Here is a 52,202-nt window from a genome sequence, read left to right on the forward strand (position 1 = left end):
CAGCCCCCCGGCAAGGCAGTTGACTCCTACCACCGGCCTACGACCAAGCTGATTTGCCGTCAACCCATGCCACCGCCGGATTTAACGAACTACCGATAGGCAGACTGGCACTTATTCGGCCGGGTAGCCCGCAGCCGGCGGGGAGGTGCTCGTGGGCATCGACGGGGTCCTGGTCTCGCGCACTTCGTGAAGCAGCACACGACCGCGGCGTGGAAGGGGGCCTTCGGCCACTGTGCAGACACCAGCCGGGCGGGGGTCCGCCCTCCCCGGCGGGCGGCCACTGGAGGGCGCGAAATGCTGCCCCCTGCAGCGCAACGTGGCGTGCATGAGCCGACCCAACGCAGAGTCCGATGTCGCCGCTCGTTGGACTCCGGAACTCGTGCACTGGCTCACTAGCCGATCTGCCCCAAAGAGTCCCACCTGCTGAATGCCGCTCTCCGATCCGCTCGCTTCCCCTTGACGCTTGGCGGCCTGAACGCGTGGACCTCATAGGAGCGTGACCTCACTGGGGTGTTGTGTCGTCCGTTGGGATTCGTGCTGACCGCTAGGCAAGCCGGCGAGCCCCTGACTTCCGGGGGCGACGGCGCGTCGGCGGGTGCCTAGCGGAGAGCAGGCGGCGGCCCGTGTCCTTTGACATCGAAGTTAGTCGGGCGCAGTGCGCTGACCTGGGGCGACTAGGTTGGATGTCAAGGGGGAGGCTGACCGCTTCTTGCGCTGTCTGCCGGATCGCGTGTAGTCGATGTAGTGGCGGATGCTGTGGTATTTGACCAGGTAGTCGTGGTCGTCCATGAGCTCGATCCAGATCTGCCTCTTGTTCAGCCCTCTGCTGATCATGTTCTCGATCAGGTCGGCGAGTTCGCCGGTGATGGGGTCGGCCAGCTGTCCCGTCTCTGTGGTGGTCAGGCGTGGGGTCTCCAGGGCGAAGCGGATATCCCAGCAGCGGAGGTTGTAGCGCTTGGCGAGCGTGTGGATCCGTGTGCCTTTCAGGGCCTCTTGGGCGATGCGGTGCGCCAGGTCCTGGCGCCGGGCGAAGGGATTCTTCCTGGGCAGGCGGCGGCGTGGCCTGTTGGCGCCGCCCAGGGCGCTGGCGTCGGCCAGGGCGCGCTCGAGTGCCTCGGGCGAGTGGCCTGCGACCGTGGCGAGGTGTTCGAGGAGCGGCCTGGCGAACCACTGCGGTGGGCCGGAGAGATAGCAGTGCAGGAAGCTGGGCTTGAGATGGTTGGCGCGGGCCAGGCGCCGGATGTAGGAGTCGGAGGATTCTCCTAGGCAGGGGCGGAGGCGGACCGGTAGGGGTGCATACCGGGGCGGCAGTTCGCTGTTCATCGGCATGCTGCGGTCTTCGTGGCCATCGAGGCGGTGGTGCGGGCGGTGTGGTCGAGCGGAATGGCCTGCAGACTCTTCTTGGTGATCTTCTCGGTGCCTGTGAGGATGGCATCGAGCGCGGCTCCGCGGATGGCGTGTGAGAGGGATCCGATCATGCCGCCGGTGTGGTCGTGGAGGAAGCGGTCCAGGCTGGTGAGCGTGCCGGGGCGGTGGTCGTGGAGCCGGAGGGTGTCTTCCATGGTGGCGACCAGGCCCTTCCATTCGCTGTTGTAGGGGAAGGGGCGGGAGGGGATCAGGGTGAAGCGGCCGGCGATCTGGGCGCCGCGTGTCCCGGACAGCAGGCTGGATTCGGCGATGTCGATGCCGGCATAGATGAAGGTGGCGGGCAGGCGCTCGGAGAAGTACTTGAGGGTGTCGGCGACTTCGGCGCCGTGGCGGCTGGTGAGTGAGATGTTGTGGAGCTCGTCGACCAGCACCAGACCGGTGCGCGTGTCGGTGCAGACACCGACCACGGCCTCGATGATGTCGGTCATGTTCGAGCGGGCCCGCACCGGCAGTCCCAGGAAGCGGGCGAACTCGGTGGCGATCATGCGGGCCGTCGCGGCCGGCGGGACGGTGACATAGACGACCGGGATGCGGTCGGTGACGTGTGGGTGCCGGGCCCGGTCAAGGAGTTCGTGGGAGCGTCCCAGCTGGGTGATGGCGATGGTCTTTCCGGTGCCCGCGGGGCCGGAAACGATCAGCCCGCGGCGGGCGCTGATCGCGTGGCGGTTGAGCAGAACCAGCCGACGGCCGCAGATCGCCGTCTTCTCGACGAACGAGGTGGCGATCGTGAGCATGCGGGCGTGATGGTCCAGGCGGTCTTCGTCGTAGAGGTCCCGCTCGGATACTGGCATCTGCTGCCAAGCGCTCCGGGAGGCCAGGGCCGGGGGTACGGGCGGCCCGTCGATGAACCTGTGCCATCCAGTCAGGGTGTTCAGCTGTCGGCCGGCCTCGGCGTCGGCCTCCCGCAACACGACTTGCCGGGCTGTCGGCTTGGAGAGGGTCACGGGCGCCTCCAGGGGTTGGCGAGCGGGTCGAACAGACCTAGCGGGATGACCTTGGCCGGCGATGTGTCGGTGTCCTCGTCCGTTGGTTCGCGGTCGGCCGGCGGATCGGGGATCTCCCGGCCTGGGGCGGTGGCCCGGGTGCGGGCGGCAACCCGGCGATCTTTCTGAGACCGTTTGGCCGGAGGGTCCTTCTCATCCCGGGGGCCATCGTGGGCGCGCTGGAGCAGGGCGGCCGCCGCATCCGCGATCTGTGCCTCGTTGCCGTCCTGGACCTGTTGGCGGGCGTGGTCCCAGGCCATTTCGCCGAACGGGACGCCGACGCGGTGCAGGTGCCGCCAGAACACCGTGATCCACCGGTCCCTGTCGCCGCGGCGGTCGCGTACCCAGATCCGGGAGACGTCGTAGGGGTCGTGGTGGATCTCCCACAAGCCGTTCTTCTCTGCGATGCCGGAGCGCTGACGGCGCAGCGGGTTCAACTCCGGGCTGTCGTAGGTGCGGTGGTTGATCTTGATGCCGTAGGCGTTGATCGCCTGCCACCGTTCCGGCAGCAACTCGACGTAGTCCTCACCGCTCAGCGCGGCCGGGACGTAGCCGCTCGACTCCAGCAGCATCGCGTACTTCTCGTTCGGCGAGAACGCCCGCCTCGGTGCGTCGGGGTCGCGCAGGGCGTCGTGCGGCCGGTTCTGCCAGACGGCGACGATCCACTCGTCCAGCAGTTCCTGCAGCTCGGGCAGCGACCACAGTGGTCCGTCCTCCAAGTGCCGGCCGCGGCGGTCCACGGACCGGCCGGTGTAGCCCGCGACGAACTGCGCGAACAGCGTCGCCACCGACCCCAGGGTCTTCTCGATCACTCCTTTCTCGAAGGGCGACGCCTTGTGTGTCGGCTGCAGCGTGATGCCCAGAAAGCGGCAGGAAGCGCGGAAGTTGTTCGAGATGAACAGCTTTCCGTGGTCGCAGACGACCGTCTCCGGAACGATCACCGGCCGCGCCGCCGCATGCTCCAGCCGCTCGTCCAGGGCCAGCAGTCGGCGGTGCGGCAGTACCGACCTGGACATGCGCAGCGACTCCGACCAGCCCGGACGCATCACGTCCGGCGTGATGCTGCGGGCCACTAGGGCGGAGGCGTCGGCCGCCTTGGTCGTCGGCCGCAGCACCGCCGCAGTGATCGACCTGGACGCGATATCGACCAGCGCGGTCAACTCGACCTTCTCTGCGATGCCGTCGTCCAGCCTGACCAGGACATCCAGCGGACTGGAGTCGATCTGCATCAGCTCGCCCGGCGCGATGGCCGGGACTTCCCCGAACGGGCCGGCCGGACGCGCATGCAGCGAGCGGCGCGTAGTGGCAGAGCCGGTCGCATGTGTCCCGGCGGCCAGTTTGTCGAACAGCCGGTAGAGCGTGCGCTCGTGGGGCAGCTCGATGCCGTCGCCATCGTCGCCGGATGCCAGGATCTGCTTGGTCCGCCAGATGGTGAATCGGACTGTCCTTGAGGAGGCATCGGTCGTCTCGGCGATCGCTTGCCGCATCGCGTCGACCACCGCCGGCGCGATCTGGCCGAAGGGAGGCAGCTGCTTGGCCGTCCGGCCGTCGGCCAGCCCAACCAGCCCGTCGCGGTGATAACGCTGGCGCCGCTGCTTGACGCCGCTGGCCGTCATCCGATGGCCCGCCGCCGTCAGCTCGGCTGCCTTGGCCCGCTCGCGTTCGGCCAGCGAGTGCAGCCTGGGGTCGAACTCCGGCCGCGGCACCGCCCCTTGGGGAGCATCCGGCGGCAGACCGTGCAGTACCTCCAAGATGTGTCCCTCCCACCAACGGGCCTGGTCAGCAGCCGTCTTGGGGAACTCCGCGATCCGGGCAGTCGGCGGAACCCGCCGCCCCTCCTCCGTCATCCGGCACCCCCACCGGCCAGGCGCACGACCGTGCGCGGCCCCAGCAGTTCGACCGCCATCCCCTCGGCGGACAACTCCTGCTGCCACAGAAGGTGGAACAACACGGGCAGCGTCGCGAGCCGGTCGCCGACGCTGTCGGCCCCGGCCATGAGCGGTCCCGGTTGCGAGAAGACATCCATCAGCCGGGCCACGACCGGATGTTGCCGGCAGCGGGGGTGACGGTAACGCGACAGCCACCGCACGTTCGCCAGCAGCACCGTCTCCGGGGTCCCCACCCGCTCGAAGCCCCACCCGGCCTCGGCGCAGGCCCGGCGCGTCACCTCGAACGCTTCGGCATCGCGCGGTGCGATGCAGTCGTCGGCGCGGACGTCGACGACCATGGCCGAGCCATCCGCGCGGCGCACGAAGAAGTCCGGGGCATGCCGACGCTCACGCGTCCCGTCGTGCCAGTGCAGCCAGAACGGCTGGGAGGCAACACCCACCACAGCCGGGTCGAAATCCATGAGCACGAGACGGTCCCGCTCCAGCCACGACTCGAAACCGACATGCTGCCGCGTCGTCGCCGCCCAGTACCAGCCCGGGAAATAGCGCCCTCCTGGCGGCCACCGAAACGGCCGTACCGGACGAGCATCCTCGAACCTGACCGACACACAGTCCAACAGCGGACGCCGCAGACGCTCGCGCTTGCCCACCACACTCGACACCTCGACGTACGGCGCCGTCCCTTCCGACCCAGCCGATACCGACATACGACACCCCCAGCCCGCTCGCCCCTCACGACTAGATTCGCTGTCAAAGAAGCCGAAACGACTGGGTTCGCTGTCAAACGCCTCGATTGGATGACAAAGCGACTGGGTTCGCTGTCAAAGGACAGCATTCGCCGACGGCAGACAGGAAATAGCGCCGAAAGACTGGATAGATACAGCGGGGGCATGTCAACGTACAACGTCCCGCAAAACACCTTGCCAGCCGGTGCCACTCAACTTCGCTCAGGCTTCCGCAAATGAGCGGGACTGGCGCCCCACGGGATTCGGCCCACTGGTAGGGAACCAACTTGGGAGGTCTGCCTGTCTGAGTCCGCTATCCGATCTGCTCGATTCACTTCACCCGTGCTTTTTGTCCTCGGTGGGCTGAACGCCTGGGTCGGACAAACAGCCGGTGACCACCTGGCGGTCTCCACGGGCCTCTGTGTCTCCGTCTGTGCGGCTGGCCTATTTGGCGAAGACCTCTTACGGCGGGGGTATCGCAGCGGCCGTGCGGTCCTCGCGCACGTGGCACGGTATCCCGGTGCCACACTTAGGCAAGTGGCACAGGATCTCGGGATACCTGAGCGTCGAATCATGGCGAATCTTGGCCGGCTCGCCGAGGACGGCCTTCTAATGGTCACCTCGGGCGGCGCTTCGGAAACCCCGCGCTCGTAACCTTCTCCCGCTTGTGGAAGGGGAGGGCAAGGAGACGTCGAGCACGTGATGCGGCGGGCAACATAGCCGACGATCGCCGGTTAGCCAAACCGGTGATCGTCGCGACCATTGGGGTGTTCGCATTTCGGCTGCGCTTGGCGGTGGAGCCGTCGCGGACGCAGGCAGCTTCGCGTTGGCAAGAGGAGGCGCGAGGCAGCTCTGCTACGGCTTCCTGCCGTAGGCAGCGTGTGCCGCCAGCAGGCGGCCGTCCTGGCGCAGACCGCGCGAGGTGCTGCTGCGCCTGTCGCTCCTCGCCTCTCGCAAGGAAACCCTTCCATGTGCCGATCCGCGATACCCCCTGCCCTTTTTCTCCCTGCGATGACACCGAACCTTGCCCTCGGCGTCTGCGAGGCGCCGGAATCGACTGGGACGACCTGGCCGAGGCCATGGCACTTCCGGACTCGCCCAAGCCGTAATGCGCGTCCCCGCGTTCTGGCTCACGCTCAGACGCTGGCGCCACCCGATCATCCTCCTCTGCACCGGCGGTCCTTCCCCCAACGCAGCCGTCACGTGATCAGCGTCCCTCTCGTCGGAGCCCTTCCGTGACATGGTCGTCCTGCCCTGGCAGGACTGGCTGGCCTTCGTACTGGACCGCCCGATGACCCGCCCTCCAACGCCCCGGGGGCTCATCCACTTCCACCGTCAAGGACCCATCCATGCCTGCACGCTCGCCATCTGATCGATCCGCAGTACCGGACGCAGGCGGCACCACCCGCAGAGCGTTCCTGAACGTGAGAGACGCCGCCGAGTACCTCGGCCTCTCGCCCCACACCCTCTACGTCTGGCGGCACCGGCGCCAAGGACCGCCGAGCTTCCGGATGGGCCCGCGCGGCCGTGTCGCGTACCGCGTACAAGCCCTGGACGCCTGGGTCTGTGAACAAGAGCAGGTCGATTCGCGTTCGAACGCGGCTCTGAGTCCTCTCAACGCGGCGCCACAAACCCGCTCGAACTACGACACAGGCGCATAGCACGCGCCTGACCTAAGTTGCATCGCCTAATCCGGAGGGGTCGTTTGGCCGGCTACATCGAAGACCGTTGGATCAAGAAGAAGAAGGACCCTGTCACCGGGAAAAGGGAGAAAACCGCTCGCTACGGTAAGGGGAAGCGGTACAAGGTCGCCGGTATGCCCGGGGTGCGGGACCGATCCTTCGACGTCCTTGAGGATGCCAAGGCGTGGCTTCGTCGGGCATCCACGGACGAGGAGCGGGGCGAGTTCGTAGACCCGCGCGACGGATCCATCACGCTGGCCGATTACATCGCGATGCACTGGGCGCCGGGCAGAGGCGGTGTTCCGAAGACCCAGGACAACCAGGAGCGGATAGCGCGCCTCCACATCATTCCGCACCTGGGCCAGCTCCCCCTCAAGAACATCACGGCAACGGATCTGCGCGCGTACATAGCCAAGTTGGCGTCAACCGTCTCCTCGGTCGACTACCAGCGCGGCATCCTGTCCGAGCTCTCCTCCATTCTGGAGGCGGCCGTCGATGACAAGCGGCTCACCGGGAACCCCATGCACGCGAAGTCCGTGCGGTGGCCCAAGGCGTCACAGGAGCGCCGTGAGGCTTGGCTGTTGGCGACGGCCCTGCGCGTCCGCGACGTCATCAACCCGCGCAACCGGATAACCGTCGTCCTCGGTCTGGGGTGCGGGCTCCGTCAGGGCGAGGTGTTCGGGCTGAGCCCGGAGGACATCGACTACGCGAGGGGCGTGATTCATGTCCGCCGCCAAGTCCAGGCGATCAAGGGGAGGCTGTACTTCACCCTGCCGAAGGGGGCGAAGACCCGTGTCGTCGACATGCCTTCCTCGGTTGTCGAGGAGTTAGAGCATCACGTCGAAGCTTTCCCACCGGTGGAAGTGGAGCTTCCGTGGGGCAAGCCGGAGGGGCAGGGGAGGAAGTTCTCGCTGCTCCTCACGACACGATTCGGCAACGCCGTCGCGGTGAACACGTGGAACACCTACACCTGGAAGCCCGCGTTGGCCAAGGCAGGCATCATCCTGCCGCGCGCCACGGGAGCGAAACGCTGGCAGTGGGCGGCGGCCCCGAAGGACGGCTTCCACGTGCTGCGGCACACTTACGCCTCGCTCATGCTGGAGGCCGGAGAGTCCGTCGTGACCTTGGCGCGGTGGCTCGGGCACTCCTCGCCCGCGATCACCCTCGGTTACTATGCTCACTTCATGCCGGAGGCCGGAAGTAAGGGGCGAACCGCCATTGACGGACTGCTCGGGGAGCTGGGAGAACTGCATGCCAGTCGAAACTCCCCAGATTCTCCCCAGGGCCGTTGATGGGCGATTCGCGCTACGGCGGCCCCTCTAGGCGGTCCGTAGATTTAAAGGTTGAAGAGATGGGTGGCCTGGGAAAATGCTGAGGGAGGTCACCGCGACCCGCTACGTCACACCCCTGCGTGAGGGTGGGTCGCTGCCGGGGCTCGTCGAGGCCGATGATCTCGGGACGTACGTGCTGAAGTTCACCGGCGCCGGGCAGGGCCGCAAGACGCTCGTCGCGGAAGTCGTCTGCGGGGAGCTGGCGCGGCGGCTGGGCCTCCGGGTGCCCCGGCTGGTCACCGTCTCGCTCGACCCCGTCCTCGGGCTCGGCGAACCCGATCAGCAGGTGCAGGAGCTGCTGCGCTCCAGCGGCGGCCTCAACCTCGGCATGGACTTCCTGTCCGGGGCCCTCGGCTTCGACCCGCTCGCCTTCCCGGTGAGCCGCGAGGAGGCGGGCCGGATCGTCTGGTTCGACGCGCTGATCAACAACGTCGACCGCTCCTGGCGCAATCCCAACCTGCTGTTCCACCGCGGCGAGCTGTGGCTCATCGACCACGGCGCCACCATGATCTGGCACCACAACTGGCCCTCCGCCGAAGCCTCCGCCGCCCGCCCCTACGACGCCGGTGACCACGCCCTCGCCCCGTTCCGCCCGGACGTCGCCGCCGCTGCCGCCGACCTCGCCCCCCGCGTCACCGCCGCACTCCTCGCCGAGGTCACCGCCGAGATCCCCGACGCCTGGCTGGCCGGCGAACCCGGCTTCGACACCCCGGACGCGCTCCGCGACGCCTACGCGGCGCCCCTCCTCGCGCGCGCCGCCGTCATCCACGACCGCATCAAGGGGACCGAGTGAGCGACGACCGACACTTCATCCGGCCCGGCCAGGCCGGCGACCGGGACGTCTACGAGTACGCCCTGATCCGCGTCGTCCCCCGCATCGAGCGCGGCGAGTGCGTCAACGCCGGCGTGCTCGTCTACTGCCGCGCCCGCTCCTACGTCGGCGCCCGCACCCACCTCGACGAGGCGCGGCTGCTGGCCCTCGACCCCACAGCGGACCTGGCCGGGGTACGGGCCGCGCTGCGCGCCGTGGAGGGCGTCTGCGCGGGCGGCGAGGCGGCCGGGCAGGCGGCGCGCGACGACGCCGGGCGGCGGTTCCGCTGGCTGATCGCGCCGCGCTCGACGGTCGTCCAGCCGGGTCCCGTGCACACCGGGCTCACCGCCGACCCCGTGGCCGAGACCGAACGGCTGCTGGATCTGCTCGTCAGGTAATGGATCACACGCACGCGGATGCCGTTGACACCGCGTGCCAGGGCTTCTAGCGTCACGTCGTACTGAAGGTACTAAGCGGTCGCTCACCCGAGGAGAAGCAGCAATGTCCACCACTGAGCAGCGGGTCGCGGTAGTCACCGGCGGTGCGCGCGGCATCGGCGCGGCCACCGCCGTACGACTGGCCGCCGAGGGCCGCGCGGTCGCGGTGATCGACCTCGACGAGGCCGCCTGCAAGGACACCGTCGAGAAGATCACCGCCGCGGGCGGCAAGGCCGTCGCGATCGGCGCCGACGTCTCCGACGAGGCCCAGGTCGAAGCGGCGATCGCCCGCGTCGTCGAAGAACTCGGCGCGCCGACGATCCTCGTCAACAACGCGGGCGTGCTCCGCGACAACCTGCTGTTCAAGATGAGCGTCTCCGACTGGGACACCGTCCTCGGCGTGCACCTGCGCGGCTCGTTCCTGATGGCCAAGGCCATCCAGAAGCACATGGTCGACGCCGGCTTCGGCCGTATCGTCAACCTCTCCTCGTCCTCCGCGCTCGGCAACCGCGGCCAGGCCAACTACTCCGCCGCCAAGGCCGGTCTCCAGGGCTTCACCAAGACCCTCGCCATCGAGCTCGGCAAGTTCGGCATCACCGCCAACGCGGTCGCCCCCGGCTTCATCGCCACCGACATGACCGCCGCGACCGCCGCCCGCGTCGGCATGGGCTTCGAGGAGTTCAAGGCCGCCGCCGCGACCCAGATCCCCGTGGCGCGCGTCGGCGAGCCCGACGACATCGCCAACGCGATCGCCTTCTTCACCAACGAGGCCGCGGGCTTCGTCTCCGGCCAGGTGCTGTACGTCGCCGGCGGACCGCTCGACTAGGGATCACGAGGAACTCCACCATGACTGAACTTCCCGCACTCTCCGGCAAGGTGGCCCTCGTCACCGGCGCCAGCCGCGGCATCGGCTACGGCGTCGCCGAGGCGCTCGTCGCCCGCGGCGACCGGGTCTGCATCACCGGCCGCAACGAGGACGCCCTCAAGGAGGCCGTCGACAAGCTCGGCGCCGACCGGGTCGTCGGCGTCGCCGGCAAGGCGCACGACGTGCAGCACCAGGCCGCCGCCGTCGAGCGCACCATGGAGGCCTTCGGCCGGGTCGACTACCTGGTCAACAACGCCGGGACCAACCCGGTCTTCGGCCCGATCGCCGACCTCGACCTGGACGTGGCCCGCAAGGTCTTCGAGACCAACGTGGTCTCCGCCCTCGGCTTCGCCCAGCGGACCTGGCACGCCTGGCAGAAGGACAACGGCGGCGCGATCGTCAACATCGCCTCCGTGGCCGGCCTGTCGGCCTCGCCCTTCATCGGCGCCTACGGCATCAGCAAGGCCGCGATGATCAACCTGACCCAGCAGCTGGCGCACGAGTACGCGCCCAAGGCACGGGTCAACGCGATCGCCCCGGCCGTGGTGAAGACCAAGTTCGCGCAGGCCCTGTACGAGGGCCGCGAGGCGGAGGCTGCCGCCGCCTACCCGCTCGGCCGGCTCGGCGTGCCCTCCGACATCGGCGGCGCCGCCGCCTTCCTCACCTCCGAGCAGTCGGACTGGGTCACCGGCCAGACGCTCGTCGTCGACGGCGGCATCTTCCTCAACGCCGGCGTCGGCTGACCGGCCCCGCACAGCCCAGCGCAGTACCGCGCACCGCTCGCACGGGCGCCGCCCCCCGGAAACGGGGCACGGCGCCCGTGTCCGCGCCGGACGACAGTCCCCGGATCCGCCGCGACAACCGCCCCGAAAGCCGCACAGCGCACCATGACAACGTCGTCACCGCCGAGGTGATCCGGAACGCCCGACCTCCGCCGACCCATGCCGCGTAGGGCTGCGGTATGGTCTGCCAACCCTTGGCATGGCAGATCGAGGAGCGTGCGCGTGTTCAACCGGAACCGATCCTTGCAGCGAATCGCGGCGATCGTGTCCATATCCCTGGTGACCGGATGCAGTCTCCTGGGAGAGGAAGGCTCCGACGACGCCGGGCCGATCGTCGTGGGCACCACCAGCGCCCCCAGCACGCTGGACCCCGCCGCCGCCTGGGACGGCTCATGGGAGCTGTTCCGCAACGTCTACCAGACGCTCCTGGCCTACCCGAACGGCGCGACCACACCCCAGCCGGACGCCGCCAAGAACTGCCAGTTCACCGACGCCTCCAGCCGCACCTACCGCTGCGAACTGCGCGAGGGCCTCACCTTCTCCAACGGCGACAAGCTCGACGCGGAGGCCGTCAAGCACTCCGTCGACCGGATCAAGGCGATCAACGCCCCCACCGGTCCCGCCGGTCTGCTGGGCAGCCTCGAGAAGGTCACCGTCAACGGCGACCGTGAGATCCTCTTCCAGCTCAACAAGGCCGACGCGACCTTCCCGTTCGTGCTCGCCACCCCGGCCCTGTCGATCGTCGACCCCGAGGACTACCCCGCGAACGCCCTCCGCAAGGACGACGGCCTCGTCGGCTCCGGTCCGTACCGGCTGGAGAAGTACGAGGACGCGAGACAGGCCGAGCTCGTCCGCAACGACGGCTACAAGGGCTACGCCGACCCCAAGAACGACGCCGTGACCATCCGGTACTTCCAGGACTCCGGCGCCATGGTCAAGGCCCTGCGCGACAAGCAGATCGACATCACCTACCAGGGCCTCGCCGCCGACGACATCGTCGCCCTGGAGACCGAGGGCGACGCGGGCGGCCTCCAGCTCGTCGAGGGCGCCGCCAGCAACATCAACTACCTGGTGTTCAACCCCAAGGACAAGTACGCCAACCAGCTGCCGGTCCGCCGCGCCATCGCCCAGGTCATCGACCGGCCCGCGATCGCCCACAAGGTCTACAAGGACACCGTGGACCCGCTGTACTCGATGGTCCCCAAGGGCCTGACCGGCCACACCACCGCCTTCTTCGACGACTTCGGCAAGCCCGACCCGGCCAAGGCCCGCGAGATCCTCGAAGACGCCGACATCACCACGCCCGTCCCGCTCACCCTCTGGTACACCACCGACCGCTACGGCTCCGACACCGCCCTGGAGTTCAAGGAGATCAAGGCGCAGCTGGAGGCCTCGGGCCTGTTCGAGGTCACCCTCAAGAGCCGCCCCTGGAACACGTACGTGGTCGGCTACCAGAACGGCGAGTACCCGGTCTTCGGACGCGGCTGGTCCCCGGACTTCCCCGACGCGGACAACTTCATCGCCCCGTTCGTCGGCGAGCAGAACGCCCTCGGCACGCCGTACCCGGCGAAGAAGATCACGCAGGTGCTGCTGCCCCGCTCCCGGCAGGAGAGCGACCGCGCCAACGTCGTCAAGGACTTCCAGGAGGCGCAGCAGATCCTCGTCGACGAGGCCCGGCTGCTCCCGCTCTGGCAGGGCAAGCAGTACATCGCCGCGAACGAGGACATCTCCGGCGGTGAACGGTCCCTGGATCCGTCGACGATCATGATGGTGTGGGAGCTGTCCCGCAAGACCAGCTGGTGAGGAACACCGGGCAGCCCGTTGTCAGTGGTCGCCTGTAGGTTCTGAGACCTGCAAGCGACCGAACGACAAAGGACGTTGACGTGACCGACATCGCCATGCTGCCCGAGTCCTGGCGCGGGGTCCTGGGCGACGAGCTCGAGCAGCCCTGGTTCAAGGAGCTGACCGAGTTCGTCGAGGAGGAGCGAGCGAAGGGTCCCGTCTACCCTCCGCGCGAGGAGGTGTTCGCGGCGCTCGACGCGACGCCGTACGACCGGGTGAAGGTGCTGGTCCTCGGCCAGGACCCGTACCACGGCGAGGGCCAGGGGCACGGCCTGTGCTTCTCGGTGCGGCCCGGCGTGAAGATCCCGCCGTCGCTGCGCAACATCTACAAGGAGATGCACGCGGAGCTGGGCACGCCCGTCCCGGACAACGGCTACCTCATGCCGTGGGCGCAGCAGGGCGTCCTGCTGCTCAACGCGGTCCTCACGGTCCGCTCCGGCGAGGCGAACTCCCACAAGGGCAAGGGCTGGGAGAAGTTCACGGACGCGGTGATCCGCGCGGTGGCCGCCCGGCCCGACCCGGCCGTCTTCGTCCTGTGGGGCAACTACGCGCAGAAGAAGCTCCCGTTGATCGACGAGAGCCGGCACATCGTGGTCAAGGGCGCGCACCCCTCCCCGCTGTCGGCGAAGAAGTTCTTCGGCTCCCGCCCGTTCACCCAGATCAACGAGGCGGTCGCGGCGCAGGGCCACGAGCCGATCGACTGGACGATCCCGGACCTCGGCTGACCTGCCGCCGGGCCGGTCCTTCCCGGGCCGGTCCCTCCCGGGCCGGCCCGGCTCCGCCCGCGAGCGGAGCCGAGAGTGGGGGAGGGCGGGCCGAGCCGCGCGTCTGCGGCATGATCCGCCGGACAGGCCCTAGCGTCGTCGCAACGACGCAAGGAGGCGCGGTGGCGGAGCATCGACAGGGGCAGGCGACGCCGGACGCCGTGCTCACGCGGATCGGGCAGGTCGTGATGCTGCACCACGGGGGAGACCGCGAGGAGGCCCGGCGCCGCCTCCTCGACCTGTGGACCGAGCTCGGCGAGGGCGGCGACCCTCTCCACCGCTGCACCCTCGCCCACTACCTGGCCGACACCCAGGACGACCCCTTCGACGAACTCGCCTGGGACCTGCGGGCGCTGACGGCGGCGGAGGAGGAGCAGGATGCCTCCGTGGAGGTGCGGGCGCTGTTCCCCTCCCTCCACCTCAACCTGGCGGCCGACTACGCCGGACTGGGCCGTTCCGAAGCCGCCCGCAGCCACATCCGCAAGGCCCGGCGCACCTCCGGCGTCCTCGGCGACGACAGTTACGGCGACGGCGTGCGCGCGGCGATCAGCAGAATGGAACTGCGGCTGGGGGAGGGGGCGTCGGACGGGCTGCTGTAGCCCGATCCCCCCGTCAATCGCCGGTCGCGCCGTCGATGCGCTCGCGGAGCAGATCGGCGTGGCCGTTGTGGCGGGCGTACTCCTCGATCATGTGCGTGTAGATCCAGCGCAGGTTGAACGGTTCGCCGGTGTGCCGGCTCTTCCCCCGGGAGAGTTCGTCGAGCTGGAAGCCGGCCGCGTTGCTCCGGGCGATCTCGATCTCGGCCTGCCAGGTGGCATGGGCCTCCTCCCAGGTGTCCGCCTCGGTGAGATGGAACTCGCCGTCGCGGTCCTCGTCGCTGAAGTAGATCGGCCCGGGGTCCTTGCCCAGGAGGACGTTGCGGAACCAGCCGCGCTCCACGTCCGCCATGTGCCGCACCAGCCCCAGCAGGGACAGCTCGGACGGCGGGGCCGAGGCGGTGCGGAGCTGGGCGTCGGTGAGGCCCTCGCACTTCCAGGCCAGGGTCTGCCGGTGGTAGTCCAACCAGCCTTCCAGCATGGTGCGTTCGTCGGCGTTCTGGGCGGGCTCGGTGCGCTGCGTCGTCGTCATGACCGCATGATCGCGCAGCGGGCCGAAGGGCACCACGCGTTTTTCGCTCCGCGGGCCCGTTTCGCTCCGCGGGCCTTGTTTCGCCCCGCGGGTGCGGAACCGTGTGCTTTCTCCCGTCCAGGCCCGGTGATGCGTACGCGCCCTCCTCGTTCAGGCGCCCAGCATCCCCTCCAGCAGCTCCCGCAGCCCCGTGCGCACCTCGTCCAGGCTCGGGATCCGCGCCCCGAACGACCCGGCCACGCAGGAGAACATCAGCCCGTCCGCCCACGCCACCAGCGACAGCACGTGCCGCTCCGGGGCCGTCGAGCCCAGCGCCGTGACGAGGGCGGCGAGCTGCTCCCGGAAACGTCCCCCAGCCGCGTCGAAATGAGCCCGCAGCTCGGGGCGGCGCGTGGCCTCCAAGGCCAGTTCGTAGCGGGCCAGCGTCAGCTCGCGGTCGCGGGTGAGCGCCCGATGCGTCGCCAGGGCGAGCGCGTCCACCACGGCGGCACGGCCGAAGCGGGGATCCGGCATCTCGTGCAGGGCCAGCGCCCGCGCCTCACGGTCGGCGAGACGGCGTACCGCCAGCTCCAGCAGCGCCTGGCGGGTGCGGGCGAGATTGGAGGTGGAGCCCTGGGGGAGCCGGGCCGCCTCGTCGACGGCCCGGTGGGTGAGGCCGCGCATCCCGCGCTCGGCGAGCAGGGCGAGGGCGGTGTCGGCGACGAGATCGGCGCGCGAGGCGCCCGGGGCAGCACTCGGGGCGGAGCGAACGGACATGCCGGTCAACCTACCCCGCTCACTACACCCGTAGTACAGTCGGAGTGCGGTTGCACTACGGGTGTAGTGCAACCTTCCAGCCCAGCGAGTTCAGGACGAGCCCAGGAGGAGCCATGGCGCGGTCGAGACACGCGGTCGTCATCGGGGGCGGCATCGGCGGCCTCACCGCCGCCGCGGCCCTGCACCGAGGCGGCTGGCGGGTCACCGTCCTGGAGCGGTCCCCCTCCCTCGCCCCCGTCGGCGCGGCCATCTCCCTCTCCCCCAACGCCCTGCGCGCCCTCGACGTCATCGGCGTCGGCGACCGGATCCGCGACCTTGCCGCCTGGCAGGGCGACGGCGGACTGCGCGCCCCCGGCGGCCGCTGGCTCTCCCGCACCAGCGCGGAGGCGGCGGCAGCCCGCTTCGGCGGCCCCCTCGTCCTGCTGCACCGCGCCACGCTCATCGACACCCTCGCCGCACAGCTCCCGCCGGACGCCGTCCGCACCGGCACACCCGGCACGCTGGTCGACCCCGGCGACCTCGGCGACCCCGGTGACCTCGGCGACCTCGGCGACCCCGGTGACCTCGGCGACCCCGGTGACCTCGGCGGATCCGGGGGCGGCTCCGGCCGCCCGGCCCGAGTGGCCACCCCCGACGGCGAGTTCGAAGCAGACCTGGTCGTCGCCGCCGACGGCATCCACTCCGCCGTACGCCGCGCCCTCTTCCCCGGCCACCCCGGCCCCGTCTACTCCGGGTTCACCACCTGGCGGATCGTGATCCCCCTGCCCGGCGCGCGGTTCGCCTCGCACGAGACCTGGGGGAGGGGCCGCATCTGGGGCACCCACCCACTCAAGGACGGCCGGGTCTACGCCTACGCCGCCGCCATGACCCCCGCAGGCGGACACGCGCCGGACGACGAGAAGGCCGAACTCCTCCGCCTCTACGGAGACTGGCACGATCCGATCCCCGCCGTCCTGGCCGCGGCCCGCCCCGAGGACGTCCTGCGCCACGACGTCCACCACCTCGCGCGCCCGCTGTCCGCCCACCACCGCGGCCGGGTCGCCCTCCTCGGCGACGCCGCGCACGCCATGCCCCCGACGCTCGGCCAGGGCGGCAACCAGGCCGTCGAGGACGCGATCGTCCTCGCCCACCACGGCGACGACCTCGCCGCCTACACGGCCGCCCGGCTGCCCCGGACGACGGCCATCACGCGCCAGGCGGTGCGGATCGCCCGCCTCAACATGGCGAGCGGCCGTGCGCTGACGGCCGTCCGCGACACCGCGCTCACCGCGCTGTCCAAGGCCGGGCCCGCCCTCTTCCTGCGCGGCTTCGACGGCATCGCCGACTGGCGGCCACCCCAGGCCCCGTATGCTGCGGAGCAGGCAGGCGCGGACAGGCGGCGCGTGGACCGGCGCGGCGCGGACAAGCAGTGAGGGAGCCCCCGTGAAGGTCGGCTGCATCGGACTCGGAGACATCGCGCGCAAGGCGTACCTGCCGGTGCTCGGCGCGCTGCCGGGGATCGAACTGCACCTCCAGACCCGCACACCCGCCACCCTCGACCGGGTCGCGGACACCCTCCGACTCCCGGCCGGCCACCGTCACCGGGACCTCGACGCCCTCCTCGCGCAGGACCTGGACGCCGCCTTCGTGCACGCGCCGACCGTCGCCCACCCCGAGATCGTCGCCCGGCTCCTGGAAGCGGGCGTCCCGACCTACGTCGACAAGCCGCTGGCGTACGAACTCGCCGACTCCGAGCAGCTCGTGGCGCTCGCGGAGGAGCGCGGCACGAGCCTCGCCGTCGGCTTCAACCGGCGCTACGCCCCCGGCTACGCCCAGTGCGCCGACCATCCGCGCGAGCTGATCCTCATGCAGAAGAACCGGGTCGGACTGCCCGAGGAACCGCGCACGATGATCCTCGACGACTTCATCCACGTCGCCGACACGCTGCGCTTCCTCGCGCCGGGTCCGGTGGACGACGTGACGGTACGGGCCCGGGTCCGGGACGGGCTGCTGCACCACGTCGTCCTCCAGCTCTCCGGGGACGGCTTCACCGCGCTCGGCGTGATGAACCGGCTCAGCGGGTCCAACGAGGAGATCCTCGAGGTCTCCGGGCAGGACACCAAGAGGCAGGTCGTCAACCTCGCCGAGGTGATCGACCACAAGGGGCAGCCGACCGTCCGCCGGCGCGGCGACTGGGTGCCCGTGTCCCGGCAGCGCGGCATCGAACAGGCCGCGCTGGCCTTCCTCGACGCCGTCCGCGCCGGAAAGACGCTCAGCGCCCGGGACGCGCTGGCGACTCACGAACTGTGCGAGCGGGTGGTGCGCGCGGTGCGGGAGACTTCCGGCGCGGGGTGAGCGCGCGGGCCGCTGTCCGAGGCGTCCGCGCTGTCCGGCTCATCCGCCCCGTTCGTCGTGTCCGTTGAATCCGTGCCGCCCGGAGGCTTCCGGCCCGCTCCGCGCCGTCCGGCCAGCTCCGCGACGCACACCGCCGCGAGGATCAGCAGCGCCGCGTGGGACGGCCAGTCGCCGAAGCGGACGTACGGGGTGACGCCGTCGGCGAGCCGCACCTCGTGGACGGCCGCGGCGCTCGCGTCCGTGCCCAGCCACGACCCCACCGGCCGCCCGTTCGCGTCGTACACGGCGGACACGCCCGTCAGCGTCGAGTGCACGAACGGCCGGCCGGTCTCCGCCGCGCGCAGGGCGCCGAGCGAGGCGTGCTGCGCGGGAGCCCAGCTCTCCTGGAACGTCGACGTCGACGACTGCGCGACCAGCAGGTCCGTGCCGTCCCCGGCGAGATGCCGGCTCATGTCGGGGAACGCCGTCTCGAAGCACACCATCGGCCCGATCCGCAGACCCCGCCCCGCGTCCATCACGACCTGCTCCGTGCCCCGCCGCCGGTCCTCGCCGGCCGCCTTGCCGACGGAGGTCGCCCAACCGAGCAGCGAGCGGGCCGGGATGTACTCGCCGAACGGCACCAGCCGCATCTTGTCGTACCGGTCACCGGTCGGGCCGTCCGGTCCGATGAGCATGGAGCTCTTGTAGATGCCGGGCACGTCCGAACGGCGGGCGTCGACGTTGACGAGGATGTCGGCGCCGGTCGCGCGGGACAGCTCCGCCAGCCGCCGCGCCAGGTCGGGCCGGTCGTCCAGGTCGTAGCCGACGCTGCTCTCGCCCCAGACGACCAGGTCCACGTTCTGTCCGGCGAGCCGGCGCGTCAGCTGCTCCTCGCGGTCGAAACGGCGGTCGGGGCCGTCGATGACGCCCGGCTGCACCACGGCGATCCGGGCCACCCGCCCGGTCTCGTCCGGCCGCGGCGACCACACCCACGCGGCGGAGGCCGCGGCGGCGGTCGCCGCCAGCCCGGCCACGGCCGGCAGCCGGTGCGCCGGCACCGCGATCAGCACGGCCACCGCCGTGTTCACGGCCACCACCAGGAAGCTGAGCAGCCACACCCCGCCGACGGACGCCAGCCGCAACGCCGGCTCCGACTGCCACTGACTGGCCCCCAGCATGCCCCAGGGCCCGCCGAGTCCCTGCCAGGACCGCACCAGTTCGACGGCGAGCCAGCCCGAGGGCAGCACGGCCAGCGCGGCCGCCGCCCGCCCCCGCGAGGGCGACCCGGCGAGGAACCTGCGCACCAGCCAGCCCCACGGCGCCCACAGCGCGCCGAGCAGCGCGGCGACCAGGAACGTGAAGACGTGCAGGAACGGCAGCAGCCACAGGTGCATGGCCAGCATGAACCCGAACCCGCCGCACCAGCCGTCGTGCGCCGCCCGCCTGCCCGTCGGGGCCGAGCGGACGAGCAGGAGCCACGGGACCAGTGCGAGCGGCGCCCACCACCACAGGGCGGGCGCCGGGAAGGCGGGCACGGGCAGCGCGCCGGCCAGCACCGCGAGAACCGAACGCCGCCAGGGGGAGGTGAGCCAGGGAGAGGTGAGCCAGGGACCGAACGTCTTCATACGGCACCTCCCTACCCACTGGTGGCTCCAGTGTGCGCGCCGGGGGCGATCTCCGACCAGATGGCGTCGAATGGGCAGGTCAGGTTCCGGTCGGCCGCGCGGCGCGCCGCCACTTCTCCTCGACGACCACCCCGCGCAGCCGCCAGCCGTCGTCCGTCCGCAGCAGGGCGAAGGAGTACCGGCCGCCGCACACGAAGTCGGGGGCGTCGGCGGGAGAGTCGGTGGCGGGGGCGTCGGCGGCGGGTGCGTCTACGGCGGGACCGCGGCCGGCCAGCCGCATCGGGTTGACGTAGTCGGCCTGGACGTGGGCGGTGTCGCCCCGGTCCTGATCGAGCACCCCGAAGCGGAGGCGGCGGTTCACGATGAGGTGCTGCCGCATGGAGAACAGCCGCATGCTCTCCGCGAGCCAGGCGGCGACCTTCCCGGCGTCCCCCTCGATCCCGCCGGCGGAACGGTAGTCCGCCCGCCCGTCCGGAGTGAACAACTCCCGGTACGCCGTCCAGTCCCCGTCGTCGACCGCCACCGCGTACTCGGTGATCAGGCCGTCGACGGCCAGCCGGTCCATCACGGTGGCGAGCTCCACACGCTGCGTCATGACCCGAGTGTTGGGCATGAAGCCCGCAGAACCAAGTGCCAAGAGCGGAAACCCGGCAGCCGACAGCCGGAGGTCGGAAGTCGGAAGTTGACGTCGGAAGCCAAGAGGCGGGAGCGGCGGGCGACTCGGCTACCCATAGGGTGATCCCATGCCTGCCACCTTGAGTCCCACGAGGACCCGCGCCGCGCTCCGCGCGTCCGCGCGCATATCCATCGACGTGCTGCTGGTCTTCGTGATGCTCTCGGTCGCCCTGTGGCTGCTGGGGCGGACCTGGTCGGTGGTCTGGCCGCTCGTGGTCGGCCTGCTCCTCACGACGCTGACCTGGCCGCCGGCGCGTTTCCTGCGCCGTCGCGGCTGGCCGCCGGCGCTGGCCGCGTCCGTCGTGACGCTGCTGTTCCTGCTGGTCGCGGTGGGCGTGGTGGCGCTGATCGCGGTGCCGGTGGCGTCGCAGTCCGGTGAGCTGACGGACGGCGTGGTGGAAGGCATGCAGAGGCTGCGCGAGTGGGCGGCCGGGCCGCCGTTGAACATCGACGACGCCCAGATCACCAAGGGCTTGGACAGCGCGGTCGCGCGCGCCCAGGAGGGGCTGGGCAGCATGGTCACCGCGGTCGTCACCGGGGTGAGCACGGTGGTGAACGGCGTGATCACGGCCGTACTGGCGCTGTTCCTGATGTTCTTCTTCCTGAAGGACGGGCCCCGCTTCCTGCCGTGGCTGGCGCGTCAGCTGCCGGGCCGGCTCGCCACCGACGTGCCGACCGTGGCCGCGCGCAGCTGGGACACGCTGGGGGCGTTCGTGCGCTCCCAGGCGATCGTCGGACTGCTGGACGCCGTCCTGATCGGCCTCGGTCTGTGGATCCTGAAGGTGCCGCTGGTGCTGCCGCTGGCGGTGCTGACGTTCGTCTCCGCGTTCGTGCCGATCATCGGCGCGCTGTTCGCCGGCTTCGTCGCGGTGCTCATCGCCCTGGTCTCGAACGGCGTGACGGACGCGCTGATCGTGTTGGCGATCATCATCGTGGTGCAGCAACTGGAGGGCAACGTCTTCCAGCCCATGATCCAGAGCCGCGGCCTGGGCCTGCACGCCGCGGTGGTCCTGCTGGCGGTGACCCTGGGCGGCAGCCTGGCGGGCATCGTGGGCAGCCTCCTCGCGGTCCCGATCGCCGCGCTGATCGCGGTGCTGTGGAACTACATCCGCGAACAACTCACGGACCCCCCGGAGGAACCGGAAACGGACGAGACACCGGCGGGGGTGGTGGTGCCGTCGTAGGTGCCGCCCGCAGCCGGCCACACGAATATGCGCTGGCCAAGCGGCCGGGCGAACGGCGATGCTGACCCCGTGAACGACCAACCCGTCCAGGCCCCCACCGACGAACTGACCGGATGCACGGGCCCAGAACCGAAGTTCCGCATCCGTGCCCTGCACACGGCGGACACGATCAGCGTCTACCTCTGATCTTGGCCAGTGCTCCGCCCTTCAGGGCGGGGGTGAAGGCCATCCTTGGACCGGAGGCGCGGAGCGCCGGAGTGCTCTGCGCCCTCGGGGTGACGGTCAGACGGGGCGTTGCTGGTTCTCGATGTACTGCTTGACGACGGTCAGGGGTGCCCCGCCGCATGATCCTGCGACGTAGGAGCCGGACCAGAAGTGTCCACCCCACAGGTACTGGCGGACATGGCTGTCGTACTCCTGGCGGAGCCTGCGGGAGCTGACGCCCTTGAGGGGATTTACCGGCTTGGAGAGCTGGACCTTGGGCGGGTGGTGCACGAGCAGGTGGACGTGGTCCTGTTCGCCGTTGAACTGCTTCAGCTCGGCCTCGAAGTCGGCGCAGACCTCCCGCATGATCTCTTCTGTGCGGGTCAGCATGGCGTCGGTGAACGCCTTCCGCCGGTACTTGGTGACAAAAACCAAGTGAACGTGCAGGTTGTAAACAACATGGCGACCGGTTCTGGCATCGGGATCAGGGTCTCCAGCGTGGTGACATAAACCAACGGTAGGCTCTCGATTGTGAGCCACAACACCTTGGTCAAGCGGCAGTTCGGGCACCGTGCCCGGCTCGCGCTGTCGCCTGCCGAGAGGTTGAAGGCAGACGGCCAGGCGCACGCGGCCCGCACGATGTGGAACCTGCTCCACGCGTGGTGGCAGATGATGCCGCAGGCGAAGCGGACACTCGCGAACGCGGACGCCGCGATCCGTCAGGCCCGCCAGGACATCGACTTCCTGGCCGTCCTGCCCGCCCAGGCCGCGCAAGCGGTACTCAAGACGTACGTCCAGGCGTGGAAGAACTGCTGGGACGGGCGCGCCGGCGCCCCGGACTTCAAGGGCCGGTTCCGCACGGTGATGTCCGTGGACATCCCCCAAGGCCGCGACCTGAACATCACCCGCGTGCACCGACGCTGGGGCACGGTCAACCTTCCCAAGGTGGGCCGGGTCCGCTTCCGGTGGACCAAAGACCTTCCCGTAGGCAGGCGCGCCAACACGGAGAACCGGATCACCGGGGCACGACTGATCAAGGACGCGCTCGGCTGGCACATCGCCTTCCGTGTCCAGACCCAGGAAGTCGAGCCCGAGCCCCACCAGGGGCCGGACATCGGCATCGACATGGGCGTCACCGTGCCCATCGCCCTCTCGGACGGCGAAACCTACGAGCACGGCGCATGGCTGACCGGCAAGGAGAAGGCCAGGCTCCTGTGCTTGGAGCAGCGTGCCGCGCAGCGCAAGCGGCACCGCAGGCCCGGCGAGCGCACCAGCCGCCGGCTGCACCGCACCTACGACCAGATCGCAGGACTGCGCGCGAAAGCCAAGCGCCGGGCCCTGGACTGGCAGCACAAGACCACCACCCACATCGCCCGCACCTACGGCACCGTCGTGGTCGAAGCACTCAGCATCACGAACATGGTCAAGTCGGCCAGGGGAACCATCGAGGAGCCGGGGAAGAACGTCGGCCAGAAGGCTGGGCTGAACCGTGCCATCAGCGCGGAGGCCTGGGGCCGGACGGTCAGCATGCTGGCGTACAAGACCGCCCGGCTCGGTGGCGCCGTGGTCAAGGTCCCCGCCCCCGGCACCTCCCGGCGCTGCTCAGCCTGCGGCCTCACCACGCCCGGCAGCCGGGAATCCCAGGCCGTGTTCGTGTGCAAGAACCCGGACTGCGGCTGGTCGGGCAACGCCGACCACAACGCGGCCCGCAACGTCCTGCACCTGTACCGGACGGGCCTCGCGCTCGTCCCGGCTGCCGGGAGGGCAGTCGTCAGGCGCGCACAGCGCGTCAAGCCCGCTGCCGCGAGGTAAGCAGGAATCTCCCGGCCTTCAGCCAGGAGAGCACTTCAACAGGCCTACCGCCCGCAGATCCGCGACGCGGCGGCCCGCGACGGACGTTTCCCACCGGCGTGGAGCCGCGAGCGCATGACGTGGATCATCAAGCAGCGTTCGCAGACCTTATTCATGCTGCTGGCATGACTGTGAACGACTGCTGGCGAGTTGCTCTTCGACGGACAGCATCCCAGCGGTGGGAAGCCACCTGCCTGCCCCCCGACCTGGCGAGCATGTGCTGCGGTGTGACCCGTGGGTGATGCCTGCCGTTGTGTCCGGACTGTCGGTCAGGGACGCAGGTGGGCCAGTAGTTCGTCACTGGCGGGGTATTCCTGTTCCTGGGGGAGAAGCCGGGTTGCTGAGTCCAGGTCACCGCTGCTGACGAGTGCGTGGATCTCGTGGGCGAGCGGGGTCACGTCACTGATGGACACGACCCACTCGTTCGCGTAACGCGACGATGCCTCGCCTGAGAGCCCCAGTTGCAGCGAGCGGTGCGGCAGGGGACGCAGGTGCAGATCGCGTTCGGGATCCCACTGGACACGGGCCGGTGCGCGCTTGAGGTCACGCTGCCAGGTGCCGCGATCGGGATGCAGTCCGCGGACGTAGCTCGACAGGCAGGCGTGGCGCAGCGCCCAGTCGAAGCCGTCGCGAGTGATCTCGATGGCAAGGACGGTCTCCTGCCCGGTGCTCGTGCCCCAGTTGGAGCGGTACATCATCCACATGAAACTGGGCTTGATCCACGTCATGCGGTCCGGCTTCCACGCGGCGGGAAAACGGCCGTCGCGGATGGCGGGCAGTCCGATTTCAGGGGAGTACGCCTGGTAGACGGTGATCGTGGATGCCGTGTGATGCGCGCGGATCCTGCGGTGCGGTTCTTCCATGGCGTACAGCGTGGAGTCGGCCAGGTCAGTAGCCCACCGATTTTCGACCGCCGCTCGTTGCGATGGTGCACGTCGGACGCAGCACCGTGGGGGGTTGTCGGTGCCACACCTTGCCCTCAGACGCCCGAATTCACACAGGGTGGATATTGGTGGTCTACGGTGTCGAGGCGATCCCCGTCGGGACAAGAGGCCCGAAGTCCGTTCCGGCCAGGTTGATCAGTCACGTGTGGCCCGTCAGGCTTCCTGGAGACGCGCAAGAGTCACGCACGCGGCTAGACATAGATCATCAAGCCGCGTTGACAGACCTTTATCCGTCGCTCGACGGGTTCGTGCACGCTCTTCCGTGGATCAGGCATCGTCGGACATGTCGACGTGTCCAGGCCGGTAGCAGGTGCAGGTTCACCGTGCCGCACGTGATGAGGGTCCCGGGCCCAGCCCTACCGCTCCAGCGGTACGGCCGGCGTAGGAAGGTCCAGCAGGCGGGCGAGGGCGGCCGTGACAGCAGAGCAGTGGTCCCGCAACTGCTGGGATGCCCAATCGGCCGCCAGTGCGAGGAAGTCGGCCAGGTCTCGCTCGGCACCAACAAGCAGGTCACGGAGCTCGGTGACGGGCAGCTCGATCACCGGGCTGTCGCTCTGCTCGGCATTGACGGTGAGCCGGACGACGCTGCCGAAGTGCTCCGCAATCGGTGACACGGGGTCGTGGCCGAACCCGAGCGGGCCGCCGTCGTCGACGAACCGATGCCAGTCGCTCAGCAGGTGACAGCTCGCCGCTGAGCGGCAGGAAATCGAACGACTTGAACTCAGCGACGGGCCAGAGGCCGAAGCCGTCAGCGGTGGTCATCTCCAAGACTGGCTGCATCACGATCACCTGGCGCAGTGTTCCGCACCCTCCGCCCGTCGCGCCTCCCGGTTACGCTGTCGCCGGGTGTGAGAGGTACGGCTACCCCTATGAGCTGGTGCGCCTGTCGACTGAGGGGACCTGCGGGACCGCGGAGTTGGGGTCGAAGCCTGCGAAGGCCAAGCCGATGACGAAACCCGCCACCTCCTCCAACTGGCGGACGCGATCCAGTGCCCCCAGAGTCGCCGGGATCCCGCCGACGTCACGGACCAGTTCGCCGACGACGTGCAGTGCCGTCTCATCATCGCCGCACATCGCCACCGTCACATGGGACTGGCCGCCATTCGGCGGACTCGTCCACTGGTCGGCGGGAAAGAGATGGAACGCCTTCACGACCCGGGCCCCTGGAGCAAGCCTGGCGATCCGCCCCGCCATCGACTCCCCGTATCCGGTGAGCAGAGTCCCGACACCATGTGCCACAGCATTCGTGGGATCGATCAACGGTGTCCCGTCGAGGACGCCGTCTGACGCGCCCACCGAATTCAGGGTGTCCTCGACGCCGTCCCATGACACGGCGAGCAGCACCGCATCGCGCCCGATCACCACCTCACGCGGCGGGACGGCGAGCATGCTGTGCCCCAGCCGCTCAGCCAGCTTCTCCGCCTTCACCTGTGACCGCCCGCCGAGCGCCACCTCATGCCCCGCACGTGCCCAGCCCTCGCCCAGTGCCGCCGCAAGTGTCCCTGTTCCCAGGATCCCGATGCGCATCGTCGCTGCCTCCCAAACAGTGGTTCGTCGGGTAGGCACGGTAAGTGAGGCGTTACGCACCGATCGGTGTGTGACAACCCAGCATGATGGGGGGCGAGATGACTGATCACGACGCCCACGGCCACGATTTCGTCGCCGACTGCCGTCTGCGCGCGGCCACCGATCTCTTCACCCACACCTGGGATCCCGTAGTCCTGGCGGCTCTTCGCGCGGGACCGCGCCGACGCCGCGAGCTGCGCACCGCAATCGGCGGCATCAGCGACAAGGTGCTTACCGACTCCCTGCACCGTCTGCTCGCCGCCGGACTGGTCGAACGCCACGCACACGCCGAGGCCCCGCCTCGCGTCGAGTACGCCCTGACCAGCTTGGGGCAGAGCCTGGTCGAGGGCCCGATGACCGTGCTCGGCCGCTGGGCGACCGAGCACGGTGACGAGCTGCTTGAAGCCCAGGAGAGCAGTACCTCAAAAGGTCTGTGAGCGCGGCTTGACGTGGATCAAGCCGTCTTCCTGTGGATGATGTACCGCTGCGGCTGGGCCACGAAGGAGGGCCAGGAGACCGTCCTGGCCGTCGAGATCACGCGTGAGGGCTTCGAGTGGGCGCTGCGCCACGCCTGCCTCTCGCATTACGTGCCGGAGCTGCACGCCGATCAGGCCGACTGGAAGCAGCAGTTGAGGCAGTCGTCCGCCCGGGTCCAGTGGGACCCGGAACGCGACCTGCACCTGAACCCCCTGCCCCACCGATCCCTCCAACTGGGCCTCGCGGGCGAGGCGACGATCCGGTACGCCGACGAGTGGATCGTCGGCATCGAGAACGTCACGCCGTTGGCGAAGGAGGTGCACGCGCTGGTGCGTGCGGGGCAACTGGCCCAGGCGGCAGAGCTGTTGCCGGAGGAGCGGCCGTACCCGGTGGCGGAGGATGCGGTGGCTCACCTGCGGCGATAGCTCCGCCGGACAATCACCGGGTGGGCATCGTGCTCCGCGAGGGGGCTGAGCAGCTACCGGCCCAGGCTGCGCTACTCCGATGCAGGGGCTGTCTCGTGGCGCACCCGCGCAGGGCCTTGCGTCGGGCCGGCGGCCGCCGTTCGGATCACCCGAGGCGGCCCTTCAGGTGATTGCCGGACGACTCATGAGCCTGACAGCCGCCGCGGGGGTACGACGTCTCACCGGAGGACGAACCCAGAACGCCGTGAGGAGCTTGGGAATGTACGCAGCAGTCCGGCGGTACGAAGGAGTGACCGATTCGGCCGAGGCGGCACGTCTCGTGAACGAGGGGTTCGTGCCGCTCATGCGCCAAGTCCCCGGCTTCGTGGCCTACTACTGGATCGACGCCGGGGCCGGAGTGATGGTCTCGACCAGCGTTTTCCAGGACCGGGCCGGTGCCGAAGAATCGATCTCGAGGGCTGCGGACTTCGTGCGGGACAACCTCGCGTCACTGCTTCCCAACCCTCCCGAGGTCACGGCCGGCCAGGTGGTGGCTTCCGCATGACTGCCTTCGGACCAGCCACGTGAGACGGCCTCCAAGGCCGTACCGGCCTCCCGTGTGCCCACATGGTCGCCCCGTGGGCAGCTGGGCTCTGGAGGTCGTCGCCCCTGCCGGGTCGTACGCCGCCGCGACCTGGCGTGGAAAGCCCTCGGGCACGCGGTCGAGGCGTAGAGCGCGGCGGAGAAGTACTCCACCACGGAATCGGGGTCCCGGCGCCGCACGCCGTCGGTGATCGCGGTGACGCCGGCGTTGTGCCGCCGGACCTCAGCGAGCTGCCCGTCGGCCCACTGCCGGTACTCCCTTTCGTACGCGGCGAGTTCGCGCTGCCGCTGAGCCTCCGCGGCCTGGGCGGCCTGCCGGTCCCGCTCGAAGCGGGCTTGCGCCTCGGCCTGCGCCTGCGCCCGACGGCTCGCGGTCCAACCGCCCTGCGCCTGATAGTGATGCGACTCCGGCATGGGCATGGGGTATGCCAACGGCCCCGGAGCGAACGGCTGCACCTCCTCGGACCGCAGGAGAGACGAAGCCCTGAAGGGCGAGGCCCGGCAACCGGCGGCGAGAAGGCCTTGCAGAGACGCGACTTGCGCGTCCAGTTCCGCCGTACGACGCAGCGCCTCCGCCTGCCGGTAGTCACGGTGGCTCTGGGCGGCTCGCCGCTGGTAGGCCCGCGCCTGTTGCTCCTGCTGTCTCCGTCGCCTGGCTTCGGCTTCCAGTTGGCGCTGCTGCTGCCGCTGCATTTCAGCCCAGACGCCGACATAACCAGGAGAACGACGACTCATGTGCTGCTGGCCCTCCCCAAGGCGGATTTCGGTTGACCCCGCAACCAAGTGTGACAAGACGACTCTAGCCAGCAATCGCCGTTCCGCATATCCGTCAGCGAGGGATGCCCGCGTCGTCCAGGCAGCGGTGCATGACCTCCGCGGGAAGGCCGGGGTTGGCGAGGGCGTGCAGGCGGGTCTCCGGGTCCTCGCAGCTTCGGAGGAGGAGATCGACCGGCAGCGCGGGATGCGCGGCGGCCATGGCGCGTACGCGTTCGTCGGGGTCGCTGAGCAGACGGACCACCACGGCGACGGGCGCTTCGGCGTCCCGTCCCACCAGCCGTCGCTTCTCGGGGTCAGGGTCGTCGGCGAAGCGCTGTCCGTTGCCCGCGCTCGGGAAGTTCGGGTGGCGCAGCAGATCGCCCTTGGTGATGACCTCGCAGTCCAGATAGGTCTGCAACACCACCTCGCCGTCGACCGTCGGCTGGTTCTCGCACAGCAGCAGTCGTACGGCGTAGTCGTCGTCCTTCGAGAGCAGGTCGACGGCGTCGGCGGGCAGGTGCCGGCTGAAGGCGGCGCTGCGCCGCAGCAGCGTGTTGGCCGACCTGGCGCATCGGCGCAGGACGTCGGGATCGGCGCAGAGACGAACCCATTCGACGGGATGGAGCCGGTCGGACGGCCCGATGGCGACGTCGACGGCGGTGCGTTCGGCCTCCGTCAGCTCGGGTCGTACCGACACCGCCAGCCGGACGCCGTGCGCCTCGTCGTCCGCCAACTTCCGCACGATGTCGATGGGAACCTGGAGATTGGCCGCCAGCTCCCGCCGCTCCTCCTCATCGGGGCTCACCGCGAGCCGTTCGGCGGTCGCGACGCGCATGGCGCCGTGACGGATCACGTCCTGCCTGGTGAACGGGCTGGTCTCCGCGTCGAGAAGAAGATCCGTGAGACGTGCGTCCTCACGGCAGGCGTGCATCATGGCCGCCCTGCGGACGTCGTCGTCCGCGTCGTCCAGCAGACGCTTCCGGGTGTCCTCCGGCAGCAGGTCCCATTGCCGGCAGGCCGCCTCCCGGAGGGCCGCGTCGCGGTGGCCGGCGAGCTCGGCGACCAGGCCGGGAGCGGTGTGGCGGCTGAAGGCCGCGCTGCGGCGGACCGGCAGGACCGGGTCGGCGAGCAGGCGCCGCTGAGTGGACAAGGGCAGTGGCCGCACGGGAAGGCGGAACCAGTCCGGCCCGGCGGCCAGGGCGTGGCGGACGCGGTGATCGGGGTCGTCCACCAGCTGGGCCCGTTGCTCTGCCGTCACCTCGGGGTTGTCGGCGAACGCCGACCGCAGCCTGCGGTCGGGATGCGCGACGACGGCGTCGACCACCTCGTCCGGCAGGGCACGCCAAGCGATCCAGTTCCAGGCCGCGGCGGCTTCCTCGCACAGCAGCCTGGTCAACACCCCGACCGGCGCCGCGGGATTGCGCGCGATCGCGACAAGGGTCTCGCGGTGGTCGAAGTCCTCGCACATGGTGCCCCTCCCCGGCCGCACGGGCGTCAAGTCCACCGGCCGGGCGCGGGAGCCGTCCAGCCGTACAGCAGGCTTCCCCGTGACACAGGCGATCGGCAGGGGCCTTGCGCCGCCTCACGCCGCCTTGACCACGGCGCCCCGCACGGCCGCCGCCCACTCCACCACCAGCAGCTCGTACTCCGCCCGTTCCTGGGGCGACAGGGAGCCGCCCGCGCGCAGCCACAACGCGCGGATCTGCTCGTTCACCTCGGCGGCAGAGCGCACGGAACCAGGGGCCAGAGAACTGGGGGACATGGCCGACAGCCTAGGCGCAAGCACTGACACTGCGCTACCGCGTGGCTACGCAGAACGTATGGGGTTGGTCACGAGCGTTCCGTCCGCGCGCCCTCGGCCGACCCGGCCGGTGAGGAACGCGCGTACGTCCCCGCGGAAGCCCCGGCCGACGCGACAGGCCTCCGCCGCGTCCGGGGCGGACACGGGGAGGCCTGCGTGGATCGCGCTCAGGTCGAGCGGCGCCGGCGGTCGGGGCCCTACCGGGTCAGCCCGCCGACTCCGCCGCGTGCGGGCTCAGCGCCCCCGTCGCGACCAGGGCGATGATCACGATGCCCAGGACCACGCGGTAATAGACGAACGGCATGAAGGACTTGGTGCTGATGAACTTCATGAACCATGCGATGACGGCATAACCGGTCACGAACGCGATCACCGTCGCGAACGCCGTCGGGCCCCACGACACGTGGCCGCCCTCCATCGCGTCCTTCAGCTCGAACACGCCCGAGGCCAGCACCGCCGGGATGGCGAGCAGGAACGAGTAGCGGGCCGCCGACTCGCGTTTGTAGCCCATGAACAGGCCGCCGCTGATCGTGGCGCCGGAGCGGGACACGCCGGGGATGAGCGCACAGGCCTGGCAGAGGCCGTAGATCAGGCCGTCCTTCACGGTCAGGTCCTCAAGACCCTTGCGCTGCTTCGGGGCGCGGTGGCGGCCGCCGTTCTCGTCCCGGGCCGCGAGACGGTCCGCGATGCCGATGACGATGCCGATGACGATGAGCATCGTCGCGGTCACCCGCAGATCGCGGAACGGGCCCTCGATCTGTTCCTTGAGGGTGACGCCGAGCACACCGATGGGGATCGAGCCGACGATGACCAGCCAGCCCATCTGGGCGTCGTGGTCCTTGCGCATCGTCTTGTCGAAGAGCGACCGCGTCCACGCCGAGATGATCCGCCCGATGTCCTTGCGGAAGTAGATCAGCACCGCGGCCTCGGTGCCGATCTGGGTGATCGCCGTGAAGGCGGCGCCGGGGTCCTCCCAGCCCGAGAAGGCCGCGGTCAGCCGCAGGTGCGCGCTGGAGGAGACGGGGAGGAACTCGGTCAGCCCCTGGACGAGTCCGAGGACGAGGGATTCAAACCAAGACATGAGGTTACGGAGTCCAAGTGCCGATCGGGAAGGGCGACGGACACGGCGGGCCGCCGCGCGCGTGGTGATCAAGGGATGTGCCGTAGGCAGCGTAGCGCCCTCGGGTGACAGTCCGGGCACAGGGGTTTCGAAGGCGGGGCCGCAGGGGAGAGGCGCGCCGCATCCGGGCAGGTCGGATGTGTTGACCGGCCAGGGGGCCGCCGCTTACTTTGCTGGCGGAGTGAAAGCGCTTGCTGTGACGCCAGGCGGCGAGGTCCGGTGCTCCGCTCGGTTGTTTCGGTTGTCCGGTTGTCCGTCGGAGGAGTGCTGATCCCGCCCATGTCCCCATCCGCTCCGCCCGCCGGCCGCCGCATCCGCGCCGCCGTCATCGGCACCGGCGCCATCGCCCGCGGCTCCCACCTCCCCGCGCTCGCCCAGCTCGCCGCGGAGGGGGAGACCGAGGTGGTCGCGGCCGTTGACATCGATGCCACCGCCGTCGAGGCCTTCTGCGCGGACGGCGGGATCCCGCACGCCTACACCGATCTGGAGCGGATGCTCGCCGAGCAGCGCCCCGACCTGGTGACCATCTGCACCCCGCCGACCCTGCACCGCGAGCAGAGCGTGGCCGCGCTGCGCGCCGGGGCCTGGGTGTGGTGCGAGAAGCCGCCGGTGCCGACCCTCGCCGACTACGACGCCGTCGCCGCCGAGGAAGGGGAGAAGAACGGTCCGTACGCCTCGATCGTCTTCCAGCACCGCTTCGGCTCCGGCTCCCGGCACGTACGGCGGCTGCTCGCCGGGCAGGCGCTCGGACGGCCGCTCGTGGCGCACTGCCAGACCACCTGGTACCGCGACACCGCCTACTACGCCGTGCCCTGGCGCGGACGCTGGCGGACCGAGGGCGGCGGCCCCGCCATGGGCCACGGCATCCACCAGATGGACCTGCTGCTCGACCTGCTCGGCCCGTGGAGCGAGGTGCGGGCCATGGCCGGCCGGCTCGTCCACGACGTCGAGACCGAGGACGTCTCCACCGCCCTGGTCCGCTTCGAGAACGGGGCGATGGCGACGATCGTGAACAGCGTCCTCAGCCCCGACGAGGTCAGCCGCATCCGCATCGACTGCGAACAGGCCACCGTCGAGCTCACCCACCTCTACGGCCACTCCAACGCCGACTGGCGCATCACCCCGGCCCGCGACGTCCCCGCCGAACGGGCCGCCGCCTGGCAGGACTTCGGCGCCGACGTGCCCAGCTCGCACCTCGCGCAGCTGCGTGAGCTGATCGCCTCCATGCGCGCGGGGGAGCGGCCCCGCAGCAGCGGCGACGACGGGCGCACCAGCCTGGAGCTGATCAGCGCGCTGTACAAGGCGGCGTTCACGGACACCACGGTGCGGCGGGGCGAGATCGGCCCCGGCGACCCCTTCTACACGGCCCTGCACGGGGGCGCGCCCGGCTGGGCCCCCGCCACCGCCCCCGCCGCCCCCGCTCTCGGCTCGGCCTCCGCTCCCACCCCTGCCCCCGCCCCCGCTCGCGTCGAGGAGGCCTCCGCATGACCGGCCTCCGTCTCGTCCACGCGCACGGCGACCGCATCACGGTGACCGACCCCGTCACCGGCGTCGAGCTGCTCGCCTACGTGTACCGGCCGGAGGCCGCCTGGGAGGCGCCGAAGCCGTACATGCACCCCATGCGCACCCTCGCGGGCGACGTCGTCACCGACTACCGGCCCAACGACCACCGTTGGCACAAGGGCCTGTCGCTGACCGCCTCCCACCTCTCGGGCGCCAATCTGTGGGGCGGCAACTCCTACGTCCATGGCGAGGGGTATCTCGAACTCCCCGAACGGGTCGGCTCCATGGCGCACGTCGCCTTCGACGAGGTCACGGCCGACGGCGACCGGGCGGTCATCGCCGAGCGTCTCACCTGGCATCCGCACAGCGGGGAGCTGTGGGCCGAGGAAAGCCGCCGGATCGAAGTCCACGACGTGGACCGGGCGTTCGGCTCCTGGGCGCTGACCTGGACGACCGCCGTCACCAACCGCCGTGACGAGCCGCTGCGGTTCGGCAGCCCGACCACCGCCGGGCGTGAACTCGCCGGGTACACGGGGCTGTTCTGGCGCGGGCCGCGCGCTTTCCGGGACGGCCGAGTCATCGGGCCCGAGGGCGAGGGGCCCGGACTGATGGCCTCGCAGAGCCCCTGGCTCGCCCTGTCCGGCGAGCACGACGGCGCCGACGGCCACGCCACCGTCGTCTTCGCCCACGCCCCCGAGAACGACCACGCCGGCGAGCAAGGCGCCCACCCCGCCCACTGGTTCGTGCGCAACGAGCCCTTCGCCGGCATCGCCCCGTCCTGGTCCTTCTTCGACGAGCTGGAGCTGGCCCCCGGCGACACCCTCACCCGCCGCTACCGCGTGGTCGTGGCCGACGGGGCGTGGGAGCGGGAGGAGATCGCCAAGTACCTTCAGGCACACCCGTGGTGAGCGCGTACGGCGGTCTGCCCGGCGGGGTCGCCGTCTCGCGCCTGTGCGTCTACGACTGGCCCGCCGCCGACGGCCTGCACGGCGGCACCCCGCACCTGCATCTGGCCTGCTCCGAGGGGTACGTCGTCACCGGCGGGCGCGGGGCCGTGCAGACGCTCACCGCCTCCGGGTACGAGGTGACGCCCCTCGCGCCCGGCACGGTCGCCTGGTTCACGCCGGGCACCGTCCATCGGCTCGTCAACGAGGACGATCTGCGCATCACCGTCCTCATGCAGAACAGCGGACTGCCCGAGGCGGGCGACGCCGTCCTCACCCTGCCCCCGGAGTACCTGGCCGACCCGCAGGTCTACGCCGCCGCCACCACGATCCCGGCCGACGCCCCCGAGGAGGAGCGGGCGCGCATCGCCCGCGCCCGGCGCGACCTGGCCCTGGAGGGCTACCGCGCCCTGCGCGAGGCGGACGGCCCCGAGGCCCTGGCCGCCTTCCACCGGGCCGCCGCCGCCCTCGTACGGCCCCGGCTCGCCGAGTGGCGCGAGCGGTGGCGGCGCGGCGCGGCAGCCGCGGCGGCGGCGACGGGGGAGCAGCTCGACCGGCTGGCGCGGGGCGACGTCTCCCACCTCGCCGACGCACTCGTACACGCCGAACAGCCCTCGGAACTGGGCAAGTTCGGAATGTGCGGCCGACTGGACGTATACACACAACCAACCTGACGCCCATCGCGCAGGCAGGTGCGCAGGTGCGCAGGTACGCCGGGCCGCCATCGGCCCGTCGCCGCCCCGCTGCCGATCCGCTTTCGGGCCGCCGTCGGGTCGCCACCGGTCCGCCGTCGGGTCGCCACCGGCCCACCATCGCCGTCGCGCCGCCGTCGGCCCGCCTCGGTATCGCCGTCAGGCTGCCGCCGAACCGCCGTCGGGTCGCCACCGGTCCGCCGTGGGTCCGTCACCGGCCCGCTGTCGCGCCGCTGCCGATCCGTCTTCGGTCCGCCGTCAGGCTGGCACCGGTCCGCCGTCGGGTCGCCACCAGGCCGCCACCGGCCCACCATCGCCGTCGCGCCGCCGTCGGCCCGCCTCGGTATCGCCGTCAGGCTGCCGCCGAACCGCCGTCGGGTCGCCACCGGTCCGCCGTGGGTCCGTCACCGGCCCGCTGTCGCGCCGCTGCCGATCCGTCTTCGGGTCGCCGTCAGGCCGGCACCGGGCCGCCCCCGGCCTGCCCCCGGTCCGCCGCTGAGTCGCCACCGGTCCGCCATCGGGCCGCCGTCGCCCCGCCATCCGCCCGCCTCGGTATCGCCCTCAGGCTGCCGCTGGGCCCCTCACCGACCAGCCGGGGGTCTGGGGGTGGGGTGTCAGGTGTTCGTGGTGGAGCTTGCCGCCGCAGGCTGCGCAGACGACCAGCGGGGTCAACTCGTGGCCGCAGACGTGCTCGACGATCATGGGGCGGTCGCCGTCCTCGCGCAGATGGCGGTCGCCCCACGCCATGAGCGTCATCAGCACCGGCTCCAGTTCGAGACCGGCCGGCGTGGGCCGGTACTCGAAGCGCTGCGGGCGTTCGCTGTAGGCGCGCTTGGTGAGGATGCCCGCGTCCAGGAGGCGGCGCAGCCGGGTGGCCAGGATGTCGCGCGGGGCCCCGATGTTGCGCACCAGCTGGTCGAAGCGGCCGTTGCCGAGGCAGACCTCCCGCAGGACGAGCAGGGAGTACTTCTCACCGACGAGCGCCAGGGCGTCGGCGATGGAGCAGGGACGCGGGTCTTTCGTCGAGGCGGCCATGCGGAAAGTCTAGGGGAGGGTTGGATTGTCCAACCCTCCGTCACTTGGCGCGCAAATGGTGCCGCTTGCGCCAGGCCAGCGCCGCGCCCGCCAGCGCCGGCAGGGCGATGCAGGCCATCGAGATCAGGAACAGCGGCGAGGTCGGCGACGAGGCGCTGGACCCGGCGACGACGTACGCGGCCGTGTTCGGGACCGAGCCGAGCGCGGTCGCGATCAGGAACGGCAGCCAGCCCATCCGGGAGACGGCGGCGCAGTAGTTCGCCGCCCAGAACGGCACGCCCGGGAACAGCCGGGTCGCCAGCATCGAGCGCAGCCCGTGCCGGCTCAGCTGGTCGTCCGCGGCCTGGAGGAGCCTGCCCCGCAGCAGCGGCCGCAGCGCGTCCTGCCCGAGGAACCGGCCCAGCCCGAAGGCGAGCCCCGCGCCCAGCACCGTGCCGGCCAGGGCCGCGCCGATGCCCAGCTGCGAGCCGAACAGCGCGCCGCCGGCCAGGTTCAGCAGCGGCCTCGGCACGAACGCCACCGTGCACAGCCCGTAGGCGACCGTGAACACCAGGGCCGCCGTGACACCGCCCAGCTGGGGCGGCCAGCCGTCCGCGAGCAGCTTCTGCGGCTCGAACAGCAGCACGCTCGTCGCGGCCGCCGCGAGCAGCGCGATCAGCAGCGCGAACCGGGCCCACGGGGAGCGCAGCATTCTGGAGCAGCGCGCGAACGGGCCGACGGGCCCGGGCTCCGGCTCGGGAGCCGGGGCGGACGCGGCGAGCAGAGGGACGGACAGGGGCACGGGAACGACGAGCTCCGTGGCGGCGGCCCGGGGAGTGGCCGTGGCGGTGCCCCCAGAGCGGGTGGTGGCATCGAGCACTTGACCCCCTAGAAAACACTGACTCTCATGCATCATAGGCATGCCCGGAAGGAGAACTCGTGTTCCCTGCGCCACAACGGCCCTGCCTCTACACCCGACTGTCCTACGCACCCGACGGTTCCCTGGAGAAGGTCGAGCGCCAGGAGGAGGACGGCCGCGCCGCCGGCGCCAGGCTGAACTGGCCCGAGTTCTGCTGTGTCTACGTCGACAACAGCCGGTCGGCGTGGCAGCGCAACCGGAAGCGGCCCGACTGGGACCGCATGCTCCTCACCCTAGACCGTGACAGCGGGCGGCTCATCCCCAGCGACCCCAAGGCTAACCACCACCACGACGCGATCATGACCTACCACGGCGACCGCCTCATCCGGCAGCCGTACGACCTCGAGGTCCTGCTCAACATCGCCGACACCCGGCACATCCCGCTGGCGTCCGTCAGCGGCGTGCGTGACCTGTCCAACCCCGACGACAGGTTCGTGCTGCGCATCGAAGCCGCCCAGGCCTGCCGCGAGGTGGACAACCTCTCCAGACGCCGCAAGCGCGGCTACAAGGCTCAGGTCATCAAGAAGGGCAAGAGCCAGCAGGGCGGCATCCGGCCGTTCGGTTTCGGCGTCCCGAACGGCAAGACGCGCACCAAGGTGGACCAGGACACAGGGGAGGAGTACGAAGTCCCGGTCGTCGACTTCGACAAGCCGGTGCCGCAGGAGACCAAGCACCTCGCCGAGGTGGCCAAACGGATGCTGGCTGGCCTCGGCGTCAACGGCGCGATCGACTACATGAACTCGGTGTCGACGACCACCCGCGGCGGCCCCTGGTCCTCGCGCGTCCTGTGGAATGTGCTCACCGCCCCCCGCATCGCCGGACTCATCGAGTACGAGGGCGCGCTGCACAAGGCCAGCTGGGAGCCCGTCATCACCAACGAACAGCGGGAGGCGTTGATCGCGATCCGCAACCAGCGGCGCGTCGAACAGCCCCACCAGGGCCCGGCGCGCAAGTACCTGCTGGGCGGGGTGCTGCTCTGCGGGCGCTGCCAGTCGATGCGCTGGCGCACGAAGCCCGTCCGCGAGAAGCGCGTCTACGACTGCTTCGAGTGCCATCTGTCGCGCAATCAGGAACACCTGGACGCCTACGTCACCGGCAGGACGTTGCGCCTGCTCAGCTCCAGGCGGTTGCAGCAGGAGCTCTTCGCGGCCGCCACCGAGGGCGGTCCCGAGATCGCCGCTAAGATCACCGAGCTGGAGACGCGCAAGGCGCAGACGCGGGCACAACTCGAATCCCTGGCCGACCACCCGGGTGTCGACCCTGCGCTGTCGTTGCTGGCACTGGCCAGCTTCGACACGAAGATCACCGAGTTGCGTAACCAGCTGAGGATGACGTCCCGGCAGCGCCTGCTGACGCGCATGCTGGGGATCAGCCCGGCCGCCTGGGAGGCGGAGCCGGTCTCCGTGCGGCACGACGTGATAGCGGGCCTGTACAGGATCGAGGTGCTGACGGAGGGCCGGCGCGGCCCCGGGTTCTCGCCGGACAGCGTGGTGCTGCACAGGGAGTCGCTCAGGGCCGCGCCGGAAGGGTCAGGCCCCGAGGCAGACGCCCAACTCCAGCAGGGTGCTGGCGTCGACGCATAGCAGGACCGGTGTGGCCGGTAAGGCAGACGGCGATGGCGCCGGGGCGGGCGGTGAACTGTCCGGCGGTGGCGGCTGTGCCGATGTGGGGGGCGGGCTCGCGCCGCCGGGCGGGGCGTCAGACGGTGGGCCGCTCCCCGACGTTGGCGGGCCGGGTTGCTGAACCCACGCCGTCGTCCACGGTGCTTCCTCACTTCCCTCCCGGCCGCCTTCGTTCTGCGCCGGGGGCGAGCCCTTGGCCGACGGCCGGGCCGGGGGAGCGGTGCCGCTGGAGGGCAGCGGCCGCTCGCTCGGTAGCGGCGAGACGGTTTCGGCCGGGGGCGAGCCAGGCGGCTCGGGGGCCGGCGGGGTGAGGTCGGTGGTCGTCGCCAGGTAGAGGGCCGCGGCCGCAACCGCCGCAGTTGCGGCGGTCCCGCTGGCTACGAGGGCTGGGCGGCGTCTGTGCCAACGGCTCGCCAGCCAGACCGCACCGGCGGACATGCCGCCGATGTACAGGCTCAGGTGTCGCTTGCGGCGGACCGGCGTGGGTAGCGCGGTCCCTGTCGGTGCGGATCCGGTGCGGATCCCGATTGCGTGCAGAATCGTTTCGCTGTCGCGCTCGACGCGTAGCTGTGTGAGCTGCCAGCTGAGTCGCCTCAGCCGCCGGAAGAGCAGATACACGATCAGAGCGGTTGCGCCGAGTGCGCCCGCGAGAATGATTGCGATCATTCCCATCCCCTACGAGCAGCACACGGGTGATTACTTTGTGCGTATAGGGATTGAGGATGCGTCAAAAATTGACTAGGTCACATGCATATATGCGGATCGTGATCTGGTCGTGACATAGCTCTGGTCAACGCCTCACGAAGCGCTACGACCTGCGGTTCCGTGCCGGGGCGGGCTGCCGTTGTCGCCGTCGTCCCCGTCGTCCGCTGCCGCTTCGATCTTCGCGGCGAGGGTGCGTAGGAGGAGCGCCTTCTCTCGGTCGCTGCGGGGCTGGTTGTCGAGCGTGTTGAGGATGACCTGCTGCTGCCACTCGTCGAGCTCGGCAAGCGGGGCCGCCTCGGGCGGTGCCGGCGTCGGCGCCTTCGCGCGCTCCATCTCGCGCAGGATCTCGACGGCCTTCGTGCGGCCGGTCTCGGCGAGGCGGTCTGAGGTGATGCCCAGCGTCCAGCACATGTGAGCGAGGGTCGCGTCAGGGGCGATCACCTCGGTGTCGCTGTCTCGGCGGTAGCCCTTTTCGATCTGGCGCCACCTGCTGCCGCTGAACTTGATCTCCATACGTGCCGCCGCGGTCTCGGGGCTGAGTCCCGAGGCCTCCCGTACGAGGCGGATGAGCGTCGCCTCCGGCGGTGGGGGTGTCGCCGGTGCTCCCATGGCCGTGCTCCCCTGCCCTCTCCGTGTTGGACTTTCTTGGACTGTACCGAACTTAGGGTCGCCTCTGCCTAGGGCTCCACACACAACCTCCACACTCGGACGATCGCAGTACGCGGCCGAAACTGAATGTCAAAGAAAGTGCAACCTACTGGCCGGTAGTGGCTTGTACTGTCCGACTCAGTCACATACAGTCCGATACATGAGAACCCCGATAGACCCCCAGCGGCTCATGCGGCGCAGGGTGGAAGCGGGCCTGAGCCAGACCGCCCTTGCCCGCAAGGTCGGCGTCTCCAAGCAGCTCGTCAACGCGGTCTCCCTCGGCAAGGCGAACTTCAGCCCGGAGACGCTGGCCAAGGTCGCAGAGGTGCTGGGCTGCCAGATCTCCGACCTGCTCCCCGAGGACGACGCCGAGTTCCACGCCCAGGCCCAGACGCGAAGGCCGGCCTCCTGATGGCCGGGCGGATATGCCGCACCGCCGAAGAGGCCTTCCAGGCCGGCTGGGACGAGACGTGCGAGCACAACACCGACCCGGGCGAGTGCCCCGTGTGCGGGCTGACCGACACGGAGATCGCGCGCCTCGTCGTCCTGCTCGGCCACCTGGCGCTGCCCGCCCCGGCGCAGCGAGCAGCGGCCTGATGCGCGCCGCCGTCGGCGTCGTCTGCCGCTGGCTCTGCGGGACGTGCAACCACCGCAACCCCGTGTGGCGGTTCGAGTGCCGCCGCTGCCGGGCCCCCAGACCTCCCGGCACCTGAACGCGAAGAGGGCCCGCCGTGCACCCGGCGGACCCTCGGCCCACCGTCCCCCTGAGAGGAAGAAGAGGTGGACCCGATGCACACCAGCATCGCATACACCGACCTCGCACCCACGCGGCCGGCCTTCGTGCCCCCGCTCGACATCGCCCGCGCCCAGGCCCGCCACGTCCTCGACGAGGCCAACGCCCTGGACCTGGACGTCGTCGACTCCTTCGTCATCGCCCGCGAGTTCGGCGGCCTGTGTGAGGTCCTGCGCCAGGTCCTCGCCGCGCTCGACGCCGAGGACGGCCGCCATGCCTGAGCCCCTCACCGACGACGAGCTGGTCGAGACGCAGCGCATGATCCTCCGCCTGCCGAAAGGCCCGTGGAAGGTCGAGCCGTCCGACCATGGCCTGCCCGACCAGGTCGGCCCCATCGCTTTCCTGGAGACCTGGGCGGACAACGAGCGGATCCCCGTCGTGGAGTTCATCGCCTACGCCCGCGACGCGCTGCCCCGCTACCTCGGCGAAGTCTGCCGCCAGCGCGACCACATCCGCCGCCTGGAGCGCCGCATCCGCCAGCTGGAGTCCGGCCAGGGCGGTGAGCGCCGTGGCTGACGACCGCACCTTCCCCTGGGCGGCCGCCCTCGACGCCGACCAGCTGTCCGCGTTCATCGACGACCTGTGGGGCGCCGCCTCCGGCGACGACGACCTGGTCACCCTCGACGCGATCGAGAAGACCATCGCCGCCCACCGGCCCGACCCGGTGCACTGCCCGCTCACCAAACGGGAGCGGGCCGTCCTGACCGAGCTGGCCAGCGGCGAGACGCACCGCACCGCCGCCCGCAACCTCGACCTCTCGCCGAGCGTCGTGCACAACATCACCGCCGAACTCTTCACCAAGCTCGGCGTCCACAACATCGCGCACGCCGCCGCCGTCGCCGTACACCACGGCTGGCTGCCCGAGCTGCGCGTCCCCGAGCAAGTCCCGCCGCCCCCCGCGTTCAGCACCAGCGGATGGATCCGGGTGTACCGCGAGGCCGCAGACGAACTGCGCGCCGCCCCCGGTGACACCCAGGACATCGGCCCCTACACCTCCTACAGCGGGGCCTCCAACGCGGTCTGGCGCATCCGCAAGGGACTGCTCAAACCGTTCCAGCCGGCCGGTGCGTTCGAGGCCCTGGCCGCGCGCCAGGAGCGAGGCCACTGGTTCGTCACCGCCCGCTACGTCGGCGAGCCCACCCCAACCACCGAGGCAGGGACGCCGTCATGAGGTACGCGACCATCACCGCCGACGGTGAACTCTCCCACCACGACGGCCCGCTGGACTGGGCCGCGCTCATCGGGCCCGAGAGCAAGGCGCGCGTCAACCTGCCCGGCCTCGCCGTGGCCGGCTGGGTCAACGACGTCGGCCTCATCTACCCGAAGCGCTACCCGCGCAACGTGGTCGGCTCGTGCGTGCTCGCCGCCCTCGGCGCTCCCATCCAGCCGTACGCCGGGCGCGTCGTCGTCACCGGCTGGAACCCGGACAACACCTGGCGCGGCCTGCTGGAGATCGAGTCTCTGCCGGAGCCCGTCACCACGCTGGACACGGTCCACGGCGACGTCCTCAAGGCGCTCGCCGGACAGACCCCCCGTCAGATGTCCCCGAGCTGGGCTGAGCAGATACGCGAGATCGCGGACCACGTCCGCACCGCGCCCACCCCCGGCATCACCGTTCGGACGGTGAAGCTGCCATGACCACCCGCCGCCCGTTCACGTCATCCGCCGCCGCCATGGGCACGCAGGCTGCCGCGGAAGCGAAGGCAGGAGAGGGGCCCGTCCGTACCGCCCCGGTGACCCTGCCTGCGGGCGGCGGGACCCCCACGTCCCGTACGTCGTTCACGTCGCCCGCCACCGAGGACAGGACCGGTGCCGCGGGAGCGAAGACGGGCGAGCAGCGTCGCGCTACTCACGCTCCGCTGACCCCGCCTGCGCCGTACGGGAACCCGGCCGGTTCGGAGGCCCACGTCACAGCCTCCGGCCCGGCCGCCCCCACCGCCCGCCTGCTGCCGCCCGTCAGCAACCCCGAAGACCAGGAGATCACTGTGGAGCCCAACCTCCCGCGCGCCGACGGCGGGGCCGGCGAGTTCGTGGACCGGAACGAGGCCGAAGAGGCCGCGGTGCGTGACCTCACGGCGCGCGGCTACCGGGCCGTGACCAGCGAGCAGTGGAGCCGGCAGGGAGCACTGGATGTCCTGCGGGAGCAGATGCGGCGGAACGCGGGGGACCCGCGCCTGGAGATCATCGAACGCTACGCCGCCGCTCTCGCGGACCGGCTCACCGAATTCACAGACGTCTCGCAGCAGGACCTCGCCACGGTGCTGCTGGCGGCCGGCGCCTCAGTCGGATCCCTCGCGATCATGCAGCGTCCGCCCGGACCGATGCTGGCGGAGATCCTCCAAGCAGCCGCCGACGTGCTGGACCGGCGGGCGAACGGCGGTGAGCCGTCGTGAAGACGAGGAGATCGTTCACCCCCCATCCGGACAAGCTGACCGTTGGCCTCTGCCCGAACTGCGGCAAGGCCACCTACCGCACCCGGCGGGAAGCCAAGCGCGCGGCGCGCGGCATGTTCCCGGGCACCCATCACCGGCCCTTCCAGTGCGGCCAGCGGTGGCACATCCAGCTGCTGCGGGGTGAGTCCCGATGACCGCGCCCGCTCTGAAGCTGACCGTGTACGGAACGCCGGGCCCGCAGGGCTCGAAGAACCGCAACGCGGCCGGGGCGCTGTACGAGTCGTCGGCGAAGGTGAAGCCGTGGCGCGAGGCCGTGAAGACGGCCGCGCTGGACGCCCTCCACCACGACGACGCCTGGACGGCGCTGGCGGACGCGGTGTGGCTGGATGTGCAGTTCAGTCTGCGCAGGCCCAAGCACCACTACGGCACGGGCAAGAACGCCGGCCTGCTGAAGCCGGGCGCGCCGCCGTACCCGACCGGCAAGCCCGACCTGGACAAGCTCGTCCGCTCCACCCAGGACGCGCTGAAGGACGCCGGGGTCCTCGCCGACGACAGCGTCGTCGCCAGCCTCACCACCTCCAAGGTCTTCGTGCTCTGGGGCGATGCCCTGCGCACGCCCGGTGCCGTCATCAAGGTCTGGCGCCTGACCGACTTCCTGAAGGAGCCCACCCCGTGACCCAGCTCAAGTTCGACGCGAAGGTGTCGGCCAGCGCGCAGGAGGCGTTGGAGCCGCACATCCGGCCGGTGTACTCCGTGCCTGCCTCCCGGCGTCTGTTCATCGGCGAGTTCGCCGCGATCGAACGCACCGAGCCCGCGCCGGGCACGGAGAAGGAAGCGTCGGTCCGGGTCCGCATCGTCTCCCTGGAGCTGCCCAACGAGGCGCAGGAGGGCTACGTGCGGGAGGCGCTCAGGTTCCTGCACCTCCAGCGCACCGCGCGCGGAACCCTCGACGACGACGGCCAGCTGGAACTGGACGAGTCCACGCTGCGCCTGACCGGTGGTCAGCTCGCCTACCTGGAGACGGCGCGCCTGCGGGCCGCGATAGGCCACTGGGCGCAGTACGCGCGCCGTGTCCTGCACACCTCCGGCCTCACGGTCTCCGAGGTCCTGCACGAGATGAAGACCGTCGCGGACGGCCTGGCGGCCGGCCTCGACGGCGCGCGCGGCGACAGCGAGGACTGAGCCGATGCCCACGTTCCTCGCCGGCCTCGCGCTCGGCGGTATCTCCGGCGGCATCACCTACGGGCTCACAGCGGACGACCACCTCGCTGCCCTCGCTGCCGTCATCGCCGCCGTCCTCACCTGGCTCGGCATCGCGACCCTGCTGCTCTTCGACGACTGACCACCCTGGCCCCCGCCACCCGAGAGGAGGTGACCCCCATGCCCCAGCGCGTTCGTGTTCCGCTACGTGTGATCGCCGGCCTGTACAACGACGCCACCGTGTCCGTGTACGTGAAGATCGCGGCGCTGGACCGGAAGCGGACCGGCTGTGAGGCGGGGGTCGCCTACCTTTCCGGGCTGCTCGGGCTGGCGCGCTCCACTGTCGAGCGGGCGCTGACGCAGCTCATGAGGCCGGACCCGGCCGACGACATAGTGGAGCTGACGAGCCAGCAGCGCACGCTCCCCGGAGGGGACGGCGAGACAGCCGTACGCCGGATCCGCGCCACCGACCCGCAGCGTGAGCACGGCGGCTGGGTGCCGACCCGCGCCAGCGAGTCACTCAGTCCGCGACAGCTGCGCTGCTACGCCGCCCTGTCGTACGCGACGGCGACCGGCGTGCAGATCACCCTGAGCGAGCTGGGGCGCGTGCTGCGCCACCGGTCTGGCAAGCACGCCGGCGAGTCCCTTGACCCGCGCTCGGTGCGGCGGATCCTGCGAGGTCTGGAAGACCTGGGATGGATCAGCGTGGACCGGCGGGCGGGATATCGGGGCCGCCACGTCTACACCGTCCACGACGAGCCGGTGCAGGCGGCGCTGACTGCGGACACTGGAGAGGGGTCGGGTGGGGATCTTGGTGAGGGATCGCTATCAGAGGAACACCACCAGACTGACTCACCGGATGATCAACCGCCTACTGCCGTCTTGGGTATCCGCCGTAGGCGAGTGCAGGAGGTAGCGCGCGGGCCTGTGGAAAACCCTCCGCTCCCCGCCGCGCTGCGCCGCCCGTACACCGGGCCGCAGCTGACTCTCGCTCCGCGGATCTGGCGAGTCCTCGAACCGGTGAAGCCTTTGCTGCCCGGCCTGTCGCCGTACGTGGTGCGCGCGCTGGCCCGGGAGATCGGTCGCCAGCTGGACGAGGGCCAGGAGCCCGAACGGCTGCGCCAGCGCCTGGCGTTCCGCCTCGCGTCGACGGAGACGATCCGCGACCCGGGCCGGTGGCTGCTCGGCACGGCCGTCGTACGCCGAGGCTGCGGCCTCACCGCCTGCGAGTCCGGCCGGACCTGGCACACCGGGCAGCCCTGCGCAGGCTGCGCAGACACGCGTGCCGCCGACGTGGCGCTGCGCCGCCTGGCCGCCGAACTCGACGACCGAGAGCGGCAGATGGGCATCACCGCCCCCTACGTGCTGCCGCCAGGGAGGCCGCAATGACCGACGTCCCCCGTCCGGCCACCGCCCAGCTGCTCGCCCTGGCCGCAGCCGCACGCCCCGACTGGGCCACCGACCAACTCCGCGATGTCCTCGCACAGATCCGCTGCCGCGAGGACATGTCGGTCGGCCGGCTGATCGTCGCCGTCGCCCAGCTGATCGCCGACCCGCAGGCCGAACCCCCCGACCTGCTCGCCGCCCGCCCGGAACCCTGGCGCCACCGCCGCGACCAACCCGGGCCCGAGACCGCACACCGCGGGGCCGCCGCCGCACGGGCGGCCCTGCACCACAGATCCGAATCCGACTGTTCCTGAAGGGAGGCGATGGCGATGACCGCGACGATGCACATCGGCCGTCGCACCACCGGGCACCACCCTCACCGTCTGCGTGAGCGCTGGCAGGCGTTCAGGCTGCGGCGCTCCCGCCGCGCCCAGGACGCGTACTTCGCCGAGCTGCACGACGCGCTGCCGCTGCACGACCCCGACCGGCACGCGCTGGACGCCCCCGCCCTCGAGGCCGCGTTCGCTCAGCTCGCCGCCGACCACCCCGACAAGGTCACCCCGGCCGACGGCGGACTGGCCGCCCGCGACGCCGACCGCGAAGTCTTGTTGCTCGCCGTGTGCGACCGCTGGTTCCGCGAGGCCCACGCCGGCCCCGAGCGCCGCTGGCAGCCGTCGACCCGCGCCGCCTACGAGCGGCTCATGAACGACGTGCACTCTTGCTTCCACCCCGGCGGTGAGCCGTGAGCGCCACGACGACCCGGTTCGAGGCCGACGCCCGCACCCGAAGGGCGCTGGACCAGCGGCTGTTCACCCTCGTCGGCCGGCAGGTCAAGGAGATCCGCATCACGCGGGTGAACTGGCCGAACGGCAAACGCTGGGTCGCCCTGGTCATCGGCAGCACCGGGCGGGAGGTCCCCATGTTCGAGGGCGGCCTGCACCACCAGGCGGCGATCGTCCTGCGTGATGCGTTCCCTCACGCGAACTGGTCGCGCGCCCAGGACTACGACGTCGCCACCGGCGTCCTGTGCGAGCACGTGGTACGGACGCCCGCCAGCCTGGACCGGGACGAGCCGTGAGCAGGCCCGCCGCCCGCGCCCGGGTCGACCACCAGCACGCCGCCCAACAGGCACGCGAGATGCCCGGACAGTGGGTGCTGGCCGGAACGTACGGCAGCCGGGCCAGCGCCGCCGACGCCGCCCTCCACGTCCGCACCGGCAGAGACCTCGCCGCCTACCGTCCGGCCGGCAGCTTCGAGGCGCGACCCGAACTCACCCAGGACGGGGCCGACTTGTGGGTCCGCTACGTCGACCCGGCCGCGGTCACCGCACACGACTTCGCCGCGTCGCTCGCCTCCGGCCTCACCGAGGACTTCGCCGCCTTCTCCCGCCGCCTCGACGCGGCCACCCCCGACACCACCCGGAGACCCTCATGACCGCACCGAGCATCGTGCGCCGCCTGCGCATCCGCCTCGAGGAGGCGCAAGCCCAGCGACTGCGCACCCAGCTCGCCGCTGAGCAGGCCCGCACCCGCCGCCTGGAGCAGAGAGTGGCCGACCTCCAGGCCGCGAACGAAGGCGCCTACCGCGAGCTGCGGGAGGCGACCGGCGGCCCGCAGTTCGACGAGGCGCAGGCGTTCGGCCGCTGGCCCGCGAAGGGCGGCGCAGCATGATCGAATACGCATTCCTCGCCCTCGGCACCGGAGGCACGGCCGCCGTCGCCTACGCGGTCGCCCCCGCCGGCCGCGGCCTGCACCGCTACACCGTGCCCCGCTCGAAACTGCGAGCCATGGCCGCCCGCGCCGAGGCCGACGCCAGCGAACTGGCGGAGCTCCTCGACAGCGTGTGTGACGAGCGGGACAAGCTCGCCGTCCACTACGGGCAGGTTCGCGCGCTGCTCGGCAAAGCCGAACGGCTCGTCGCCGACGCCGAGGACGAGGCCCGGCAGTTGCGCGAGGCGAACGCCGAACTGAGGGCGCGGCTCCTGGCCGCTGTCCGGCCCGTACTGGCGGTGACGGCCGTCCCGATCCCGGCGACGCCCACCCCGTCGGACGTGGCCATGCCGCTGCACCGCGCGCCGTTCGCCATCAGCCCGACCTCGAAGCCGAGCTGACCTTCACCCCGCCCGCCGCCCGGATGCCACCGGCCGGGCGGCGGGCGGCAACACCACCACCTCTGCCTGGAGCACACCGTGAAGAAGAAGCCCACCCCGATCAAGTCCCGCCTCAACACCACCGCCCTGATCGCCGTCGTCGCGGCAGATCTCGGTGTCCCGCCGGCGCAGGTCCGCGAGACGGTGATGACCACGTTCGACGTCATCGCCCGCGCCACCGCCTCCGGCCACGACGTCGCCGTCACGAACTTCGTCACGTTCGCCTCGCGCCGTGTGAAGCAGGCCAAGAGGCGCAACCCGCAGAACGACGAGCCGGTCATCGTGCCCGCGCACCAGGTGCTCCGCTTCCGCGTCTCCGACCACCTCGCCTCCGCCGTCCGCCGCCGCGACCGCAAGGTCACCATCCGCAAGGCCCCCAAGGGCTCCAAGACCCCGGCGGCGGAGTGACCCATGGGCAACTACACCGGATCCGTTCCCGACACCGCGGCCCGCCGCTACGACTGGATGGAACGCGCAATCTGCCGTGACGAGCGCAAGATCTTCGACGCCCCGGCCCGCGACCACGAGGCGCGCACCATCTGCGTGGCCCGCTGCCCCGTCCGCTCCCAGTGCCTGGCCTACACCAAGGCCTCCGAGCGCGGCCTGCACCGCGACCAGCGGGACAGCGTCGCCGCCGGCCTCACCCACTCCGAGCGGCACCGGCTGGACCCCGAGTCCTTCCACCGCCAGGGCGACTCGGCACCGATCACGTTCACCGGTGGTGAGCGCTGCGGCACCCACTTCGCGCTGCTGCGTCACCTGTGGCTGGACGAGCCGATCGACTCCAAGTGCTGGAGCGGCGAGGTCATGCGGGAACGAGACAACGCCGGGCGCGCCCGCACACCGGGCGGCCAGGACGACCAGCCCCCGGCCCCAGCGAAACCCGCCCAGCAGCCGGCCGTGCAGGCGCCCAAGCCCCCGCGCGTGAAGGGCGGCACGCCGCACGAGCGCCGGGTGTACCGGCTGTGGGCTGAGGCCTGCACCGACCTGGAGATCGCTCGCCGCATGGGCGTCAGCGTCCTCGAGGTGCGGCGCGTCCGCGAGCGGCTCGGGCTGCTGCCGCACGACCGGATGGCCACGGCGTCATGAAGGTCCGCGCCGACGTCGCCGAGCTGCTGCGTGAAGGCCTCTCCAATGCGGAGGTCTCACGCCGTACCGGCGTCCACCCGGTCAAGGTTAGCGACGCCCGTCGGGCTCTGCGCCTGCCCGACTATCGCGACATGCAGCCGGGCTACGTCGCCCCGCTCAGCCGCCGCGAGCACGGTACCCGCGCCAAGTACGTGGTGGAGAAGTGCCGCTGCCCGAAGTGCAAACGGGCCAACCGTAGCGAAGACAACAAGCGCAGCCGCCTCCAGGCGTACGGCCGCTGGCAGCCGTACGTCGACGCCGAGCCTGTCCGTCAGCACGTCCGCGCATTGGAGGCGTACGGCATCGGTTGGAAGCGCGTCGCCAAGCTGGCTGGCGTCCCCGCCAGTGTCGTCAGCAAGCTGCTGTACGGGGCGGCCTATCGAGGAAGGGGCCCGTCCAAGGGACTGCGCCCCGACAATGCGGCCAAGCTCTTGGCCGTTCAGGCGGTGCCAGAGAACCTCGCCACCGCTGTCGACGGCACGGGCACCCGCCGCAGGCTCCAAGCCCTGATCGCCGGTGGCTGGCCGCAAGCCCAGCTCGCCCGGCGGCTCGGCATGATCCCTGGCAACTTCGGTGCGCTGCTGCACGCGAACGCCGCCGGGGTGCTCCCCGGCACGGCGCGCTCCGTCGCCGCCCTGTACGACGAGCTATGGCGCGCTGACCCGCTCGAACACGGCGTGCACCCGCAGGCCGCCTCCCGCGCCCGCAACCAGGGCCGCACTAATCAGTGGCCACCGGTCGGCGCATGGGACGACGACACCATCGACGACCCCGCCGCCACCCCCGACTGGACGGGCCAGTGCGGCACGCCGGAGGGCTACTGGGTGCACCGTCGGCGCGGTCTCCTACCCGCGTGCCATCGCTGCCGGGACGCGAACACGGCCGCGAAGAACGCCCGCAAGGCGGTGGCAGTGTGAAGAACGCCGAGGCCGCCTGGGTATTCGAGCACGTCATCATCGGCTACCACGACGCCAACGAGACGAACTGGTGGTGCGGCCCCGACCAGTCCGACGACCGGCTGATCTGCGTCTGCCAACTCCCGTGCACCTGGTGCCGGAGCGGGCAGCACGATCGCTGCCGGAGGTTCCAGGACCGGCAACGGGCCCTGGTGACACGGGCGGGCGGGGACGGCGAGTGTGCCCCGTTCCGGCCCCTCGGCTACGGCCCGGCAACGCACCTGCGTGCCCCGGCACGGTGGCGGCCACCGGGACCAAAGCGCCCCCTGTACGTGCCGGTGTGGCTGGCCGACAGGGTGTGCCGCTACCTCTGCGACTGCGCCGTCTGCCGCCCGACGCAGGCCATCCCGCCGACCTCGCCACGGGCCTGGGACCACGGCGTGCTGTTCGACCTGGGGGTGCCGTGACCTCGACCTGCCCGCGCGGCGGCTGCGACGCCTACGGCTACTGCCCCTGCGCCGAAGACAAGCCGCCTGACGAGGACGCCCTGCGCACCGCGGACGACGTCACCGCCGGCCGGGCCCTCGTCGACCAGGGCCGCGTCCGCGACATCAACACCCTCCCGCCCCTCGACGCCTACGAACCCCCGGAGCCACCGTGTCCATCCTGAGTGCCGCCGGCCTCGCTCTCGTCCTGTGCGGCATGGCGGCCAGCCTCACCGGCCGCCTGCCAGCCCACCGCGTCAACGGGCTGATGGGACTCGGCAACGGGCTGATCAGCCTCAGCAGCATCAACCGCGGCGAATGGCTGTGGGCGCTCCTCAACGCCAGCGCCTGCGCCGTCTGCCTGTGGCTGTGGTGGCACGGAGGCGGAGGCGACGACACCCGCCGAAGACTCCGCTGTCTCCGCCGCCGCTTCCACGGCGTACGCCGCACAGCACCCGCCACCGCATGAAAGGCATCCCCATGTCCACCCTCGTCTGGCTCGCGTTCGCGGCCGGCCTGCTCGCCGTGCTCGTCCTGCTGCTCGGCGCGTCCGACGCTTGGTTCTGCGGGCTGCTCGCCCTGTGCGCGCTGCTCGGCGGTGCCGACGCCGCCTACCGCGAGCGCACCGTCGCCGCGCTCGCCCTGCTCCTCGGCGGGGCGATGCTCGCCGGCGCGGCCGTGTACGCCGTCGTCATCGCCAGCCGCGAGCGGAGCCCGCGGTGACCCAGAACCAGGTCCTCGCCGTCGCCGCGATCGGAGGCCTCGCCGCCGTCCTCAGCCTCATCGCCATCGTCGGCCTGGCCCTCACCGTCCACGCCGCGGCCGCCCGCATCGTCGACCTGCGCGAGGCCCGACGCGAACGGCGCCGGGCCGCTCGGCAGACCGCCGCCGACCTCGCCACCTGCCAGGCCATCACCGCGCTCGGCACCACCACCGAACAGGACAGCGAATGAGCAGCCATCCCACCTTCCCCGAGACCTTTGTCGTCCAGCGCGACGAGGACGTCAGTGGCATCTCCGGCGAGGGCATCGTCGCCGAGGGCGCCCGGTTTTCCGACGGCTGGGTCGTCACCCACTGGCTGGACCAGCCGCCCATGCACGAGCCGAAGACCGACGTCTGGCACAACAAGGGCACGGCCCCCTTCGACCGCGTCCACGGACACGGCGGCCGCACCCGCATTCTGTGGGCCCACGACATAGCCGCCGCCCGCCGCAAGGCCCTCGCCACCGTCGTCGACGCCTTCGACGTACCGCCCGCCATCCTCGGCACCGACACCGAACTCACCTACTGGCGCGCCCAGATCGAGCGCATCCTGCTGGAGTCCTGGACGGAGCGGAAGGACGTCGTCGACCACCCGGAGAGCCACTGCGCCCGCTTCGCGGAAGCCCTCACGCCGCTGCTGGCGCGGCTCGTGCGCCAGCGCGAGCACACTGCCCGCGGCCGTGACCGCGCTGAGCGTGCTGCCGGTCGGGCCTACGTGCTCGCCGACCGGTGGTCGGCTGCTCACGGATCCGCGATGTTCCTCGTGCGGACCGCCGGCGCCGAGCTGCGCGACGAGTTGGACGACTCGGAAGCCGCGGCCGGGGGAGTCGTCCACTTGCAGCCGACCGCCCAGGCCAGCGAGCCGGCCGGGGTGGACGAGGTCGGGCCGGCCGCTGAGTGCAGCGCCCAGTACCACGGCCACGACACCGGCCCGCGCCGGTGCATCCGCGCTGCTCAGCATCGCGGCGACCACGTCGACGAGAACGGCTTCCACTGGTCCGACACCGTGGCCGTCTACCCGGTGATCACCCAGCAGGAGACCACCAGCCGTCCAGCGATGGATCCCGTGCACATCCTGGGCGTCGACGCCCCGACCACGGTCATCACCCGCAGTGGGCGGGACACCTTGACCCAGGCGCTTCGGGAAGCCATCGCCGCCTTCCGCCGTGTGTACGACGAGACCACCCGCACAACCGTCGGCTACATCTCCAACCCCGTCCATCCCAGCGACTTCGACCGCTGGGGCGCCGCCCTGGACGGCACCGACCAGTTCGGGGCCAACGACAGTCAGGCATGTCCGTACTGCACCGGCGGCCCGCAGATAATTCGCAGCGAGCTCGGCGTGCACGTCAAGCAGAAGCACGCCCGCGTCCTGGCCGTACTCGCCAACGGCGGAAGCCTCGACGCCTGGCTTGCCGATCCCGAAGCCCGCTGCACCCTCCCGCACGAAATGGAGGCCTGACCGTGGCGAACCCCGACCGCCCGTGCCCGCACGAGAACTTCGACGCCTTCGTCGAGGTGAACCGGCTCACCGCATCCGACGACGACCCCACGGTGGTCGGCTACTCCGCCGACATCAAGGTCCGCTGTCACGACTGCGACGAACCGTTCCGCTGGACCGGAGTCCCGGCAGGTCTCTCCCCGCGCGAGCCGATGTGCAGCGTCGACGAGACCGAGCTGCGCGCCCCGCTGCGCCCGGCCTCAGCCGACCCGGACTTCGGCCTTGGCTTGCCCGGCTTCTCCGTCCGCTACCGGGAGTCCTGACCATGGCTCAGCGCATCAAGGCCCCGCACGTGCAGAACTTCCTCGAGGCCCGGGGCTTCGAGCTCTCCGAGTTCGAGGCCGGCACCTGGGACCCCGGCATCCGGGTCGCCCAGGCCGGGCCCCGCATGGCCGCCGTCTACTGGGACGGGCCCGGCGAGGCCGACCAACTGGACGCCATCACCGCCGAGCTGCGCGCCGTCAGCTACCACGTCGTGCCCACGCAGCAGGACCGCGGCGGCCGCCGCCGGCTGGA

67 protein-coding genes and 2 pseudogenes (1 of these 69 running past the window's edge) are annotated in these 52,202 nt (G+C 70.9%); 50 read left to right on the forward strand and 19 right to left on the reverse strand.

The annotated features are described in order from the left end of the window. Nucleotides 1-642: 642 nt before the first annotated feature. The 4 genes from ACFYX4_RS22420 to ACFYX4_RS22435 are packed head-to-tail and all read right to left on the reverse strand — an operon-like array spanning nucleotide 643 to nucleotide 5,007. Nucleotides 643-1,329 (reverse strand): hypothetical protein, encoded by a 687-nt coding sequence (locus ACFYX4_RS22420; protein WP_389335958.1) that lies wholly within the window; start codon nucleotides 1,327-1,329, stop codon nucleotides 643-645. Then, nucleotides 1,320-2,372: a TniB family NTP-binding protein gene (locus tag ACFYX4_RS22425; RefSeq protein ID WP_389335961.1), complete on the reverse strand. Its 1,053-nt coding sequence runs from the start codon at nucleotides 2,370-2,372 to the stop codon at nucleotides 1,320-1,322. The genes ACFYX4_RS22420 and ACFYX4_RS22425 overlap by 10 nt, the downstream gene beginning before the upstream one ends. Continuing rightward, nucleotides 2,369-4,258, reverse strand: a complete 1,890-nt coding sequence (locus ACFYX4_RS22430; protein ID WP_389335964.1) for a Mu transposase C-terminal domain-containing protein — start codon at nucleotides 4,256-4,258, stop codon at nucleotides 2,369-2,371. The genes ACFYX4_RS22425 and ACFYX4_RS22430 overlap by 4 nt, the downstream gene beginning before the upstream one ends. Continuing rightward, entirely contained in the window at nucleotides 4,255-5,007 is a 753-nt protein-coding gene (locus ACFYX4_RS22435) for a TnsA-like heteromeric transposase endonuclease subunit (RefSeq protein ID WP_389335967.1), read from the reverse strand. Before ACFYX4_RS22435 ends, ACFYX4_RS22430 begins: the two co-directional genes overlap by 4 nt. A gap of 1,367 nt (nucleotides 5,008-6,374) precedes the next feature. Here ACFYX4_RS22435 and ACFYX4_RS22440 point away from each other — a divergent pair. From ACFYX4_RS22440 to ACFYX4_RS22480, 9 genes are all read left to right on the forward strand, one after another. Further along, a complete protein-coding gene (locus tag ACFYX4_RS22440) occupies nucleotides 6,375-6,686 on the forward strand; it encodes a helix-turn-helix transcriptional regulator (protein ID WP_389335970.1) in 312 nt (103 codons plus the stop codon). A 44-nt stretch (nucleotides 6,687-6,730) separates the two neighbouring features. Then, nucleotides 6,731-7,999 (forward strand): tyrosine-type recombinase/integrase, encoded by a 1,269-nt coding sequence (locus tag ACFYX4_RS22445; RefSeq protein ID WP_389335973.1) that lies wholly within the window; start codon nucleotides 6,731-6,733, stop codon nucleotides 7,997-7,999. A 76-nt stretch (nucleotides 8,000-8,075) separates the two neighbouring features. Then, the gene (locus ACFYX4_RS22450; RefSeq protein WP_389335976.1) at nucleotides 8,076-8,831 is read left to right on the forward strand and encodes a HipA family kinase; all 756 of its coding nucleotides are present in this window, start codon (nucleotides 8,076-8,078) and stop codon (nucleotides 8,829-8,831) included. Then, nucleotides 8,828-9,247 carry a DUF3037 domain-containing protein gene (locus ACFYX4_RS22455; RefSeq protein WP_389335979.1) on the forward strand — a complete coding sequence of 140 codons (420 nt, stop codon included), beginning with the start codon at nucleotides 8,828-8,830 and terminating at the stop codon, nucleotides 9,245-9,247. The genes ACFYX4_RS22450 and ACFYX4_RS22455 overlap by 4 nt, the downstream gene beginning before the upstream one ends. Before the next feature lie 103 nt (nucleotides 9,248-9,350). Continuing rightward, complete coding sequence (gene fabG / locus ACFYX4_RS22460) at nucleotides 9,351-10,112, forward strand: 3-oxoacyl-ACP reductase FabG (RefSeq protein ID WP_389335981.1); 762 nt, start codon at nucleotides 9,351-9,353, stop codon at nucleotides 10,110-10,112. Nucleotides 10,113-10,132: 20 nt separating this feature from the next. Continuing rightward, complete coding sequence (locus tag ACFYX4_RS22465) at nucleotides 10,133-10,894, forward strand: SDR family oxidoreductase (protein WP_389335984.1); 762 nt, start codon at nucleotides 10,133-10,135, stop codon at nucleotides 10,892-10,894. Between the two features lie 261 nt (nucleotides 10,895-11,155). After that, nucleotides 11,156-12,736: an ABC transporter substrate-binding protein gene (locus tag ACFYX4_RS22470; RefSeq protein WP_389335986.1), complete on the forward strand. Its 1,581-nt coding sequence runs from the start codon at nucleotides 11,156-11,158 to the stop codon at nucleotides 12,734-12,736. A gap of 80 nt (nucleotides 12,737-12,816) precedes the next feature. Next, nucleotides 12,817-13,500 (forward strand): uracil-DNA glycosylase, encoded by a 684-nt coding sequence (gene ung / locus ACFYX4_RS22475; RefSeq protein ID WP_389335989.1) that lies wholly within the window; start codon nucleotides 12,817-12,819, stop codon nucleotides 13,498-13,500. 161 nt (nucleotides 13,501-13,661) lie between these two features. Next, nucleotides 13,662-14,138 (forward strand): hypothetical protein, encoded by a 477-nt coding sequence (locus ACFYX4_RS22480; protein ID WP_389335992.1) that lies wholly within the window; start codon nucleotides 13,662-13,664, stop codon nucleotides 14,136-14,138. Nucleotides 14,139-14,151: 13 nt separating this feature from the next. Here ACFYX4_RS22480 and ACFYX4_RS22485 read toward each other — a convergent pair whose 3' ends face one another. Continuing rightward, nucleotides 14,152-14,667 carry a DinB family protein gene (locus ACFYX4_RS22485; protein ID WP_389335995.1) on the reverse strand — a complete coding sequence of 172 codons (516 nt, stop codon included), beginning with the start codon at nucleotides 14,665-14,667 and terminating at the stop codon, nucleotides 14,152-14,154. Nucleotides 14,668-14,817: 150 nt separating this feature from the next. Beyond that, nucleotides 14,818-15,423 carry a TetR/AcrR family transcriptional regulator gene (locus tag ACFYX4_RS22490; RefSeq protein ID WP_389335998.1) on the reverse strand — a complete coding sequence of 202 codons (606 nt, stop codon included), beginning with the start codon at nucleotides 15,421-15,423 and terminating at the stop codon, nucleotides 14,818-14,820. 113 nt (nucleotides 15,424-15,536) lie between these two features. Between ACFYX4_RS22490 and ACFYX4_RS22495 the strand changes: the two genes are divergently transcribed. Further along, on the forward strand, nucleotides 15,537-16,835 hold the full coding sequence (locus ACFYX4_RS22495; RefSeq protein ID WP_389336001.1) for an FAD-dependent monooxygenase: 1,299 nt from the start codon (nucleotides 15,537-15,539) through the stop codon (nucleotides 16,833-16,835). Between the two features lie 10 nt (nucleotides 16,836-16,845). After that, nucleotides 16,846-17,757 (forward strand): Gfo/Idh/MocA family protein, encoded by a 912-nt coding sequence (locus tag ACFYX4_RS22500; protein WP_389336004.1) that lies wholly within the window; start codon nucleotides 16,846-16,848, stop codon nucleotides 17,755-17,757. Here the strand turns inward: ACFYX4_RS22500 and lnt are convergent. After that, the gene (gene lnt, locus ACFYX4_RS22505) at nucleotides 17,700-19,361 is read right to left on the reverse strand and encodes an apolipoprotein N-acyltransferase (protein ID WP_389336007.1); all 1,662 of its coding nucleotides are present in this window, start codon (nucleotides 19,359-19,361) and stop codon (nucleotides 17,700-17,702) included. The genes ACFYX4_RS22500 and lnt overlap by 58 nt on opposite strands. A 79-nt stretch (nucleotides 19,362-19,440) precedes the next feature. Then, nucleotides 19,441-19,956, reverse strand: a complete 516-nt coding sequence (locus tag ACFYX4_RS22510) for a nuclear transport factor 2 family protein (protein WP_389336010.1) — start codon at nucleotides 19,954-19,956, stop codon at nucleotides 19,441-19,443. A gap of 148 nt (nucleotides 19,957-20,104) precedes the next feature. Between ACFYX4_RS22510 and ACFYX4_RS22515 the strand changes: the two genes are divergently transcribed. Then, the gene (locus ACFYX4_RS22515; RefSeq protein ID WP_389336013.1) at nucleotides 20,105-21,220 is read left to right on the forward strand and encodes an AI-2E family transporter; all 1,116 of its coding nucleotides are present in this window, start codon (nucleotides 20,105-20,107) and stop codon (nucleotides 21,218-21,220) included. A gap of 282 nt (nucleotides 21,221-21,502) precedes the next feature. Here ACFYX4_RS22515 and tnpA read toward each other — a convergent pair whose 3' ends face one another. Next, nucleotides 21,503-21,871: an IS200/IS605 family transposase gene (gene tnpA, locus ACFYX4_RS22520; RefSeq protein ID WP_389336881.1), complete on the reverse strand. Its 369-nt coding sequence runs from the start codon at nucleotides 21,869-21,871 to the stop codon at nucleotides 21,503-21,505. An 84-nt stretch (nucleotides 21,872-21,955) separates the two neighbouring features. On the opposite strand from tnpA, the gene ACFYX4_RS22525 reads away from it, so the two are divergent. After that, nucleotides 21,956-23,236 carry an RNA-guided endonuclease InsQ/TnpB family protein gene (locus ACFYX4_RS22525; protein ID WP_389336016.1) on the forward strand — a complete coding sequence of 427 codons (1,281 nt, stop codon included), beginning with the start codon at nucleotides 21,956-21,958 and terminating at the stop codon, nucleotides 23,234-23,236. A 57-nt stretch (nucleotides 23,237-23,293) separates the two neighbouring features. Further along, nucleotides 23,294-23,404, forward strand: a complete 111-nt coding sequence (locus ACFYX4_RS22530; RefSeq protein WP_389336884.1) for a hypothetical protein — start codon at nucleotides 23,294-23,296, stop codon at nucleotides 23,402-23,404. Between the two features lie 140 nt (nucleotides 23,405-23,544). On the opposite strand, the gene ACFYX4_RS22535 is transcribed toward ACFYX4_RS22530, so the two are convergent. The 3 genes from ACFYX4_RS22535 to ACFYX4_RS22545 form a co-directional block, all read right to left on the reverse strand. Next, on the reverse strand, nucleotides 23,545-24,138 hold the full coding sequence (locus tag ACFYX4_RS22535) for a DUF4291 domain-containing protein (protein ID WP_389336019.1): 594 nt from the start codon (nucleotides 24,136-24,138) through the stop codon (nucleotides 23,545-23,547). A gap of 437 nt (nucleotides 24,139-24,575) precedes the next feature. Next, complete coding sequence (locus tag ACFYX4_RS22540; protein WP_389336022.1) at nucleotides 24,576-24,833, reverse strand: hypothetical protein; 258 nt, start codon at nucleotides 24,831-24,833, stop codon at nucleotides 24,576-24,578. 253 nt (nucleotides 24,834-25,086) lie between these two features. After that, the gene (locus ACFYX4_RS22545; protein ID WP_389336025.1) at nucleotides 25,087-25,746 is read right to left on the reverse strand and encodes an NADPH-dependent F420 reductase; all 660 of its coding nucleotides are present in this window, start codon (nucleotides 25,744-25,746) and stop codon (nucleotides 25,087-25,089) included. 98 nt (nucleotides 25,747-25,844) lie between these two features. On the opposite strand from ACFYX4_RS22545, the gene ACFYX4_RS22550 reads away from it, so the two are divergent. The 3 genes and pseudogenes from ACFYX4_RS22550 to ACFYX4_RS22560 all read left to right on the forward strand — a co-directional run bounded on the left by ACFYX4_RS22550 (nucleotide 25,845) and on the right by ACFYX4_RS22560 (nucleotide 27,231). Then, entirely contained in the window at nucleotides 25,845-26,222 is a 378-nt protein-coding gene (locus ACFYX4_RS22550) for a winged helix-turn-helix transcriptional regulator (protein ID WP_389336028.1), read from the forward strand. A 7-nt stretch (nucleotides 26,223-26,229) separates the two neighbouring features. Further along, nucleotides 26,230-26,687 (forward strand): annotated as a pseudogene (locus tag ACFYX4_RS22555) (DUF4291 domain-containing protein); the annotation flags it as partial. Between the two features lie 259 nt (nucleotides 26,688-26,946). After that, nucleotides 26,947-27,231 carry a hypothetical protein gene (locus tag ACFYX4_RS22560; RefSeq protein ID WP_389336031.1) on the forward strand — a complete coding sequence of 95 codons (285 nt, stop codon included), beginning with the start codon at nucleotides 26,947-26,949 and terminating at the stop codon, nucleotides 27,229-27,231. 105 nt (nucleotides 27,232-27,336) lie between these two features. Here the strand turns inward: ACFYX4_RS22560 and ACFYX4_RS22565 are convergent. The 4 genes and pseudogenes from ACFYX4_RS22565 to ACFYX4_RS22580 all read right to left on the reverse strand — a co-directional run. Then, a pseudogene (locus ACFYX4_RS22565) lies at nucleotides 27,337-28,004 on the reverse strand (restriction endonuclease); the annotation flags it as partial. 94 nt (nucleotides 28,005-28,098) lie between these two features. Further along, entirely contained in the window at nucleotides 28,099-29,493 is a 1,395-nt protein-coding gene (locus ACFYX4_RS22570) for a hypothetical protein (RefSeq protein WP_389336034.1), read from the reverse strand. Nucleotides 29,494-29,607: 114 nt separating this feature from the next. After that, nucleotides 29,608-29,787, reverse strand: a complete 180-nt coding sequence (locus ACFYX4_RS22575; protein WP_389336037.1) for a hypothetical protein — start codon at nucleotides 29,785-29,787, stop codon at nucleotides 29,608-29,610. A 244-nt stretch (nucleotides 29,788-30,031) separates the two neighbouring features. After that, the gene (locus ACFYX4_RS22580) at nucleotides 30,032-30,907 is read right to left on the reverse strand and encodes an undecaprenyl-diphosphate phosphatase (RefSeq protein ID WP_389336040.1); all 876 of its coding nucleotides are present in this window, start codon (nucleotides 30,905-30,907) and stop codon (nucleotides 30,032-30,034) included. A gap of 318 nt (nucleotides 30,908-31,225) precedes the next feature. On the opposite strand from ACFYX4_RS22580, the gene ACFYX4_RS22585 reads away from it, so the two are divergent. From ACFYX4_RS22585 to ACFYX4_RS22595, 3 genes are read left to right on the forward strand one after another with little or no spacing between them, the layout of a single operon-like run. Beyond that, nucleotides 31,226-32,434, forward strand: coding sequence for a Gfo/Idh/MocA family protein (locus tag ACFYX4_RS22585; protein WP_389336043.1), 1,209 nt, complete (start codon nucleotides 31,226-31,228; stop codon nucleotides 32,432-32,434). Then, nucleotides 32,431-33,357: a PmoA family protein gene (locus ACFYX4_RS22590; protein WP_389336046.1), complete on the forward strand. Its 927-nt coding sequence runs from the start codon at nucleotides 32,431-32,433 to the stop codon at nucleotides 33,355-33,357. Before ACFYX4_RS22585 ends, ACFYX4_RS22590 begins: the two co-directional genes overlap by 4 nt. After that, nucleotides 33,351-34,067 (forward strand): cupin domain-containing protein, encoded by a 717-nt coding sequence (locus tag ACFYX4_RS22595; protein ID WP_389336049.1) that lies wholly within the window; start codon nucleotides 33,351-33,353, stop codon nucleotides 34,065-34,067. Before ACFYX4_RS22590 ends, ACFYX4_RS22595 begins: the two co-directional genes overlap by 7 nt. Nucleotides 34,068-34,646: 579 nt before the next feature. On the opposite strand, the gene ACFYX4_RS22600 is transcribed toward ACFYX4_RS22595, so the two are convergent. After that, complete coding sequence (locus tag ACFYX4_RS22600) at nucleotides 34,647-35,120, reverse strand: winged helix-turn-helix transcriptional regulator (RefSeq protein WP_389336052.1); 474 nt, start codon at nucleotides 35,118-35,120, stop codon at nucleotides 34,647-34,649. Nucleotides 35,121-35,160: 40 nt separating this feature from the next. Continuing rightward, complete coding sequence (locus ACFYX4_RS22605; protein WP_389336055.1) at nucleotides 35,161-35,979, reverse strand: TVP38/TMEM64 family protein; 819 nt, start codon at nucleotides 35,977-35,979, stop codon at nucleotides 35,161-35,163. Between the two features lie 59 nt (nucleotides 35,980-36,038). Between ACFYX4_RS22605 and ACFYX4_RS22610 the strand changes: the two genes are divergently transcribed. Continuing rightward, the gene (locus ACFYX4_RS22610) at nucleotides 36,039-37,601 is read left to right on the forward strand and encodes a recombinase family protein (RefSeq protein WP_389336058.1); all 1,563 of its coding nucleotides are present in this window, start codon (nucleotides 36,039-36,041) and stop codon (nucleotides 37,599-37,601) included. Between the two features lie 837 nt (nucleotides 37,602-38,438). Here the strand turns inward: ACFYX4_RS22610 and ACFYX4_RS22615 are convergent. After that, a complete protein-coding gene (locus ACFYX4_RS22615) occupies nucleotides 38,439-38,954 on the reverse strand; it encodes a hypothetical protein (protein WP_389336061.1) in 516 nt (171 codons plus the stop codon). A 199-nt stretch (nucleotides 38,955-39,153) separates the two neighbouring features. Here ACFYX4_RS22615 and ACFYX4_RS22620 point away from each other — a divergent pair, with 199 nt between their 5' ends. The 29 genes from ACFYX4_RS22620 to ACFYX4_RS22760 form a co-directional block, all read left to right on the forward strand. Beyond that, nucleotides 39,154-39,405, forward strand: coding sequence for a helix-turn-helix transcriptional regulator (locus ACFYX4_RS22620; protein WP_389336064.1), 252 nt, complete (start codon nucleotides 39,154-39,156; stop codon nucleotides 39,403-39,405). Next, nucleotides 39,405-39,590, forward strand: a complete 186-nt coding sequence (locus tag ACFYX4_RS22625; protein ID WP_389336067.1) for a hypothetical protein — start codon at nucleotides 39,405-39,407, stop codon at nucleotides 39,588-39,590. Before ACFYX4_RS22620 ends, ACFYX4_RS22625 begins: the two co-directional genes overlap by 1 nt. Before the next feature lie 192 nt (nucleotides 39,591-39,782). Beyond that, complete coding sequence (locus ACFYX4_RS22630) at nucleotides 39,783-40,007, forward strand: hypothetical protein (protein WP_389336070.1); 225 nt, start codon at nucleotides 39,783-39,785, stop codon at nucleotides 40,005-40,007. After that, nucleotides 40,000-40,302, forward strand: coding sequence for a hypothetical protein (locus ACFYX4_RS22635; RefSeq protein ID WP_389336073.1), 303 nt, complete (start codon nucleotides 40,000-40,002; stop codon nucleotides 40,300-40,302). The genes ACFYX4_RS22630 and ACFYX4_RS22635 overlap by 8 nt, the downstream gene beginning before the upstream one ends. Next, nucleotides 40,295-40,957, forward strand: coding sequence for a LuxR C-terminal-related transcriptional regulator (locus ACFYX4_RS22640; RefSeq protein WP_389336076.1), 663 nt, complete (start codon nucleotides 40,295-40,297; stop codon nucleotides 40,955-40,957). Before ACFYX4_RS22635 ends, ACFYX4_RS22640 begins: the two co-directional genes overlap by 8 nt. Then, nucleotides 40,954-41,424 carry a hypothetical protein gene (locus ACFYX4_RS22645; protein ID WP_389336079.1) on the forward strand — a complete coding sequence of 157 codons (471 nt, stop codon included), beginning with the start codon at nucleotides 40,954-40,956 and terminating at the stop codon, nucleotides 41,422-41,424. Before ACFYX4_RS22640 ends, ACFYX4_RS22645 begins: the two co-directional genes overlap by 4 nt. Then, nucleotides 41,421-42,179 (forward strand): hypothetical protein, encoded by a 759-nt coding sequence (locus tag ACFYX4_RS22650; protein WP_389336082.1) that lies wholly within the window; start codon nucleotides 41,421-41,423, stop codon nucleotides 42,177-42,179. Before ACFYX4_RS22645 ends, ACFYX4_RS22650 begins: the two co-directional genes overlap by 4 nt. Next, complete coding sequence (locus tag ACFYX4_RS22655) at nucleotides 42,176-42,373, forward strand: hypothetical protein (RefSeq protein WP_389336085.1); 198 nt, start codon at nucleotides 42,176-42,178, stop codon at nucleotides 42,371-42,373. The genes ACFYX4_RS22650 and ACFYX4_RS22655 overlap by 4 nt, the downstream gene beginning before the upstream one ends. After that, complete coding sequence (locus tag ACFYX4_RS22660) at nucleotides 42,370-42,855, forward strand: RusA family crossover junction endodeoxyribonuclease (protein ID WP_389336088.1); 486 nt, start codon at nucleotides 42,370-42,372, stop codon at nucleotides 42,853-42,855. The genes ACFYX4_RS22655 and ACFYX4_RS22660 overlap by 4 nt, the downstream gene beginning before the upstream one ends. Next, nucleotides 42,852-43,361 (forward strand): hypothetical protein, encoded by a 510-nt coding sequence (locus ACFYX4_RS22665; protein WP_389336091.1) that lies wholly within the window; start codon nucleotides 42,852-42,854, stop codon nucleotides 43,359-43,361. The genes ACFYX4_RS22660 and ACFYX4_RS22665 overlap by 4 nt, the downstream gene beginning before the upstream one ends. Nucleotides 43,362-43,365: 4 nt before the next feature. Then, a complete protein-coding gene (locus ACFYX4_RS22670; RefSeq protein ID WP_389336093.1) occupies nucleotides 43,366-43,521 on the forward strand; it encodes a hypothetical protein in 156 nt (51 codons plus the stop codon). Between the two features lie 38 nt (nucleotides 43,522-43,559). Then, nucleotides 43,560-44,768, forward strand: a complete 1,209-nt coding sequence (locus ACFYX4_RS22675; protein ID WP_389336096.1) for a hypothetical protein — start codon at nucleotides 43,560-43,562, stop codon at nucleotides 44,766-44,768. Beyond that, nucleotides 44,765-45,079, forward strand: a complete 315-nt coding sequence (locus ACFYX4_RS22680; protein ID WP_389336099.1) for a hypothetical protein — start codon at nucleotides 44,765-44,767, stop codon at nucleotides 45,077-45,079. The genes ACFYX4_RS22675 and ACFYX4_RS22680 overlap by 4 nt, the downstream gene beginning before the upstream one ends. Nucleotides 45,080-45,094: 15 nt before the next feature. Next, entirely contained in the window at nucleotides 45,095-45,511 is a 417-nt protein-coding gene (locus ACFYX4_RS22685) for a hypothetical protein (protein WP_389336102.1), read from the forward strand. Next, entirely contained in the window at nucleotides 45,508-45,843 is a 336-nt protein-coding gene (locus tag ACFYX4_RS22690) for a hypothetical protein (protein ID WP_389336105.1), read from the forward strand. Before ACFYX4_RS22685 ends, ACFYX4_RS22690 begins: the two co-directional genes overlap by 4 nt. Beyond that, nucleotides 45,840-46,199 (forward strand): hypothetical protein, encoded by a 360-nt coding sequence (locus ACFYX4_RS22695; protein WP_389336108.1) that lies wholly within the window; start codon nucleotides 45,840-45,842, stop codon nucleotides 46,197-46,199. Before ACFYX4_RS22690 ends, ACFYX4_RS22695 begins: the two co-directional genes overlap by 4 nt. Then, nucleotides 46,196-46,435, forward strand: coding sequence for a hypothetical protein (locus ACFYX4_RS22700; protein WP_389336111.1), 240 nt, complete (start codon nucleotides 46,196-46,198; stop codon nucleotides 46,433-46,435). The genes ACFYX4_RS22695 and ACFYX4_RS22700 overlap by 4 nt, the downstream gene beginning before the upstream one ends. Continuing rightward, the gene (locus ACFYX4_RS22705; RefSeq protein WP_389336115.1) at nucleotides 46,432-46,875 is read left to right on the forward strand and encodes a hypothetical protein; all 444 of its coding nucleotides are present in this window, start codon (nucleotides 46,432-46,434) and stop codon (nucleotides 46,873-46,875) included. Before ACFYX4_RS22700 ends, ACFYX4_RS22705 begins: the two co-directional genes overlap by 4 nt. A 78-nt stretch (nucleotides 46,876-46,953) precedes the next feature. Next, nucleotides 46,954-47,322, forward strand: a complete 369-nt coding sequence (locus ACFYX4_RS22710; protein ID WP_389336118.1) for an HU family DNA-binding protein — start codon at nucleotides 46,954-46,956, stop codon at nucleotides 47,320-47,322. Between the two features lie 3 nt (nucleotides 47,323-47,325). Then, nucleotides 47,326-48,003, forward strand: a complete 678-nt coding sequence (locus ACFYX4_RS22715) for a WhiB family transcriptional regulator (protein WP_389336121.1) — start codon at nucleotides 47,326-47,328, stop codon at nucleotides 48,001-48,003. After that, nucleotides 48,000-48,959 (forward strand): hypothetical protein, encoded by a 960-nt coding sequence (locus ACFYX4_RS22720; RefSeq protein WP_389336124.1) that lies wholly within the window; start codon nucleotides 48,000-48,002, stop codon nucleotides 48,957-48,959. The genes ACFYX4_RS22715 and ACFYX4_RS22720 overlap by 4 nt, the downstream gene beginning before the upstream one ends. Next, nucleotides 48,956-49,405, forward strand: a complete 450-nt coding sequence (locus ACFYX4_RS22725; RefSeq protein WP_389336127.1) for a hypothetical protein — start codon at nucleotides 48,956-48,958, stop codon at nucleotides 49,403-49,405. The genes ACFYX4_RS22720 and ACFYX4_RS22725 overlap by 4 nt, the downstream gene beginning before the upstream one ends. Continuing rightward, nucleotides 49,402-49,608 (forward strand): hypothetical protein, encoded by a 207-nt coding sequence (locus ACFYX4_RS22730; RefSeq protein WP_389336129.1) that lies wholly within the window; start codon nucleotides 49,402-49,404, stop codon nucleotides 49,606-49,608. Before ACFYX4_RS22725 ends, ACFYX4_RS22730 begins: the two co-directional genes overlap by 4 nt. Then, complete coding sequence (locus tag ACFYX4_RS22735; protein ID WP_389336132.1) at nucleotides 49,596-49,892, forward strand: hypothetical protein; 297 nt, start codon at nucleotides 49,596-49,598, stop codon at nucleotides 49,890-49,892. Before ACFYX4_RS22730 ends, ACFYX4_RS22735 begins: the two co-directional genes overlap by 13 nt. Before the next feature lie 11 nt (nucleotides 49,893-49,903). Beyond that, complete coding sequence (locus ACFYX4_RS22740) at nucleotides 49,904-50,146, forward strand: hypothetical protein (RefSeq protein ID WP_389336135.1); 243 nt, start codon at nucleotides 49,904-49,906, stop codon at nucleotides 50,144-50,146. Beyond that, nucleotides 50,143-50,376: a hypothetical protein gene (locus ACFYX4_RS22745; RefSeq protein ID WP_389336138.1), complete on the forward strand. Its 234-nt coding sequence runs from the start codon at nucleotides 50,143-50,145 to the stop codon at nucleotides 50,374-50,376. The genes ACFYX4_RS22740 and ACFYX4_RS22745 overlap by 4 nt, the downstream gene beginning before the upstream one ends. After that, nucleotides 50,373-51,647 carry a hypothetical protein gene (locus tag ACFYX4_RS22750; protein WP_389336141.1) on the forward strand — a complete coding sequence of 425 codons (1,275 nt, stop codon included), beginning with the start codon at nucleotides 50,373-50,375 and terminating at the stop codon, nucleotides 51,645-51,647. Before ACFYX4_RS22745 ends, ACFYX4_RS22750 begins: the two co-directional genes overlap by 4 nt. Before the next feature lie 2 nt (nucleotides 51,648-51,649). Beyond that, nucleotides 51,650-51,949: a hypothetical protein gene (locus ACFYX4_RS22755; protein WP_389336144.1), complete on the forward strand. Its 300-nt coding sequence runs from the start codon at nucleotides 51,650-51,652 to the stop codon at nucleotides 51,947-51,949. A 2-nt stretch (nucleotides 51,950-51,951) separates the two neighbouring features. Beyond that, nucleotides 51,952-52,202, forward strand: the 5' portion of a protein-coding gene (locus ACFYX4_RS22760) for a hypothetical protein (protein ID WP_389336147.1). 16 nt of this gene lie beyond the right edge of the window; only the first 251 of its 267 coding nucleotides appear in the window; the start codon lies at nucleotides 51,952-51,954; the stop codon falls past the right edge of the window.

The organism is Streptomyces sp. NPDC002328 (genome assembly GCF_042890065.1).
In the GTDB taxonomy this organism is placed as follows: domain Bacteria; phylum Actinomycetota; class Actinomycetes; order Streptomycetales; family Streptomycetaceae; genus Streptomyces.

What these genes read in the sequence shown, in the direction of transcription:
- ACFYX4_RS22420 (WP_389335958.1), bottom strand. Translation starts at nt 1,329, where the DNA reads ATGCCGATGAACAGCGAACTGCCGCCCCGGTATGCACCCCTACCGGTC.
- ACFYX4_RS22430 (WP_389335964.1), bottom strand. Translation starts at nt 4,258, where the DNA reads ATGACGGAGGAGGGGCGGCGGGTTCCGCCGACTGCCCGGATCGCGGAG.
- ACFYX4_RS22435 (WP_389335967.1), bottom strand. Translation starts at nt 5,007, where the DNA reads ATGTCGGTATCGGCTGGGTCGGAAGGGACGGCGCCGTACGTCGAGGTG.
- ACFYX4_RS22440 (WP_389335970.1), top strand. Translation starts at nt 6,375, where the DNA reads ATGCCTGCACGCTCGCCATCTGATCGATCCGCAGTACCGGACGCAGGC.
- ACFYX4_RS22450 (WP_389335976.1), top strand. Translation starts at nt 8,076, where the DNA reads ATGCTGAGGGAGGTCACCGCGACCCGCTACGTCACACCCCTGCGTGAG.
- fabG (WP_389335981.1), top strand. Translation starts at nt 9,351, where the DNA reads ATGTCCACCACTGAGCAGCGGGTCGCGGTAGTCACCGGCGGTGCGCGC.
- ACFYX4_RS22465 (WP_389335984.1), top strand. Translation starts at nt 10,133, where the DNA reads ATGACTGAACTTCCCGCACTCTCCGGCAAGGTGGCCCTCGTCACCGGC.
- ACFYX4_RS22485 (WP_389335995.1), bottom strand. Translation starts at nt 14,667, where the DNA reads ATGACGACGACGCAGCGCACCGAGCCCGCCCAGAACGCCGACGAACGC.
- ACFYX4_RS22490 (WP_389335998.1), bottom strand. Translation starts at nt 15,423, where the DNA reads ATGTCCGTTCGCTCCGCCCCGAGTGCTGCCCCGGGCGCCTCGCGCGCC.
- ACFYX4_RS22495 (WP_389336001.1), top strand. Translation starts at nt 15,537, where the DNA reads ATGGCGCGGTCGAGACACGCGGTCGTCATCGGGGGCGGCATCGGCGGC.
- lnt (WP_389336007.1), bottom strand. Translation starts at nt 19,361, where the DNA reads ATGAAGACGTTCGGTCCCTGGCTCACCTCTCCCTGGCTCACCTCCCCC.
- ACFYX4_RS22510 (WP_389336010.1), bottom strand. Translation starts at nt 19,956, where the DNA reads ATGACGCAGCGTGTGGAGCTCGCCACCGTGATGGACCGGCTGGCCGTC.
- ACFYX4_RS22515 (WP_389336013.1), top strand. Translation starts at nt 20,105, where the DNA reads ATGCCTGCCACCTTGAGTCCCACGAGGACCCGCGCCGCGCTCCGCGCG.
- ACFYX4_RS22535 (WP_389336019.1), bottom strand. Translation starts at nt 24,138, where the DNA reads ATGGAAGAACCGCACCGCAGGATCCGCGCGCATCACACGGCATCCACG.
- ACFYX4_RS22545 (WP_389336025.1), bottom strand. Translation starts at nt 25,746, where the DNA reads ATGCGCATCGGGATCCTGGGAACAGGGACACTTGCGGCGGCACTGGGC.
- ACFYX4_RS22550 (WP_389336028.1), top strand. Translation starts at nt 25,845, where the DNA reads ATGACTGATCACGACGCCCACGGCCACGATTTCGTCGCCGACTGCCGT.
- ACFYX4_RS22560 (WP_389336031.1), top strand. Translation starts at nt 26,947, where the DNA reads ATGTACGCAGCAGTCCGGCGGTACGAAGGAGTGACCGATTCGGCCGAG.
- ACFYX4_RS22570 (WP_389336034.1), bottom strand. Translation starts at nt 29,493, where the DNA reads ATGTGCGAGGACTTCGACCACCGCGAGACCCTTGTCGCGATCGCGCGC.
- ACFYX4_RS22575 (WP_389336037.1), bottom strand. Translation starts at nt 29,787, where the DNA reads ATGTCCCCCAGTTCTCTGGCCCCTGGTTCCGTGCGCTCTGCCGCCGAG.
- ACFYX4_RS22580 (WP_389336040.1), bottom strand. Translation starts at nt 30,907, where the DNA reads ATGTCTTGGTTTGAATCCCTCGTCCTCGGACTCGTCCAGGGGCTGACC.
- ACFYX4_RS22585 (WP_389336043.1), top strand. Translation starts at nt 31,226, where the DNA reads ATGTCCCCATCCGCTCCGCCCGCCGGCCGCCGCATCCGCGCCGCCGTC.
- ACFYX4_RS22590 (WP_389336046.1), top strand. Translation starts at nt 32,431, where the DNA reads ATGACCGGCCTCCGTCTCGTCCACGCGCACGGCGACCGCATCACGGTG.
- ACFYX4_RS22600 (WP_389336052.1), bottom strand. Translation starts at nt 35,120, where the DNA reads ATGGCCGCCTCGACGAAAGACCCGCGTCCCTGCTCCATCGCCGACGCC.
- ACFYX4_RS22615 (WP_389336061.1), bottom strand. Translation starts at nt 38,954, where the DNA reads ATGGGAGCACCGGCGACACCCCCACCGCCGGAGGCGACGCTCATCCGC.
- ACFYX4_RS22620 (WP_389336064.1), top strand. Translation starts at nt 39,154, where the DNA reads ATGAGAACCCCGATAGACCCCCAGCGGCTCATGCGGCGCAGGGTGGAA.
- ACFYX4_RS22625 (WP_389336067.1), top strand. Translation starts at nt 39,405, where the DNA reads ATGGCCGGGCGGATATGCCGCACCGCCGAAGAGGCCTTCCAGGCCGGC.
- ACFYX4_RS22630 (WP_389336070.1), top strand. Translation starts at nt 39,783, where the DNA reads ATGCACACCAGCATCGCATACACCGACCTCGCACCCACGCGGCCGGCC.
- ACFYX4_RS22635 (WP_389336073.1), top strand. Translation starts at nt 40,000, where the DNA reads ATGCCTGAGCCCCTCACCGACGACGAGCTGGTCGAGACGCAGCGCATG.
- ACFYX4_RS22645 (WP_389336079.1), top strand. Translation starts at nt 40,954, where the DNA reads ATGAGGTACGCGACCATCACCGCCGACGGTGAACTCTCCCACCACGAC.
- ACFYX4_RS22650 (WP_389336082.1), top strand. Translation starts at nt 41,421, where the DNA reads ATGACCACCCGCCGCCCGTTCACGTCATCCGCCGCCGCCATGGGCACG.
- ACFYX4_RS22660 (WP_389336088.1), top strand. Translation starts at nt 42,370, where the DNA reads ATGACCGCGCCCGCTCTGAAGCTGACCGTGTACGGAACGCCGGGCCCG.
- ACFYX4_RS22670 (WP_389336093.1), top strand. Translation starts at nt 43,366, where the DNA reads ATGCCCACGTTCCTCGCCGGCCTCGCGCTCGGCGGTATCTCCGGCGGC.
- ACFYX4_RS22675 (WP_389336096.1), top strand. Translation starts at nt 43,560, where the DNA reads ATGCCCCAGCGCGTTCGTGTTCCGCTACGTGTGATCGCCGGCCTGTAC.
- ACFYX4_RS22680 (WP_389336099.1), top strand. Translation starts at nt 44,765, where the DNA reads ATGACCGACGTCCCCCGTCCGGCCACCGCCCAGCTGCTCGCCCTGGCC.
- ACFYX4_RS22685 (WP_389336102.1), top strand. Translation starts at nt 45,095, where the DNA reads ATGACCGCGACGATGCACATCGGCCGTCGCACCACCGGGCACCACCCT.
- ACFYX4_RS22700 (WP_389336111.1), top strand. Translation starts at nt 46,196, where the DNA reads ATGACCGCACCGAGCATCGTGCGCCGCCTGCGCATCCGCCTCGAGGAG.
- ACFYX4_RS22705 (WP_389336115.1), top strand. Translation starts at nt 46,432, where the DNA reads ATGATCGAATACGCATTCCTCGCCCTCGGCACCGGAGGCACGGCCGCC.
- ACFYX4_RS22715 (WP_389336121.1), top strand. Translation starts at nt 47,326, where the DNA reads ATGGGCAACTACACCGGATCCGTTCCCGACACCGCGGCCCGCCGCTAC.
- ACFYX4_RS22720 (WP_389336124.1), top strand. Translation starts at nt 48,000, where the DNA reads ATGAAGGTCCGCGCCGACGTCGCCGAGCTGCTGCGTGAAGGCCTCTCC.
- ACFYX4_RS22740 (WP_389336135.1), top strand. Translation starts at nt 49,904, where the DNA reads ATGTCCACCCTCGTCTGGCTCGCGTTCGCGGCCGGCCTGCTCGCCGTG.
- ACFYX4_RS22750 (WP_389336141.1), top strand. Translation starts at nt 50,373, where the DNA reads ATGAGCAGCCATCCCACCTTCCCCGAGACCTTTGTCGTCCAGCGCGAC.